At 60.3% G+C, this 57,671-nt stretch carries 49 protein-coding genes and 1 pseudogene (1 of these 50 running past the window's edge); 26 read left to right on the forward strand and 24 right to left on the reverse strand.

Annotated features, from left to right (window positions below):
• The coding region (locus Q0601_RS12275; RefSeq protein ID WP_305290122.1) for a transposase domain-containing protein at nt 1-227 on the forward strand (227 nt) is incomplete at its 5' end.
• A 21-nt stretch (nt 228-248) separates the two neighbouring features.
• A pseudogene (locus Q0601_RS12280) lies at nt 249-1,100 on the forward strand (IS5 family transposase); the annotation flags it as partial.
• Nucleotides 1,101-1,573: 473 nt separating this feature from the next.
• Here Q0601_RS12280 and Q0601_RS12285 read toward each other — a convergent pair.
• Complete coding sequence (locus Q0601_RS12285; protein ID WP_305290123.1) at nt 1,574-2,500, reverse strand: alpha/beta hydrolase; 927 nt, start codon at nt 2,498-2,500, stop codon at nt 1,574-1,576.
• A gap of 68 nt (nt 2,501-2,568) precedes the next feature.
• The gene (locus tag Q0601_RS12290) at nt 2,569-3,204 is read right to left on the reverse strand and encodes an SDR family oxidoreductase (protein ID WP_305290124.1); all 636 of its coding nucleotides are present in this window, start codon (nt 3,202-3,204) and stop codon (nt 2,569-2,571) included.
• Nucleotides 3,205-3,343: 139 nt separating this feature from the next.
• Here Q0601_RS12290 and Q0601_RS12295 point away from each other — a divergent pair, with 139 nt between their 5' ends.
• Entirely contained in the window at nt 3,344-4,273 is a 930-nt protein-coding gene (locus Q0601_RS12295) for a LysR substrate-binding domain-containing protein (protein ID WP_305290125.1), read from the forward strand.
• 251 nt (nt 4,274-4,524) lie between these two features.
• Here Q0601_RS12295 and Q0601_RS12300 read toward each other — a convergent pair whose 3' ends face one another.
• Nucleotides 4,525-4,923 (reverse strand): winged helix-turn-helix transcriptional regulator, encoded by a 399-nt coding sequence (locus Q0601_RS12300; protein ID WP_305290126.1) that lies wholly within the window; start codon nt 4,921-4,923, stop codon nt 4,525-4,527.
• A 106-nt stretch (nt 4,924-5,029) separates the two neighbouring features.
• Here Q0601_RS12300 and Q0601_RS12305 point away from each other — a divergent pair, with 106 nt between their 5' ends.
• Nucleotides 5,030-5,776: an SDR family oxidoreductase gene (locus Q0601_RS12305; RefSeq protein ID WP_305290127.1), complete on the forward strand. Its 747-nt coding sequence runs from the start codon at nt 5,030-5,032 to the stop codon at nt 5,774-5,776.
• Here Q0601_RS12305 and Q0601_RS24695 read toward each other — a convergent pair.
• The 4 genes from Q0601_RS24695 to Q0601_RS12320 all read right to left on the reverse strand — a co-directional run bounded on the left by Q0601_RS24695 (nt 5,766) and on the right by Q0601_RS12320 (nt 8,212).
• The gene (locus tag Q0601_RS24695; RefSeq protein WP_370656132.1) at nt 5,766-5,996 is read right to left on the reverse strand and encodes a helix-turn-helix domain-containing protein; all 231 of its coding nucleotides are present in this window, start codon (nt 5,994-5,996) and stop codon (nt 5,766-5,768) included. The genes Q0601_RS12305 and Q0601_RS24695 overlap by 11 nt on opposite strands.
• A 12-nt stretch (nt 5,997-6,008) precedes the next feature.
• Nucleotides 6,009-6,503 (reverse strand): RES family NAD+ phosphorylase, encoded by a 495-nt coding sequence (locus Q0601_RS12310; RefSeq protein ID WP_305290128.1) that lies wholly within the window; start codon nt 6,501-6,503, stop codon nt 6,009-6,011.
• A 6-nt stretch (nt 6,504-6,509) separates the two neighbouring features.
• Entirely contained in the window at nt 6,510-6,866 is a 357-nt protein-coding gene (locus tag Q0601_RS12315) for an antitoxin Xre/MbcA/ParS toxin-binding domain-containing protein (RefSeq protein ID WP_305290129.1), read from the reverse strand.
• 161 nt (nt 6,867-7,027) lie between these two features.
• Complete coding sequence (locus Q0601_RS12320; protein WP_305290130.1) at nt 7,028-8,212, reverse strand: tyrosine-type recombinase/integrase; 1,185 nt, start codon at nt 8,210-8,212, stop codon at nt 7,028-7,030.
• 626 nt (nt 8,213-8,838) lie between these two features.
• Between Q0601_RS12320 and Q0601_RS12325 the strand changes: the two genes are divergently transcribed.
• The 7 genes from Q0601_RS12325 to Q0601_RS12355 all read left to right on the forward strand — a co-directional run bounded on the left by Q0601_RS12325 (nt 8,839) and on the right by Q0601_RS12355 (nt 18,539).
• Nucleotides 8,839-9,306, forward strand: coding sequence for an Lrp/AsnC family transcriptional regulator (locus Q0601_RS12325; RefSeq protein ID WP_305290131.1), 468 nt, complete (start codon nt 8,839-8,841; stop codon nt 9,304-9,306).
• A 293-nt stretch (nt 9,307-9,599) separates the two neighbouring features.
• On the forward strand, nt 9,600-12,287 hold the full coding sequence (mdeB, locus tag Q0601_RS12330; protein WP_370656130.1) for an alpha-ketoglutarate dehydrogenase: 2,688 nt from the start codon (nt 9,600-9,602) through the stop codon (nt 12,285-12,287).
• A gap of 15 nt (nt 12,288-12,302) precedes the next feature.
• A complete protein-coding gene (locus Q0601_RS12335; protein ID WP_305290132.1) occupies nt 12,303-13,574 on the forward strand; it encodes a 2-oxo acid dehydrogenase subunit E2 in 1,272 nt (423 codons plus the stop codon).
• Nucleotides 13,575-13,584: 10 nt separating this feature from the next.
• A complete protein-coding gene (lpdA, locus tag Q0601_RS12340; RefSeq protein WP_305290133.1) occupies nt 13,585-15,264 on the forward strand; it encodes a dihydrolipoyl dehydrogenase in 1,680 nt (559 codons plus the stop codon).
• Between the two features lie 499 nt (nt 15,265-15,763).
• Nucleotides 15,764-16,759 carry a TRAP transporter substrate-binding protein DctP gene (gene dctP, locus Q0601_RS12345; protein ID WP_305290134.1) on the forward strand — a complete coding sequence of 332 codons (996 nt, stop codon included), beginning with the start codon at nt 15,764-15,766 and terminating at the stop codon, nt 16,757-16,759.
• Nucleotides 16,743-17,255 carry a TRAP transporter small permease gene (locus Q0601_RS12350; RefSeq protein ID WP_305290135.1) on the forward strand — a complete coding sequence of 171 codons (513 nt, stop codon included), beginning with the start codon at nt 16,743-16,745 and terminating at the stop codon, nt 17,253-17,255. The genes dctP and Q0601_RS12350 overlap by 17 nt, the downstream gene beginning before the upstream one ends.
• Nucleotides 17,256-18,539, forward strand: coding sequence for a TRAP transporter large permease (locus Q0601_RS12355; RefSeq protein WP_305290136.1), 1,284 nt, complete (start codon nt 17,256-17,258; stop codon nt 18,537-18,539). It abuts the gene before it with no gap.
• A gap of 17 nt (nt 18,540-18,556) precedes the next feature.
• Here the strand turns inward: Q0601_RS12355 and Q0601_RS12360 are convergent, their stop codons facing one another.
• The 9 genes from Q0601_RS12360 to Q0601_RS12400 all read right to left on the reverse strand — a co-directional run bounded on the left by Q0601_RS12360 (nt 18,557) and on the right by Q0601_RS12400 (nt 30,221).
• Nucleotides 18,557-19,060, reverse strand: a complete 504-nt coding sequence (locus tag Q0601_RS12360) for a hypothetical protein (RefSeq protein WP_305290137.1) — start codon at nt 19,058-19,060, stop codon at nt 18,557-18,559.
• Nucleotides 19,053-21,905, reverse strand: coding sequence for a 2Fe-2S iron-sulfur cluster-binding protein (locus Q0601_RS12365; protein WP_305290138.1), 2,853 nt, complete (start codon nt 21,903-21,905; stop codon nt 19,053-19,055). Before Q0601_RS12365 ends, Q0601_RS12360 begins: the two co-directional genes overlap by 8 nt.
• Nucleotides 21,902-22,168 carry a sarcosine oxidase subunit delta gene (locus Q0601_RS12370; protein WP_305290139.1) on the reverse strand — a complete coding sequence of 89 codons (267 nt, stop codon included), beginning with the start codon at nt 22,166-22,168 and terminating at the stop codon, nt 21,902-21,904. The genes Q0601_RS12365 and Q0601_RS12370 overlap by 4 nt, the downstream gene beginning before the upstream one ends.
• Before the next feature lie 13 nt (nt 22,169-22,181).
• The gene (locus Q0601_RS12375; protein WP_305290140.1) at nt 22,182-23,432 is read right to left on the reverse strand and encodes a sarcosine oxidase subunit beta family protein; all 1,251 of its coding nucleotides are present in this window, start codon (nt 23,430-23,432) and stop codon (nt 22,182-22,184) included.
• A complete protein-coding gene (locus Q0601_RS12380) occupies nt 23,429-24,103 on the reverse strand; it encodes a TetR/AcrR family transcriptional regulator (protein WP_305290141.1) in 675 nt (224 codons plus the stop codon). The genes Q0601_RS12375 and Q0601_RS12380 overlap by 4 nt, the downstream gene beginning before the upstream one ends.
• A 110-nt stretch (nt 24,104-24,213) precedes the next feature.
• Nucleotides 24,214-26,625, reverse strand: coding sequence for a GcvT family protein (locus Q0601_RS12385; RefSeq protein ID WP_305290142.1), 2,412 nt, complete (start codon nt 26,623-26,625; stop codon nt 24,214-24,216).
• 151 nt (nt 26,626-26,776) lie between these two features.
• Nucleotides 26,777-27,487: a sulfite exporter TauE/SafE family protein gene (locus Q0601_RS12390; protein WP_305290143.1), complete on the reverse strand. Its 711-nt coding sequence runs from the start codon at nt 27,485-27,487 to the stop codon at nt 26,777-26,779.
• The gene (locus Q0601_RS12395; protein ID WP_305290145.1) at nt 27,484-28,881 is read right to left on the reverse strand and encodes an amidohydrolase family protein; all 1,398 of its coding nucleotides are present in this window, start codon (nt 28,879-28,881) and stop codon (nt 27,484-27,486) included. Before Q0601_RS12395 ends, Q0601_RS12390 begins: the two co-directional genes overlap by 4 nt.
• A complete protein-coding gene (locus tag Q0601_RS12400; RefSeq protein ID WP_305290146.1) occupies nt 28,881-30,221 on the reverse strand; it encodes a uracil-xanthine permease family protein in 1,341 nt (446 codons plus the stop codon). The genes Q0601_RS12395 and Q0601_RS12400 overlap by 1 nt, the downstream gene beginning before the upstream one ends.
• Before the next feature lie 140 nt (nt 30,222-30,361).
• Between Q0601_RS12400 and Q0601_RS12405 the strand changes: the two genes are divergently transcribed.
• Together Q0601_RS12405 and Q0601_RS12410 are read left to right on the forward strand one after the other, a co-directional pair.
• Entirely contained in the window at nt 30,362-31,378 is a 1,017-nt protein-coding gene (locus Q0601_RS12405; RefSeq protein WP_305290147.1) for a substrate-binding domain-containing protein, read from the forward strand.
• Entirely contained in the window at nt 31,379-32,416 is a 1,038-nt protein-coding gene (locus Q0601_RS12410) for an alpha/beta hydrolase family protein (RefSeq protein ID WP_305290148.1), read from the forward strand. It abuts the gene before it with no gap.
• 317 nt (nt 32,417-32,733) lie between these two features.
• Here the strand turns inward: Q0601_RS12410 and Q0601_RS12415 are convergent, their stop codons facing one another.
• The gene (locus Q0601_RS12415) at nt 32,734-33,474 is read right to left on the reverse strand and encodes an IclR family transcriptional regulator (protein WP_305290149.1); all 741 of its coding nucleotides are present in this window, start codon (nt 33,472-33,474) and stop codon (nt 32,734-32,736) included.
• Between the two features lie 252 nt (nt 33,475-33,726).
• Here Q0601_RS12415 and Q0601_RS12420 point away from each other — a divergent pair, with 252 nt between their 5' ends.
• The 8 genes from Q0601_RS12420 to Q0601_RS12455 all read left to right on the forward strand — a co-directional run bounded on the left by Q0601_RS12420 (nt 33,727) and on the right by Q0601_RS12455 (nt 45,450).
• Nucleotides 33,727-37,572: a hydantoinase B/oxoprolinase family protein gene (locus tag Q0601_RS12420; RefSeq protein WP_305290150.1), complete on the forward strand. Its 3,846-nt coding sequence runs from the start codon at nt 33,727-33,729 to the stop codon at nt 37,570-37,572.
• A gap of 67 nt (nt 37,573-37,639) precedes the next feature.
• Nucleotides 37,640-39,196, forward strand: coding sequence for an ABC transporter substrate-binding protein (locus tag Q0601_RS12425; RefSeq protein WP_305290151.1), 1,557 nt, complete (start codon nt 37,640-37,642; stop codon nt 39,194-39,196).
• Between the two features lie 63 nt (nt 39,197-39,259).
• Nucleotides 39,260-40,267, forward strand: coding sequence for an ABC transporter permease (locus tag Q0601_RS12430; RefSeq protein WP_305290153.1), 1,008 nt, complete (start codon nt 39,260-39,262; stop codon nt 40,265-40,267).
• Nucleotides 40,264-41,160, forward strand: coding sequence for an ABC transporter permease (locus Q0601_RS12435; protein ID WP_305290154.1), 897 nt, complete (start codon nt 40,264-40,266; stop codon nt 41,158-41,160). Before Q0601_RS12430 ends, Q0601_RS12435 begins: the two co-directional genes overlap by 4 nt.
• Nucleotides 41,161-41,165: 5 nt before the next feature.
• The gene (locus tag Q0601_RS12440; RefSeq protein WP_305290156.1) at nt 41,166-42,050 is read left to right on the forward strand and encodes an ABC transporter ATP-binding protein; all 885 of its coding nucleotides are present in this window, start codon (nt 41,166-41,168) and stop codon (nt 42,048-42,050) included.
• The gene (locus tag Q0601_RS12445; protein WP_305290158.1) at nt 42,050-42,868 is read left to right on the forward strand and encodes an ATP-binding cassette domain-containing protein; all 819 of its coding nucleotides are present in this window, start codon (nt 42,050-42,052) and stop codon (nt 42,866-42,868) included. Before Q0601_RS12440 ends, Q0601_RS12445 begins: the two co-directional genes overlap by 1 nt.
• Before the next feature lie 22 nt (nt 42,869-42,890).
• On the forward strand, nt 42,891-44,069 hold the full coding sequence (locus Q0601_RS12450) for a M20 aminoacylase family protein (protein WP_305290159.1): 1,179 nt from the start codon (nt 42,891-42,893) through the stop codon (nt 44,067-44,069).
• A 91-nt stretch (nt 44,070-44,160) separates the two neighbouring features.
• Entirely contained in the window at nt 44,161-45,450 is a 1,290-nt protein-coding gene (locus tag Q0601_RS12455; protein ID WP_305290160.1) for a PQQ-dependent sugar dehydrogenase, read from the forward strand.
• A gap of 48 nt (nt 45,451-45,498) precedes the next feature.
• Here the strand turns inward: Q0601_RS12455 and Q0601_RS12460 are convergent, their stop codons facing one another.
• From Q0601_RS12460 to Q0601_RS12475, 4 genes are all read right to left on the reverse strand, one after another.
• Entirely contained in the window at nt 45,499-46,086 is a 588-nt protein-coding gene (locus Q0601_RS12460; protein WP_305290161.1) for a nitroreductase family protein, read from the reverse strand.
• An 83-nt stretch (nt 46,087-46,169) separates the two neighbouring features.
• Nucleotides 46,170-47,807, reverse strand: coding sequence for a serine O-acetyltransferase (locus Q0601_RS12465; protein ID WP_305290162.1), 1,638 nt, complete (start codon nt 47,805-47,807; stop codon nt 46,170-46,172).
• Between the two features lie 113 nt (nt 47,808-47,920).
• Nucleotides 47,921-48,349, reverse strand: a complete 429-nt coding sequence (locus Q0601_RS12470) for a carboxymuconolactone decarboxylase family protein (RefSeq protein WP_305290163.1) — start codon at nt 48,347-48,349, stop codon at nt 47,921-47,923.
• Complete coding sequence (locus tag Q0601_RS12475) at nt 48,339-48,923, reverse strand: carboxymuconolactone decarboxylase family protein (protein WP_305290164.1); 585 nt, start codon at nt 48,921-48,923, stop codon at nt 48,339-48,341. Before Q0601_RS12475 ends, Q0601_RS12470 begins: the two co-directional genes overlap by 11 nt.
• Before the next feature lie 487 nt (nt 48,924-49,410).
• On the opposite strand from Q0601_RS12475, the gene Q0601_RS12480 reads away from it, so the two are divergent.
• The 5 genes from Q0601_RS12480 (at nt 49,411) to Q0601_RS12500 (ending at nt 55,491) form a co-directional block, all read left to right on the forward strand.
• Nucleotides 49,411-50,367: a glycosyltransferase gene (locus Q0601_RS12480; protein WP_305290166.1), complete on the forward strand. Its 957-nt coding sequence runs from the start codon at nt 49,411-49,413 to the stop codon at nt 50,365-50,367.
• 111 nt (nt 50,368-50,478) lie between these two features.
• Entirely contained in the window at nt 50,479-52,104 is a 1,626-nt protein-coding gene (locus tag Q0601_RS12485; RefSeq protein ID WP_305290167.1) for a glycosyltransferase, read from the forward strand.
• Between the two features lie 7 nt (nt 52,105-52,111).
• Entirely contained in the window at nt 52,112-53,011 is a 900-nt protein-coding gene (locus tag Q0601_RS12490) for a glycosyltransferase family 2 protein (RefSeq protein ID WP_305290168.1), read from the forward strand.
• Between the two features lie 49 nt (nt 53,012-53,060).
• Nucleotides 53,061-54,176: a hypothetical protein gene (locus Q0601_RS12495; RefSeq protein WP_305290169.1), complete on the forward strand. Its 1,116-nt coding sequence runs from the start codon at nt 53,061-53,063 to the stop codon at nt 54,174-54,176.
• A gap of 106 nt (nt 54,177-54,282) precedes the next feature.
• Nucleotides 54,283-55,491: a polysaccharide pyruvyl transferase family protein gene (locus Q0601_RS12500; protein ID WP_305290170.1), complete on the forward strand. Its 1,209-nt coding sequence runs from the start codon at nt 54,283-54,285 to the stop codon at nt 55,489-55,491.
• Nucleotides 55,492-55,692: 201 nt separating this feature from the next.
• Here Q0601_RS12500 and glf read toward each other — a convergent pair whose 3' ends face one another.
• The 3 genes in view from glf to Q0601_RS12515 are tightly spaced (at most 34 nt apart) and all read right to left on the reverse strand, a layout consistent with a single transcriptional unit that may run on beyond the window.
• Nucleotides 55,693-56,838: a UDP-galactopyranose mutase gene (gene glf / locus Q0601_RS12505; RefSeq protein WP_305290171.1), complete on the reverse strand. Its 1,146-nt coding sequence runs from the start codon at nt 56,836-56,838 to the stop codon at nt 55,693-55,695.
• Between the two features lie 34 nt (nt 56,839-56,872).
• Nucleotides 56,873-57,541 (reverse strand): ABC transporter ATP-binding protein, encoded by a 669-nt coding sequence (locus tag Q0601_RS12510; protein ID WP_305290173.1) that lies wholly within the window; start codon nt 57,539-57,541, stop codon nt 56,873-56,875.
• Nucleotides 57,538-57,671 carry the end of a hypothetical protein gene (locus Q0601_RS12515; RefSeq protein WP_305290174.1) on the reverse strand. It continues 1,111 nt past the right edge of the window, so 134 of the gene's 1,245 nt are visible here — the last part of the coding sequence; its start codon lies beyond the right edge, outside the window; the stop codon is at nt 57,538-57,540. Before Q0601_RS12515 ends, Q0601_RS12510 begins: the two co-directional genes overlap by 4 nt.

Below are 57,671 nucleotides of genomic sequence, written 5' to 3' on the forward strand. Positions count from 1 at the left end.
GGCCGATTGCCCTGACAAGAAAGAATGCACTCTTCGCCGGGAATGAAGTCGGCGCCGAAAACTGGGCTATGCTCGCCTCGCTGGTCGCTACCTGCAAGATGTCCGACGTGATCCCGGTCGACTATCTCGCCACCACCCTGCGCGCCATCCTCGACGGTCACCCGCAAAGCCGTATCGAAGACCTCATGCCATGGCGCTTCAACCAGCCGTCAAGCCTCGCAGCATAGGGCCGCAACGTCGCGCTTACGCTGATCTGGCTCGACAAGGACATGGTTTGGCTGGCGCCCAAGGCGGGGCGAACTGGCCGCCCGCCGGTGTTCTCCGATGCCTCGATCCAGTTTTGCCTGATGGTGAAGGTCCTGTTTGGTCTGCCGCTCCGGCAAACGGCCGGGATGGTGTCCAGCATCCTGGAGATGGCCGGGCTGGATTGGCCGGTCCCCGACTTCTCCACCCTGAGCCGCAGGCAAAAGAACATCGCCGTTGAGATCTCGCGCCGCCGGGCGCCAGGGCCGCTGAACCTGCTGGTGGACAGCACCGGCATCAAGTTCCTGGGTGACGGAGAATGGTTGGCGCGCAAGCACGGCACGCATCGCAGACGCCAATACCGCAAGGTCCATCTGGCGATGGACACGGGTTCGGGCGACATCGTGGCCGTGGAATTCACCTCAAGCCGCGAGGGCGACAGCCCTGTCCTGCCAGACCTCCTGGACCAGATCCCGCCGGATCGGGAGATCGGCACCGTGACCGGCGATGGGGCCTTCGACACCCGCCGCTGCCATGCCGCGATCCTCGCGCGGGGCGGCACCGCGATCATTCCCATCCGCAAGAACGGGCGCTTCTGGAAAGAGGACTGCCCTGCTGCGAGGGCCCGAAATGACATTCTGCGCGCTACCCGGCACCTTGGGCGCGCGATCTGGAAGAACTGGTCCGGCTATCATGTCCGAAGTCGCATCGAGGCGAAGATGCGCGGTCTCAAGTCCTTCGGAGAGAGGATCGCCTCACGAGACCCCGACCGCCAGACCGCCGAAATCCACATCCGCATCGCCCTCATGAACCGATTCAACGCTCTCGGCCAGGCCGAGATCGAGCGCCTGACTTGAACCCTACCGGGAAAGGGGAAACCGCGCTCTAATCTCGAATTCTGCAACAATGCCCTCGCGTTCATCGAACATATCGAGGCCGATCGAGCAGATGTCAGCAGCGGCCCTGACGAAGAGATCCCATTCTAGAGCGTACGAATGTCTGTACTCTTAGGGGAGAACGCTTTCTACCCACTTTTCTGATTGCCTTTGGAGGCACACTGGAGATCGAGCATGTGCAACGAAAGCCTGGTCTGGCTAGCCGCACTGCAGCACAATGGTCGCGCGATGAACGACGGCTCAGGGCCGCGCGCGCCTGATTGCACGTCGGACTGGGAGTTGGGCACTCTGCGGCGCTGCAAGTCGGCTCCGAGCCCATGTTACCGATTGCAGTGCCGCCTACGAGAGATTGCAACTTGGATTGAGCCCGGTGTTCGGCAAAGATTCCGAAACGAAAATGGCCGCCAACTTGAGTGGCGGCCATTTTGCTATGCTCAGAGATTTTCCTTGTAGAACGGAACCAGCTTGCCCAGCGCCAGCTTGACCGGCTCGGGCTTGTCGTAGAGGTCGTAGTGTGACCAGCCTTCGACGACGACCAGTTCCTTCTTCTTTGAAGCAGCACGCTCGATGATCTCGCAGCCGTCACGATAGGCGCCGAAGGCTCCAACTTTGTCGCCGACCACGACGCAGAGTGGCTGCGTTAGCAGTACCTCGGCAAGATGGAAGGCGTCCCAACCGACCGCCGCCGCCTGATGCGAAGGCACGGAGCGGTTTAGCCCGTTCGGCTTCTGGCCGCGCGGCGTGCGGTAGTATTCGGTTGCCTCGAAGGGGTCGCGGTCGGTGACGCCGAGGCGCTTGGCCTCTTCTGGCGACGGCGGCAGCAGGTCATCGACCTTGACGGGCTCGCCGCGGGCTTCCGCCGTGCGCTGCTTCGCCATTGCTTCGAGCGCCGCGATCGGGTTGAGCGCGGTGAAGTTGCCGCGCATCAGGCGACCGTAGTTCGCGCCGGTGACGGTGCCGACCGCCTTGATGCGGCGTTCCGTCATCGCTGCGTTGATCGCGTAACCGCCGCCGCCACAGATGCCGAGCACGCCGATGCGGTCTTCATCAACGTAAGGGAGCGTCACCAGATAGTCGGCGACACGGCGAAAATCCTCGACCGCCTGTGTCGGATCTTCGACGGAGCGCGGCTCGCCGCCGCTGGCGCCCTGGAAGCTACGGTCGAAGGCGATGACGACGAAGCCTTCCTTGGCCAGCGCCTCGCCATAGACGTTGCCCGAGGTCTGGTCCTTGCAGCTTCCGATCGGATGGGCGCTGATGATGGCCGGATATTTCTTCGACTTGTCGAAATTCGGCGGGAAATGGATATCGGCGGCGATATCCCAATACATGTCGCGATTGCGGATCTTCACGGTTTCCATAATGCGGTCTCCTTGGTTTCGGGATTTTGAGGGGCATTCTCACCGGCCCGCGAACGGGCCAGCTTCACTCACATGAAAGCAGGTTTGTCGCCGTCGCTACCGGGCTTGTTGATGCCGATGTTGCGTTTGCCGAGCGCGCCCGGCGCTTCGATCAGTTCGACAACCACGGCTGCCACGCTCTTGCGCGCGATTTCCGTGCCCTTGAAGGGCTCGTCACGCTCGGTGGTCTCGTAGTCGACTTCATCCGCGTCGGTCAGCCAGGCCGGACGCAGCACGGCATAGTCCAGGGCCGATGCCTCGATGAGGTCAGCCGCCTTGCGATACGGCGGAAAATATTCGCCGATCTCGCGGTTGTTCCATTCGCCGAACTTGCCGGGCACTTCGTCATAGATGCCGAGCGTGGTGCAGAAGATCAGCTTGCGGACGCCGGTTGCCTGCATCGCGGTGATGATAGCTTCTGCCTGTGCATCGACATCGCCGGCGAGATTAGCATAGACGATGTCCTGACCGGCCAAGGCGTCCTTCAGCTTGGCGGCATCGTGAACATCGCCTTCGATGACGCGGGCATTGGCGGGAACATCGCGGCCCAGCTTCTTCGCATCGCGCAGGAACAGGGTCATGTCGGCATCGCCGCGACCCGCCAGCATGTCGACCACATGCCGGGCGATCTGGCCGCTCGCGCCGAGGATCAGGGTTTTGGTCATCGATCTATCCTTCACTTACTGCCGCGCGGGGCGGACAGATTGTCGCTTATCATCTGGGCTAATAAATAGACCGTTGGACTGGAATGAGAATACGGGCATATCTACATGCAATATGTAGCCTGACTTAATGATGTAGCTCATGGACCGAAACCTTCTACCCGCCATCGCAGCCTTCGCGGAAGTTGCCCACGAGGGCAATTTCACGCGTGCAGCGGCGAAACTCGGCATTACCGCCTCGGGCCTTTCCCAGACGATCAAGGCTTTGGAGGACAAGCTCGGCATCCGCCTGCTGAACAGATCGACGCGCTCCGTCTCGGCCACCGAGGAAGGCCGGGTGCTGCTAGCGCAGATCGATCCGAGTCTTGCCGCCATCGAGCATGCCATCAGCGCGCTCCAGGACACGCGGAACCGGCCCACGGGCGAGGTGCGCATCAACAGCTCGCGCATCGCGGCGGGCTATCTCCTGCTACCGCATCTAGCCGAGTTCCATCGCCGCTATCCCGAGATCCGGCTGGAGATCGTGATCGAGGACGAGTTCGGCGATATCATCCGCGAAGGTTGCGACGCTGGTGTGAGATTACGCGAAGATGTCGGAGATAGCATGATCGCTGTGCCGCTCTGCCTGCCGATCTCGCTCGCCGTAATCGGCTCGCCGGCCTATTTTGCGACCAATCCAGCACCCGAGAAACCGTCCGATCTTGATGGCCATAACTGCCTGGGGCTTCGCCTCGGCATGGGCCACACCATCGCGGGGTGGGAGCTGACCAACCCGGAAGACGGCCAAAGCGCTATCTTCCACCCGCAGGGATCATTCGTCGTCAACAATGACGGCATGGTGCTGGACGCCGCGCTGCAGGGTGTCGGTCTGGCCATGCACATGGATTTCGCCGTGCACCGGCATGTCGAGTCGGGCGCGCTGATCCGGGTTCTGGAAGACTGGTGCCCGCCTTTCGACGGGTTCAATCTCTACCTTCCGACGCACGATCAGATGGCGCCGAAGCTGCGGGCTGTCGTTGATTTCCTGACAGAGAAGCGACGTTCAGCAGCTTCGGCGGCTTCTGATCTTTAATTTGCGCCGGATAGCGAGGTGTTCCATCGAAAGGCAAATTTGTCCGCATTTTACCAGTTTGATTGGTTGATTTCGCTGCGATCGGCATGAATGACCGGTTCAGTGAAGTCGCACCGCGACATCGCACAGGACACTGAACGGCATGAACGGGCCGGTCACATCAACTAATTGCCTGTGAGTGCGCTGAGCAGGGCTACCTCTTTGGTGGCGTTTCATGGCTTCACGCCTTTACCATCAATCCTTGTCGCCATTCATGCTTCACGCGCCGCATAATCCGCCCGCGCATCCATGATCCTCTCCCGGTTCGCCTCGGCCCATTTCCAGACGCCGCAGAACGCCTCGCTCAATCCCAGCCCGAGATCCGTGAGCGCGTAGACGACCTTGGGTGGTATGACCGGATAGACGGTGCGCGTGACCAGACCGTCACGCTCCATCGCGCGCAGGGTCTGGGTCAGCATCTTCTGGCTGATGCCCTCGCAGGCCCGGCCAAGCTCACCGAAGCGGCAATCGCCGCGTTCAGTCAGGATCTCGATCAGCAGCATAGTCCATTTGTCGGCCACCCGGCCGATGATCCCGGTCACGAGACGATCGAGTTCCGGATCGGTTTCCGGGATGCCCATCAGCCTGTCTTGCAGGGATTTATCTGTCATTTCAGGATGCTCTCTTTTGGGTAAGTATAAATTTTCTGGGTGCCTACTTTCAATGTGATGGCGTCGGGATCATGTTTCGGCCATCCTGGAAGAAATGGAAAGACCCATGCAATTCACCAATCGCAAGATCCTTATCACCGGCGGCAATTCGGGTATCGGGCAGGCTCTGGCCGAGGCTTTGCAAGCCAGGGGTAACCGGATCGTAATCACTGGACGCAAGCAGGCATCTCTGCGGCAAATGCTGGACCGCAACCCGGACATGGCCGGATATATGCTGGACGTCACCGATGAGGCCGCACTGGCCGCCTTTCCCGCAGGTCTGCTGGCCGATCATCCCGATCTCGATGCGGCGATCCTGAATGCCGGCATCATGGAGGCCGAGGACTACACCGCCGATCCCGTGTCTCTCGACGTGGCCGAACGGACCATCGCCACCAACCTGACGGCCCCGATCCGTCTGGCCGCCGCATTGCTGCCGCATCTGCAGAGCCGTCCAGCCGCTGCTCTGGTCACTGTGTCCTCGGGTCTGGCCTTTGTCCCCAAGGCGGGGAACCCGGTCTATTCGGCCAGCAAGGCCGCGATCCATTCCTGGACGCAGTCGCTGCGTCACCAGCTGCGCGAGACCTCTGTTGCCATTCATGAAATCGTCCCGCCGCTCGTGGCGACCGAGCTGACCCCCGGTCAGTCCCGGCAGGCAATGGCGCTGCCGCTCGATGCGTTCATCGGCGAGGTGATGGGTATCCTGTCGCAGGATATCGTCCCCGATGAGATCCTTGTCGAGCGCGTCGCCTTTCTGCGCAACGCCGAGGCGGAGGGGCGGTTCGACGCGGTCTTCACGGCCCTCAACGGCTGAGGCGGCGTGAACATCGGTCATCTGCCGGATTCCGGGCAATCTTCTCATGCGCCTTGAGGCTGCCACTGCCCGGTGACACGAACGGTTCGTCCGGGTGCAGGACCCGGTAGGCGTTGGGGGTCATTCCGGTGCAGGCACGAAAGGCGCGGGTGAAATGGGCCGGGTCGGCATTGCCGAGATGGTCGACAATTATGGCGATGGAGAGCCTGCTCTCGGCCAGGGGAACATCCGTTCAGCCGAGACGCCCCTCGTCGTCAATCAGGGCCAATTGAGCCGGTGGAGCATTGTCCCATTTCCAGAGAACGATATTCAGGTCGGCCTCGGTTGCTCCCTTGGCGAAGCTCTGGACCCGCATGCCGACAAATCCGTCCGTGATCAGCCGGTCGGATAATGTCTGCGTCGGTGCCTTGCCGTCTTCGCGCATCCTGATCCGCCAATCATCCGCCGACAGTTCTGCGCGGGTGATTTCGTATTCCTGCAACGCCTTCGTGTCCGTCGCGTCGAACAGGGGCTCCAGATCGGCCTGGTAGGCGACAAGCGTCGTGGGTTGCAAGCTGCCGATCTGGTTCGCCTCGCGGATCGCGGTCATGATCGACTGACTGGTGTAGAGCGCAGGCGTACCTTTCGGGTTGAAACGCCCGCCATATCGCCGGGCGCCTTCGCCCGATAGCGACTCGCGCGCCCAGACCGGATTGAGCGCGCGATAGAGAAGACCCTGATAGCGCATGGCGGCTCAGGCATGCATGCCGGCATCGACCGCGTCGATATAATCCATGACCTCACTCGCCCGCCCCTCGCGCACCAGCTGCATGGCCGTTTGCCCGTCGAACCCGGCAAGGGGCTCGGACCGGTACCAGGCATAGGCGATCAATGTCGAGCCGAACCGGGGCTCGACCCGGTTCAGGATCTCGACCATCTCGCGCAGGCGTTTCTGTGTCTTGGGGCTGGCCACGCGGTCGGGGCGCATCACCGCATCGCGGCCGAGGCCCACGGTGCGGGCCACCTCGTCACGGGTGGTGCGCAAAACCGCGGCGATGCGCCCGGGGGCGAACTGTCCACCTTCAGCAAATGCCTCAATATGCATGGTCATCTCCATTCTTTCTGTCATTATATGCTGTCAGAATGAGTGGCAATCAAGGGGTTTCCTTCAAGTCACAGCGGTTTTCCTGATCCGGCGAAACAGGTATCCACCCGGACAAATCCGCTCCGGTACTCGCGCCTTGCAAAACGCGAGCGCGGTTTTGCGAGAACTCAGGTCGCGGTGTTTGCCTCATCGGCACGTTCCCTGACAGAGCCCGAAAGTGCCAACGCCACAGCCTCGGAAACCTCGTCTGCCGCCGATCGAATTGGATCAGTTTTCAGATGGGCGTAGCGGGCGGTGGTCTGGACCTGGGTATGCCCCAGCAGGCGTCCGATCATGGTCAGGTCCTGCCCGAGCTGCAGCGCATCTGATGCGAAGCTATGGCGCAGGTCATGGATGCGCAGATCATCCAACCCGGCGCGTTTCCGCAGACGGCGCCAGGGTTTTTGCATGTCGGTGAGATGCTGGCCCTCGATGCGGCCGGTGATGACATAGGGGTTCCCTTCAACCTTGAGTATGTTCTTGAGCACCTCGATCGCGGCCTTGCCGATCGGAACCAGCTTGGCACCGGTCTTGGAGTCCGGAAGTCGGAGAACGCCCACGGTATAGTCGACATAATCCCATTTCAGGGTCTGGATTTCGCTGAGCCGGCAGCCGGTCAGCAGCAACAGGCGGATGCAGTTGACGGCCTCGGGTTCGTCCCTGGCCTCGTCCAGTACCTTGCCGAGGCGGGCAAGCTCGTCAGGGATAAGGTAGCGTTCGCGTTTCTCTTCCCTGTAGCGCTTCACCTTCCAACATGGGTTCATTCCATCGGTGCGGATGCCCCAGGAATGCGCGACGGTGAACATCACAGACAGGATTGCGACGGTTCGGTTCGCTTGATAGGGCGTCTGCTTCATTGACTGGTGCAGCCTAACGACATCGGTGCGAGAGATGTCGGTGATCCGGTGACTGCCAAACTTCGGATTGATGTACAGGTCAAAGGCGCGTTGATATTCGCGATGAGTCTTTGCCTTACAATGGAGCGCGACGTGATCGGAGAGAAAGCGCGTGCCGAATTCCTTTACCGTCGGAGATGCCTTCCGGCGGTCGCGCTCACCCGCGGGATCGGCACCGAGACGGACGCCGGAGAGATGCTTCATGGCTTCCGTTCGCGCCAGGTCGGGGGTGACGGCGCCGTGCAGGCCGATATTGATCCGGCGAAGCCGGCCGCCGGTCCGGAACTGTGCCAGATACATCTTGCGCCCCGATGGATAAACGCGAAGGCCGAAGCCCTTCAGTTCCTCGTCCCAGATGAAGAATTCCTTGTTGGTCGGTGTTGCGGCATCGACGATACGCTTGGTGATCCTGGCCATGGCTTTCCCTCGATAATCGGAATTTCCGGAATCAAATCGGAATCAATTGAACGGAAACCCCTGTGTTCTCGTGGCGAAGGTTAGGGTAGGGGTGGCATATAAATAAATCAACATTAACAAATTATTATGCGGTAATCGGCGGTAATCTAGGGGTTTCGGACAATGTGGCGGAAATGGCCGGAGACAAATTTGTAATCAGAAGGTCGCGGGTTCGATTCCTGCAACCGGCACCAAAATATCGCATAAATCATTAATTTTATTGAAGAAAGAATTTGGCATTGGGCCGCGCCCATGAATGCTGAAACCGTTCGGCGCGCCCTTCAATTCTGTGAAAGAAAAAACCGTGCCGGATTCGGCGCTTTGCCCCGAAAGGGGTAGGGCTGGGCCGTGGCGGGGTTTTCCGGGCTATGCGAACCTGGCATTCGCCGGCTGATCTCGGATGCGCCTTGGCTGATGAAGTGATGCGAAGCTGGCTATGTCGAGCAGTTTCGGACATCGCTCTGATCTTGCTGTGCTAAGGATGCTTTGATTTTATGCGGGATCAGCAAAAATATCTTGCAGATAATGACGGAAAAATCCGATATATCGGCAGAACATACGAGATATTTGAAAGATAGGAGCTTGTTATGCTGCGTCGTGCGCTTGACGCCACGGATCGTCGTATCCTCAATCAATTGCAGAAAGACAGCAAGCTGACCAATGTCGAGTTGGCCGCGCGGGTCGGGTTGTCGCCCTCGCCTTGCCTCAGCCGGGTGAAGCAGCTGGAAAAGGATGGGTTCATTCGGGGTTATGTCGCTTTGCTTGACCCCGGGGCCTTGGACCTGTCGATCAGCGTGTTCATTCAGGTTACCTTGGAAAAGCAGGTGGAACGCGCGTTGCAAACCTTCGAGCAGAAGATGAATTCCTTCCCCGAAGTGATGGAATGTTATCTGATGACCGGCGACAGCGACTATCTGGTGCGCCTGATCGTGACCGATATTCAGGCGCTGGAGCGGTTTATCGTCAAGGAACTGACAACCATTCCGGGGGTCTCCAACATCCGCTCCAGCTTTGCCCTGAAGCAAGTGAAGTACAAGACGGCACTGCCGGTCTAGGCCATTCGTCCGATTGGTGCCGTGAAACCCGCGGCGAAGGCGGTGATAAATGCGCATATGCTTTCGTCAGCGACGCATGCCGCGAATATCGGCGGGATCGGGTGAATTCCGCCAGATGACGAAATTGCAAACAATATGACTGTAATATTTGATTTATAAAAGCATCTTCTGCTGCAAAAATTTCATTTTCCAGTATTTATTGCCTAACTTTCTGGCATTCCCCAGCGGCTTTGGCAGCATATTCGGTGAGCATCATCCTAGAGTCTGCGCCAAACTATGTTGGGACAATCATCATGACGCAATTGCAGCCTCGCGGGATGGAGATCGCCGATCCCGATCCGGTCGAAACGCAGGAATGGATCGATGCTCTGGCCTCGGTGGCGGCCAATTCCGGCAGCATGCGGGCGCAATTCCTGTTGCGGCAGCTCGAGGATGTGGCTCGCCGTAATGGGGTATTTCTGAACGGTCAGCCTTATTCCGCCTATCGCAATACGATTCCGGTTGCGCAGCAGGGCAGCTATCCCGGCGATCTGGAGATGGAGGAGCGCATTACCTCGATTATCCGCTGGAATGCGCTGGCCATGGTCGTGCGCGCGAATCGTGCCTATGGTGAACTGGGTGGCCATATTGCCAGCTTTGCCAGTGCGGCCGAGATTTTCGAGACCGGGTTCAATCACTTCTTCCGCGCCCGAACCGATGAATTCGGCGGAGATCTGGTCTATTTCCAACCTCATTCGGCCCCCGGCGTTTATGCCCGTGCCTTTCTGGAAGGTCGCCTCAGCGAGGCGCAACTGGCCAATTACCGGCAGGAGGTCGGGGGGAACGGGCTGTGTTCCTATCCGCATCCCTGGCTGATGCCGGATTTCTGGCAATTCCCGACCGGCTCGATGGGAATCGGGCCCATCAGTGCGGTCTATCAGGCGCGCTACATGCGTTATCTGGAAGGGCGCGGGCTGGCCAGCACGGCGGGGCGTCACGTCTGGGGTGTATTCGGCGATGGCGAAATGGACGAGCCGGAATCCATTGCCGGGCTGACATTGGCGGCGCGTGAAAATCTTGACAACCTGACCTTCATCATCAACTGCAACCTGCAGCGGCTGGATGGTCCCGTGCGTGGGAATGGCCAGATCATCCAGGAACTGGAAAGCCTGTTCATCGGCGCCGGCTGGAACGTCATCAAGGTGCTGTGGGGTTCGGAATGGGATGGTCTGTTCGCCCGCGACAAGGAACTGGTGCTGTTGCGCCGCTTTGCCGAAACCGTGGACGGGCAGTATCAGGATCTGGGCAGCAAGGACGGCGATTATAACCGCGCGAAATTCTTCGACACCGATCCCGCCACCCGCGATCTGGTCGCCCATATGACCGATGCCGAGATTCATGCCCTGAAACGCGGCGGTCACGATTTCCGCAAGCTGCATGCCGCCTTTGCCGCTGCCAAAGCCCACAAGGGCCGGCCGACCGTGATTCTGGCCAAGACCAAGAAGGGCTATGGCATGGGCAATGCCGGCGAAAGCCGCATGACCGCGCATCAGTCCAAGAAGCTGGATATGGAGGCGCTGGTCGCCTTCCGGGACCGATTCCGCCTGCCTTTATCCGAGGCAGATCTGGAAGGGCTGAAATTCTACAGGCCCGCCGAGGACAGTCCCGAGATGGTCTATCTGCGCGCGCGCCGCGCGGCTTTTGGAGGGGCGCTGCCCACGCGCCTGACCGGCAGGGCAGAGCGCGACCGCATTTCCGTTCCGGCACTGGACAGCTACGGCAAATTTGCGCTGGCCGCCGAGGGCAAGGAGATGTCGACCACCATGGCCGCCGTGCGGATGATGGGCGGGTTGCTGAAGGACAAGAGCTTCGGTCCGCGCGTCGTTCCCATTGTCGCCGATGAGGCGCGCACATTCGGAATGGATAACCTGTTCCGGCAGGTCGGTATCTATGCGCCCAAGGGCCAGCTTTACGAACCCGAAGATGCCGGTTCGATGATGTTCTACAAGGAAGCCAAGGACGGCCAGTTGCTGGAAGAGGGGATCACCGAGGCGGGGGCGATCTCCAGCTGGGCCGCCGCCGCCACCTCTTACAGCGTGCATGATACGCCGGTGCTGCCGATTTACATCTATTACTCGATGTTTGGCTTCCAGCGGATCGGCGATCTGATCTGGGCCGCCGCCGATCAGCGGGCACGTGGCTTCCTGCTGGGCGCAACCGCGGGGCGCACGACTCTGTCGGGCGAAGGCTTGCAGCATCAGGACGGCACCAGCCATCTGATCGCTTCGACCATCCCGAACTGCCGCGCCTATGATCCTGCCTTCGCGGGCGAGTTGGCGGTGATCATCGATCACGGCATGCGGCGGATGATGCAGGATCAGGCGGACGAGTTCTATTACATCACCGTGATGAACGAGAATTACGCCCAGCCCTCGCTGCAACCGGGAACGCAGGCGGATATCGTCAAGGGGCTCTACAAGCTGGACAGCCGGGGGGACTCGGGATCAGGGACCCGGGTCCGGCTGCTGGGGTCGGGGACAATCCTGCAACAGGTGATCTTTGCCGCTGATCTGTTGGCGGATCGCTTCGGCATCGCCAGCGATATCTACAGCGCCACCAGCTTCACCGAACTGGCCCGCGACGCGCGCGAAATCGAGCGTCGCAACCGGTTATCTGCCGCCGAAATGCCGGAAACCGGCCATGCCGCAAGGTTGCTGGCCGGGACGATGCCGGTCATTGCCGCCACCGATTATGTCCGCGCCTTGCCGCAAATGATTGCGCCTTATCTGGACGCGCGGCTCATAGCCCTTGGCACCGACGGGTTCGGACGCAGCGATACCCGCACAGCCCTGCGCGCCTTCTTCGAGGTGGACGCGCAAAGTATCGCGCTGGCGGCGATCGAGGCGCTGGTCCGCGAGGGGCATGCCGAACGGAAACTGCTGCTGGGTGCGATTGCGGAACTGGGTGTCGACCCCGACGCGCCCGCCCCCTGGACTATCTGAAGGAGCCGGATCGAGATGAGCAAATTTGTGAAGATCGCGGTCCCGGACCTGGGCGATTTCAGCGATGTCCCGATTGTCGAAATTCCGATATCGGTCGGCGATGTGATCGGCGCGGGCGATACGATCGTGGTGGTCGAATCCGACAAGGCGACGCTGGATGTTCCGACCGAGGTGGCGGGCCGTATCACGGCGCTGCATGTCGGCATGGGAGACAAGGTCAGCAAAGGTTCTCTGCTGGCTGAAATCGAGCCCGAGGAGATAGCAGAGGATGTCCCTGACGCCAGGCACGACCGCGCCGCGCCCGTGGGGGCAGCCGAACCCGCGCCACCTGCCGCAAGGGCGACACCGCCGGCTGCCTCACCGCCTGCGGTCCGGGCCCCGGCGGACGGGCTGCCGCCCCATGCCTCGCCCTCGATCCGCAAATTCGCCCGCGAGTTGGGGGTCGATCTGGCGCAAGTCACCGGCAGCGGACCCAAGGGCCGGATCACCCGCGAGGACGTGCAGGGTTTCGTCAAGGTCGCGTTGCAGACGCCCGCGGCCGCGTCTGGCCCGGGCATCGGGCTGGGCCTGCCCGACTGGCCGCGCGTCGATTTCGCCAAATTCGGCGAGGTGGAACGTAAGCCGCTGTCCCGGATCGTGCGCATCTCGGGTCCTGCACTGGCGCGCAATGCCATCATTATTCCGCATGTCACGAATTTTGACGAAGCTGATGTGACCGAGCTTGAAGCGTTCCGCAAGCAAGCCAATGCCGACAAGGATGCGGCCAGGCTGTCGATCCTGTCTTTTGTGGTCAAGGCTGTTGTTGCTGCACTGAAGGCCTACCCGGCATTCAATTCTTCGCTTGATGGTGACGAAATGGTGCTGAAGAAATACTGGAATATCGGGGTTGCGGCTGACACGCCGGAGGGGCTGGTCGTGCCGGTGGTCAAGAATGCCGACCGCAAGGGTCTGCGAGAAATCGCCGCCGAGATGACCGAACTGGCTGCCGATGCCCGCGCCGGGCGGCTGAAGCCTGCCGACATGCAGGGAGCCACCTTTACCATTTCATCGCTTGGCGGGGTCGGGGGCACGAATTTCACGCCCATCATCAACGCGCCCGAGGTTGCGATCCTTGGCATGACCCGATCCGCGATCAAGGCGGTATGGGACGGGCAGGGCTTTCAGCCGCGCCTGATCCAGCCCCTGTCCCTTTCCTGGGACCATCGTGCCGTGGACGGCGTTGCGGCGGCGTATTTCCTTGGTTTCGTCAGGGACGTGCTGACCGATTTCCGCCGTATCAGCCTGTAAGCCGCGCCCGATGATCAAGGAAATCCACATTCCCGATATCGGCGATTTCAAGGATGTCGCTATCGTTGAAATCAACGTGCGGCCCGGCGACCGTATCGCCACTGACGACACCATCATGATGCTGGAAAGCGACAAGGCGACGATGGACATTCCCGCTCCGTATACGGGGACAGTGATCGAATTGCTGGTGGCCGCAGGTGATCGCGTCGGTGCCGGGACGTTGATCATGCGGGTGGAGGCTGAAACCGATGTGGAAGCGGGTGCGACGGTCCAGACCACAGACTCAAACTTGCCATCTTCCCCGCAGGACCACACCGAACTGCTGATCATCGGTGCGGGGCCGGGCGGCTATACGGCGGCTTTCCGCGCCGCCGATCTGGGGCGAAAAGTGACGCTGATCGACGCGCGCCCGACCCTTGGCGGGGTTTGCCTGAATGTTGGCTGCATCCCGTCAAAGGCGCTTCTGCATATAGCCAGGCTGATTGACGATGCCGCCCAAGGTGCCGCGCATGGCGTCCGTTTCGGTGCGCCACAGATCGATCTTGATGCGATACGGGGCTGGAAAGAGCAGATCGTCGGCAAGCTGACCGGTGGTCTTGCGGGGCTGGCGCGGCGACGCAGGATCACCACCGTGCAGGGCATGGCCCGCTTCACCGGCTCTCATGAGGTCGAGGTGAAGACGCCGGACGGTTCGCGCCAGATCCGCTTTGATCAGGCGATCATCGCGGCAGGTTCCAGCCCGGTCCGGCTGCCCTTCCTGCCCGACGATCCGCGGATTATCGATAGCACCGGCGCGCTTGAGCTTTCACAGGTTCCGCAGCGGCTGCTGATCCTGGGCGGCGGCATCATCGGGCTGGAAATGGCGCAGGTCTATCATGCATTGGGATCGCGTATCACCATCGCCGAACGGCTGGATCAGATCATTCCCGGTGCCGACAAGGATATCGTCAAGCCGCTGATGTCGCGCATCGAGGATCGCTATGACGCCGTGCATCTGGAAACCAGTGTGAGCGCCGTGGAAGCCGGCGAGACGCTGACCGTCAGTTTCGAGGGCAAGTCAGGCAACTGGCAGGCCGGATACGACGCCATTCTGGTTGCGGTGGGACGTCGGCCGAACGGCGCCTCGCTGGAGGCGGAGGCTGCGGGGCTGACCGTCTCCGATCAGGGCTTCATCCCTGTTGATGAGCAGATGCGCAGCAGCCAGCCGCATATCTTCGCCATCGGGGATGTGGTGGGCCAGCCGATGCTGGCGCATAAGGCCACGCATGAGGCCAAGGTCGCCGCCGAAACCGCCTGTGGACATAAGGCGGGTTTCGCTCCTATGGCGATCCCTTCCGTTGCCTATACCGATCCCGAAATCGCATGGGCCGGTCTGACCGAGGTACAGGCCAGGGCTCAGGGCCGCAAGCTGAGGGTCGAGCGTTTCCCATGGGCCGCATCGGGCCGCGCCCTGTCGATGGGGCGGGCCGACGGGCTGACCAAGTTGCTGTTCGATCCGGACAGCGGCAGAATCCTTGGCGCGGCCATCACCGGCCCGAATGCGGGCGAATTGCTTGCCGAGGCGGTGCTGGCCATCGAAACGGCTGCCGATGCCACAGATCTGGCCCTGACTATCCATCCGCATCCGACTCTGTCGGAAACGCTTGGTTTCACCGCCGAAGCATTTGAGGGGACCCTGACCGAACTTTAACATGCCGAAGGCTCAGGCGGCCTCACGGATAAGAAGTCGCTATATATTCCACAGAAAACTCCGCGAGTTCACCGGTCATGAAGAATATACGCTGAAGCCGGATCGGGCACTAAGCTGCAATGCCATCCGCGGGCCCCGGAATCCATTTCTTCAAAGATCCGAAGCCTCTGCATTTTTACCTCTTTCAGCCGTGACAAAGTTCCGGGAATTCCTGTGGCAAGGCCGGTCCTTGCGAACGGGAATCCGGGTATAGGTCCAAGCCAATTCGCGGATGTTGCCTTGGCTTTCGGGCGTGATCTGATCAAGAGAAGTTTCGGGGGCCGGATCAAACACAAACGGGATTCAGCCGCTGCTGGATGAAAGATCCGGGGCAGCTATTCAGGCCCGATCCTGTTTTGACAGGCCCGATACGGATTGACATCAATGGACATCTATGTCCAATCTTTCCGTAAAACGGCTGCCGGGATTGATCGGCAAGCCAGAAACGGGAGGCGACGATATGCTTATGAAGAAGGTCGTAACGCTGGGGGCTGCGGCGGTGATGCTGGCGCTGAGCCCGGCTTGGGCGGAAACCCAGCTCAAGCTTGCCACCGATTCCGGGGCCAAAGGTTCTCCGTCGGGGGATGCGCTCGACCGCTGGGCCGCTTTGGTCGAGGAAGGCACCGGGGGCGAGGTTCAGGTCGATGTCTTCTACCAGAATGAACTGGGAAGTCAGGCAGAAGTCTTCGATCTTTTCGTCGCCGGCGACGTGGATATGATGATCAACTGGCCGATCACGGCCTATGACGAACGCCTCGGCGTGCTTTTCACTCCTTATATGGTGACCGGTTGGGAAGAAGCATTCGAGGCATACAAACCCGGCGGCTGGGTCAATGAAATACTGGTCGGCATCTATGATGATCTCGGCCTCAGGTTCTTCGGCCCGTGGCCGGAAGGTTTCAACGGGATTGCCTCGCGCGGCAAATATGCGATGACCGCCGAAGAGGCCTCGGGCTTGAAAATCCGGGTTCCCGCCATGTTCCCGATGGCTGAATCGGTTCAGGCGCTTGGCTACCAGACGGCGACGATCGACTGGAGCGAGGTGTTCACCGCGATTCAGACCGGCGTTGTCGATGGCGATGGCGCCAATATCATCTACTGGGATTACGAGTATTTCCGTGACGTGCTCGACTATTACAACCAGACCAGGATGCAATTCGTGACCGGGGTGATCGCCATGAATTCGGGTTCCTGGGAAAACCTTCCGCCCGAGCATCAGGAGGTTGTGCAGGAAGCTGCCATGACCGTCATGGAGGAAGCTTTCGAACAGGCGCAGGAACGGGACCAATACTATATCGAACAGGCCAAGGAAGCCGGCATGACCTATATCGAACCATCCGAGGAGGAACTGGCCGAGATGGCCAAGAAGGTTCGTGCCGATGTCTGGCCGCTCATGGAAGAGCGGATCGGTTCAGAGATCATGGATACGATCCGGGCCAATGCCGGAGAACATTGACGCAAAGGACCGCAACGGCGCCCGGGGCGGGATCATCGCGTTTGCGCTTGATTTCCTTGCTGTGGTCTCGGCCACCGTACTGACAGGAATGATGGCCTTTCTGGTTGTGGCCAGGTATCTTCTTGGCATGTCGGTGGTCGGCTTGCATGAACTGATCATGCTGTCAGCGGTCGCCCTTTACATGACCGGCGCCGTCATCGCCTCGCGCAAGGGCGAGCATCTGACCGTGGACTGGATCGCGGGCAATATCACCTCGCCGCGCAAGAAGGCTTTGCACGACCTGTTGATTGCGGTGCTGACCACAATCATCACGATCTTTTTCATCGTCTGGGCCTATCACATGTTCTCCTGGGGGATTCAGCGGCCGCAGATGACGCCGGCATTGCGGATTCCTCTCTGGATTCCGCAGCTGGCGATCGGTCTCGCGGCTCTGGGATGCTTTTGCTACGGGCTGCGCGATATCCTGGATGCTATCCGCCGATATCGGAGGAACTGAATGTATGGGTTGATCGCTCTGCCGCTGCTGATCGTCCTGATGGGATTGGGGCTTCCCGTCGCATGGTCATTCGCCGGGGTCCTCGCCTATCTGACATGGGTCTATGACGTCAATCTGGACACCCTGATGCTGCAGGGCTTCCGGTCTCTCAATTCGATCGTGCTGGTCGCGTTGCCGCTGTTCATCCTGACCGGTTATCTCATGCAGTCAGGCGGCATCGCTCGGCGGATCATCGCCTTTGTCAGCCGTCTGGCGACGGGCCGGGGCGGTATGGGAACGGCGATGGTCCTTTCGTCAAGCGTATTCGGCGCGATCTCCGGCACGGCGACGGCGGCCATCGCCTCGATCGGTTCGATCATGACCGAACCCCTGGTCGAGCGCGGCTACCCGCGCGGACGGATCGCGGCATTGCTGGGGGTTTCCTCACTGCTCGGGATACTTATCCCGCCCTCGATCACCATGATCCTGTTTGCCGTGGTGACGCGGCAATCCGTGGCAGCCTGTTTCGCCGCGACGATAGGGCCCGCGATTATCCTGATCATCGGACTGATCCTCTATAACAGGTTCCTTGTGGGGCGGGCATTCGAGGAAGTGGATATCCCCGACGAAAAACCCGAAAGGTTCGCGCGCGTGACGTTCAGGGCACTTCCGGCGCTCTCGCTTCCCCTGATCATTCTTGGCGGTATCTATGGCGGCATTTTCACCCCGACCGAGGCCGCCGCCGTCGCGGCTGTCGCAACCCTGGTGATCGGCGGGCTGATCTATCGCGAGTTTACCTGGAGCAGCCTGCGTAAAAGCGTCGTCAACGCTGCGGAAACGACTGGAACGATCATCCTGATCCTGCTGTTTTCCTTCATGATCTCGCGGATCATGTCTTTTGAGCGGGTGCCTCAGGATCTGACCGAGGCGATACAGTCGATCGTCGGAAGCCCGATCGGGGCGCTGCTGCTGGTCAATCTGGTGCTGATCATTGCCGGGGCACTGATGGACGACGTGTCGGTGACCGTGGTGGTCGCGCCTCTCTTTTTGCCGTTGATGGTTGCGAACGGGGTCGAGCCGGTGCATTTCGCGGCGATCGTCGCCTGTTCGGTGGTGATCGGAGCGAACAGCCCTCCAGTGGCGCCGACCCTGTTCCTGTCCTGCAAGATTTGCCGGGTGCCGATTTTGCAGGCCGTCGGCCCGGCACTGGGGTTGATGGGCTTCGTGGCGCTCCCGGTGATGTTGGTGACGACCTTCTGGCCGGGCCTGTCGCTGGCGATTCCACGGTGGCTCGACCTTCTGTAGAACGGTCAGCCAGGCATTCAGACCCGTGACAAGACCTGAAGCCGTGTCCAGAGTTCCGCCGTTTCGGACCGGGGGAGCCAGACGCGGATCGCGGTACGCGCACGGGTGACGAGACATTGCTTGTCTCCGAAAAGAGTCATCGCCGACAGGGAACCCGCCTGCGCCGACATGCAGCCGTTGCGAAGAGCCTCGGCTTTCTCCCCCGCAATTTCGAACGGAACGTAAAGATCGTCAGCAGGGCTGATGGCGAAGACCTCATGCCAGCCGGGTCTGAAATCAAGCGGTTCCTGCGTGCAAAGCAGCGCCCTGTCCCGGGCAATCCGCAGGGCAAAGGGACCATCGGGGATTTGCTCCAGCAGGCCGATCATCGGCGCGCCGGGGGCAAGAACCGTCACGGCCGCATCGAGATCGCCGGAAATCAGCGTGGCGCCACCGGGCGCAAGGCACCGCACCGTTACGCCTTGCGCCTCGATCAGGTCACCGGCTTCGGGGGCGGCGTTGGTCCAGTCGCGCTCACGCATGCAATCTCTCCCATGTCGGATCGAATGCACAGCTGTCGCAAATCCTGACCCGTCCGATCTTGCCCAAGTGGAACACACCCAGTTCGGTTCCGATCCGGTTGCGGCCGCCCTCGACAAGCGCAAGTGCAATCGGGCGGCCGAGGATCGGGCTGAAATAGCTTGATGTGACGAATCCAAGAGAGCGCCGCTGGCCTTCGAGCGGTACGAGATGCGCCCCCGTGGGCAGGGGCGTAACCCCGTCGATCTCCAGTCCGACAAGCTGTCGGCGATCCGTGCGCCTTGCCTCTGCCGTGAAAAGCGAACGGCGGCCAAGATATTCGTCCTTCCGCTTTTCGCGCGAGGCCTGCCAGCCCAGATCATGCGGCATGGTAAGCCCATCGGTATCCTTGCCGACAAGGATAAAGCCTTTTTCCGCGCGCAGGATCATCACCGCTTCCATGCCGATCCAGCGCCCGGATACCTCTTGTCGGGCGGCCTCCAATGCGCTGTAAAGAGCCGGGGCGTGACGCGCCGGCACCGTCACTTCGTAAGAGCGGTCGCCGGTAAAGCTGACCCGCGCGACGCGAAGGCTGTGGCCGTTCCAGAAAGTCTCCGTCACCGACATATGCGGCAGCTTCGCGTCGTCATACAGGGCTTCTGGCAGATTCGCCGCGATCAGAAGGTCGCGGGATTTCGGGCCGGTTACGGTCAGCGTGGCGAAACCAGCCGTGACATCATGGATAAAGCTTTTCGCGGGATCAAAGACATCTTGCCGCGCCTCTTCCAAAATCATCCGGACACTTGCGGCATGGGATGATGATGCCGAAACGACGAAGCGGTTCTCGGAAAGGCGGAAGACGACGCCGTCATCATGCACGATCCCGGTTTCACCAAGCACAAAGCCATATCGCGCGCGCCCGGGTTTCAGCGTCGAGAGACGCAGATAGCCGCAATAATCCAGCAGTTCGGCTGCGCCGGGGCCGATCACCTCTATCTTGCCCAGCGGGGAAGCATCGTAAAGCCCCACGCTTTTCCGTGCGGCAAGGGCCTCTTGCTGGGCCAGCACGGCTTCGTCATCCGTTCCGTAGACCGAGGGGCGCAGCCAGCCGCCATATTCCCGGAACATGGCGCCCCGCGCCTTATGCGCGATTTCCAGCGGAAGGCGTTTTGGCGCATTGAACACGGCCCCGCGCCGTAATCCGCCAATCACGCCGAGGGGAACCGGAGAGAAGGGCGGGCGATAGGTGGTGGTACCGGTTTCGGGGATGGTCCGGCCGGTAAGCGCCGCCATAGTGGCCAGCCCGGCAAAATTCGCGCTGCGGCCCTGATCCGTTGCCATGCCGAGCGTCGTGTAACGCTTCAGATGTTCGACCGAGCGATAACCCTCTTGCGCGGCCAGCTTGATGTCCTTGAGCGTCACATCGTTTTGCGGGTCAATCCATTGCCGCCCGCGCAGGTCAGGATCGGGGCGCATCGGGAAAAACTGCCAATCGCCTGCCGCGGCCCGCGGTGCCGGGCCGGTTCCGCGGCCTGCCGCATGACCTTCGGCCAATGCGCGGGCAAGACTGAAGCTGCCATTGACCGCTCCTGCGACCCGCAAGGCCGAACTGCCCGGGCGGGGAATGAGGGAATCCGAGCCTGTGTCCCAATCCAGCTTGCCGCCGGCCTGACAATGCAGATGGACCGAGGGCGTGTAGCCACCCGAGACCAGAATCGTATCGGTCTCGATTATGCGGCCGTCAACCACTGCTCCGGCGACCGAGTTCCGGCCATGTGCATGTGTCAGACGTGCCGCCCTCAGATGCCCGACACCGTCCGGGGTGGCTGGCGTATCGGCGCGGACATCCGCAAGGGTGACATCACAGCCCGCCTGTGCCAGAGCGGCGGCGACGGGATAGCTGGCATCGTTCCCGGTGGCGAGCAGGATACGCCGCCCGGCAACCGCGCCGTAAAGCGAGAGATAGTGCAGTGCGGCCTCGGCGGACAGAATTCCGGGCAGATCGTTATTGGCGAACCACAGAGGCCGTTCGACGGCTCCGGTCGCCAGCACGGTTTCAGCGGCTCGGATCCGCCATAGCCGATCGGGGCTGCCATCGCGCCGCTCCCATGCCGCAAAGAGCCCGTGATCAAAGGCGCCCCAGATGGTGGTCCCGCTCAGAATGCGGCCACCGGCGGCGGTGATCGCGCCGATGGCGTCACGGGTGAATTCGAGCCAATCGCCGCCGTCGATATCTCCGCCGCGCCAGCGCAGGCTGCCGCCCGGTTCGGGGGCATCGTCGACAAGCCAGACCTCGCGGCCGTTCCGTGCGGCAGCCCGTGCCGCGGCAAGCCCCGCCGCGCCGGCTCCGATGACCAGCAGGTCGCATCGCGCATTGAACTGCGGAATATCGGCGGGCGGGCAGTGCCCGGGGTCGAGCCGCCCCAGCCCGGCCATCCGGCGGATCATCGGCTCCCACCGCATCCAGCCAAAGGCCATGAAGGTCTTGTAATAGAACCCTCCGGGCAGGAAGCGATTGAAAAGGTCAAGCATTCCGGTTCGATCCCGCGCGGCATCCGGTGCCGTATTCACCGAACGAAGCGCCATATTCCGACGAAGCATGACCGTCGTTGCGCGGACATTCGGTGTGGTCCGGCCATCCTCGGTCACGTCGAATATGGCGTTGGGCTCTTCGTTTCCCATGCCCCAGAGGCCGCGCGGCCGGTGATACTTGAAACTGCGGCCCAGCACGCGGATGCCTGAGGCCAGCAGCGCAGATGCCGGCGTGTCGCCTGCAAAACCGGAGCCCGGCCTGCCATCGAAAGTGAAGGGCAGGGGGGTGGCGCGATCGATCTGGCTGCCAACACTGCCGTGACGCCATCCGCTCATGCGTTCCTCCCGGGCAAGGGGGTGACCGCGGTCACGTCGCGGGTGACAGTGTCGCGGGTCATCAGGAAGAACTCACCGCAGGTGACATGCAGCCAGACCTCTTGCGCCTTACCGCGTGATGCGCTGTTCATGTACAGATACTCGGCCCATTCGTCGTCCGTCGCGGTTTCTGCCGGCATGGGCCGTTTCTTGCCGGCTTCGGCGGCGAAATGGAATTCCGTCTCGTCGCGGGGACCGCAGAAAGGGCAGGTGAAAATCTGCATCTCGGTTCTTCCGTCAATGGGCAATGCCCGAACCTGCCGCCTCGTCGATCAGGCGGCCACGGGCAAAGCGGTCGAGGTCGAAGGGGCGGCTGATCTCGTGATGCCCGCCGGTCGCAAGCAGATGAGCCAGCAGCCAGCCGCCGGCGGGGATCGCCTTGAAGCCGCCGGTTCCCCAGCCGCAATTGAGAAAAAGCCCCTCGGGCCCGGCGGGGCCGATCACCGGCGAGCTGTCGGGCGTTACATCGACGACCCCGGCCCATTGCCTCAGCAGCTTTAACTGAGCGAAGGCCGGAAACATCTCCAGAAGACCCGAAACCACCGCTTCCTGTGCAGGCAGATTGCCTCTTTGGCCGTGGGTCGGCACGCGGTCGAGGCCCCCGCCGAAGACCAGTTCCCCCTTGTCGGATTGCGAGACATAGGTTCCCGTTCCCAGATAAAGCAGCACGGTGTCCAGCATCGGTTTCACGGGTTCGGATACGAAAGCCTGCAATGCGTAAGTGTGGATCGGCAACCGGATCCCGGCCATGGACGCCAGACCCGGTGTCGCGCCCGCGGCGGCAAGGCCCACCCGCCCGGCGCGGATGCTGCCCTTGTCGGTTTCAACGCCGGTGATCTTTCCCGACTCGATCAGCAGATCCGTGACGGTGCAGTTCTCGATGATGTCCACCCCCAAGGCGCTGGCGGCGCGGGCATAGCCCCAGGCGACGGCGTCATGCCGGGCGATGCCGGCACGCTCCTGCCACACGCCGCCCATGCAATTGTAACGGGCATCCGCGGCCCGGTTGAGCAGCGGCACCCTTCGCAAAGCCTCTTCGGCTCCGACCAACTCGCCGTCGACCCCGTTCAGTTGCATGGCATTGGCGATCCTTGCGCAGATCTCCATCTGCGTGGGGGTATGTGCGGCGATCAGCATGCCCCGCTGGCTAAGCATGATGTTGTAATTCAGTGCCTGCGAGAGCCCCTCGTAGAGACGCAGTGCCAGATCATAGAGCGCGACGCTTTCAGGGTAGAAATAGTTCGAACGGATGGCCGTGGTATTGCGGCCGGTATTGCCGCCACCGATCCAGCCTTTCTCAAGCACGGCCACGCGCGAGACACCGTGGTTTTTCGCCAGGTAATATGCGGTCGCAAGCCCATGGCCGCCGCCGCCCACGATGACCGCGTCATAGCCCGGCTGCGGCGTGGCCTTGCGCCATGCAGGAGTCCAGCCGCGATGCCCGCGCAGCCCTTCGGTGAAGAGGGAGAGGGCGGAATATCGTTTCATGTTCGTCCCGGATTTCGGGCAAATTCGAAAAATGCCTCGACCTCATTGCGGGAGGGCCGGACGCCCGTGAAGCAATACAGATAGCCTTCGACGCGTGCGAGCCGCTCTTCCAGTGTTTCGGACAGTTCGAGCGCGTAATAGCCGATCTGCTGGTAATAAAGGACGCGGGCGCGGATATCGGCCTCTGCGGACGGATAGCCGAAGCGTTCATACATCCGCATGAGCGCTTCGTGGCGCGCGGCGTCGCTGCGGTCGATCACCTGCCGGACCGCCTTGTCACGGCGGGCCCATTCCCTCACGGCGAAATCCAGCTGGTGGTCGAAGCCTCCCGGTGCGACGATAGAGCGGAAGAAATTGGTGACCGCCTCGGTGATCGTCGCGGCTTTCAGCTCGCTGTAACGGATCAACACGCCGGTATTCGTCTGCTCCCATTTCGCGAGGAGTTGGTTGAGCAGGTCTTCGCGGCTCTTGAAATACCAGTAGAAGCTGGAGCGGGAAACGCCAAGGCGGTTGCCGATCACCTGTACCTTGACTTCGGAGACGCCATGACTGACCAGAAGGTCCATTGCCAGGTTTAGCCAATCCTCCTTGGTCACCTTTACATTCCCGGGCAGGGTGGCCTTGCCGCTGTCGTCAGCATCCCTGTTCCGCTTCAATTCCGTGCCGACCATGTAAACATCCATTTCCGATTGCGTTGCGCTTCCGCCTTACCAGACCGGCCGATGTGACTGAAACCGTGAAGTGACGGGGCCGGATTGCCCGGAAGCCCGACGCCGCCCCGTCATGCGCCGCGCATCGCTTTCCCTTCGGGATCGTAGGGCGAAGGGGCGATCACCCTGGCGGGGCGCTCGGCCCCTACGATATGGGTGGCAAGCCGGGTGCCCTCGGCCGTGCAGTCACGATCGAGAAGGGCCATGGCCAGCGATTTGCCAAGGGTGTGTCCGTATCCGCCCGAGGTGATGAAGCCAACGCGCCTGCCATCCTTCCAGACGGGCTCGTAGCCACTGGCATCGGCATTGTCCGCCTCGATTTCCAGAGTGACGATCTGCTGTGCGGGTCCCCCGCTGTCACGTTCTTTCAATGCGGCGTCGCGGCCGATGAAATCGCGCTTCTTCCAGTCGATCCATCGGTCCAGCCCGGTCTGCGCCGGGGTATAGCCCTGCGTGAACTCGGCCGACCAGATCCCGAAGGATTTCTCTAGACGCAATGACAACATCGCATTGTAGCCTACCTCCCGCAGGCCCAGCTTTGCCCCTGCATCCAGCAAGCTCCGGCGCAAGACGGCATGTTCTGCGGCGGCGCAGTGGATTTCGTATCCCAGTTCGCCCGAAACCGACAGCCGTCCGACCCGCGCCCGGATCAGCCCGATATCGAAACCGCCACAGCCCATGAAGGGCAGATCGGCGATCGGACCATCCGTCAGCTGTTCCAGAACCTTTCGGCTGTTCGGTCCCGCAAGCGCAAAGCCGGTCGTCGCGTCCGAGATATCCCTGACCGTGACGCCATCGGATATCTGATCCTCGAACCATCGCATATGCCATTCGCGCAAATAGTAGGATCCCATGATCCACCAGGTTCCCGTCCCCCAGTTGAACACGGTCAGATCGCCCTTTAGCTTGCCCGTCTTGCTGAGCATTGGCGCAAGCCTTGCGCGCCCGGCTTCGGGCAATTCCGATGCCATCACCCGGTTCAGCCAGTTTTCGGCCTTGGGACCCGTCACCTCGAAGCGGGAAAAAACCGAGATGTCGAGCAGGCCCACCGCCTCGCGCACCGCCTTGCATTCCTGCGCCACGATGGGGAAGGCGTTGGAGCGCCTGAGCGTCGGCTTTTCCTTGAACTCCGGCGCGGGGGCGAAATAGAGCGGCAGCTCCAGCCCATAGCTTGCGCCCCAGCGGGCGCCTGCCGCGGTCATGTCGGAATAGGCTCCCGGCATTTTCAGCGGCCGCCCGGCCGGCAGTTGCTCGTTCGGGTAGGTCATGATGAAGCGGCGGGAGTAAAACTGGCCGGTCGTTTCCTTGATATAGCGCTTGTTCGCGGCAAAATCGCCATAGCGCGCCACGTCCATGCCGAAGACATCCGCCTCGGGCTCTCCGTGGATCATCCATTCCGCGAGGCTCTTGCCCACGCCGCCGCCTTGCAGGAAACCGGCCATGACGGCACAGGCGCACCAGTAGCCGCGCTTGCCGCGCACCGGCCCGACCAGCGGGTTGCCGTCGGGCGAGAAAGTGAACGCGCCATTGACCCAGTTGCGCACACCGGCCTTCTGCAGGACCGGATAGCGTTCGAAGCCAAGCCGGAGTTCGTTCTCGATCCGGTCGGGATCTTCCTGCAGAAGCTCGATGCCGTAATTCCAGGGCGCGCCATCCATCATCCAGTGCTGATGATCGATCTCGTAGATCCCCAGCAGCATCCCTTTCTGATCCTGCCGCATATAGGTGAAGCCCTCGAGATCCACGACCAGCGGCATCTCTTTTTCCAGTGCGGCGATCTCGGGGATGGTTTCGGTCAGCAGATAGTGATGCGCCAGCGGGCTGACCGGCAGTTCGATCCCGGCCATGCGCCCGACCTGCTTGGCCCAGAGGCCGGCGGCATTGACCACATGTTCGCAGCGGATCGTGCCTTTCTCGGTGACCACGTCCCAGCCCTCGGCGGTCTGGACAAGCTCCAGCACCCGGTTGTGCTCGATGATTTCGGCGCCCCGCTTCTTCGCGGCCCCGGCATAGGCATGCACTGTGCCGGTAGTGTCGACATAGCCCTCTCGCTCGGCGAACATGCCGCCAAGGATGCCATGGGTCGAGATAACCGGACATCGTTTGCCGACCTCTTCCGGCGTGATCAGATGCACATCATCGATGCCGATCGACTGGAACACCCGGTAAGCCGATTGCAGCCATTCCCATCGGTCCGGCGTTCCTGCAAGTGTCATTCCGCCGGTCATGTGCATGCCGACCGACTGGCCGCTTTCCTTCTCGATCTCGGAGAGCAGGTTGATGGTATAGGATTGCAGGCCCGCGATGTTCGGATCGGCGTTCAGGGCGTGAAAGCCGCCGGCGGCATGCCAGCTGGATCCCGCGGTCAGGACGGATCGTTCTACCAGACAGATATCGGTCCAGCCGAACTTGGCCAGATGATACAGGACAGAGGCTCCGACGACGCCGCCTCCGATCACCACGACACGATATTCCGACTTCATGCTGCGCTCCCGATCTGGCCCCTGTCGTCGACGGTAATTATTGTGGACACATATGTCCAGAGATTTTTATGCGAGGTATGGAGGACAGAATGCGCGGTTTCGGTCGTGGAACGGCGTCAACCTTTTGAACGGGTGAAAACTGCTGTCGCCTTCAGCCTTTCAGGATCAGTGCGGCGCCGCTCACGATCGAGAAGATCAGCACCGCCAGCCGCAATGCCGGGCCGTTGATATGCGCATGAACGCTTCGGGAAAGCGCGCTGCCGATCAGGACCGCCGGGATCAGGTACAGCGCTGCCAGAACCTGATCCTGTCCGATCCGTCCCACGATCATCAGGATGACCAGCGAGATCACCTCGCCGATCAGAAAGCAGGCCGCCACGGTCGACCGCAGGACCGGGCCCGGCGCGTGCTGGTAAAGTAATGCAAGGGGCGGGCCGCCGATGCCGGTCGCCGTTTCGGTGACGCCGGTGAACAGCCCCACACCCAGAGAGGCCGGAGGGCTTGGCGTGAAGGGCGGCGCAAAAAGCGCCGCGACCGCGGCAAGAATGGTCAGCAGGCCCACCGCAATCTCAAGTTGCCGCACCGACAGGGCAATCAGAACCGCCATCCCAAGGAAGGTTCCGAAGAACCGGCCAAAGGTGATCCAGCCTGTGCCGCGCCTATCGATCGCGCCCCGTTCTCTCCAGGCGACAAGGAAGTTCAGCGGCAGCATCAGGATCAGCAGCGTGACCGGCAGATAGCTGGCGTCGACGAAACCGAAGACGGGTGCCATGATCAGTGCGAAACCGATGCCGACCGCGCCCTGGACAAAGGCAGAGACGCCGACCAGCAGCGACAATCCGACAAATGCGAAAAAGCTCATGCCGGCCTCGCCGCGATCAGGCTGTCGGCAGTGGGGTGGATGCGCTGGATCGGTGCGGCGGCAATGGCCGAGGTGGCAAGTTCGCGGATCTCTTCCATCAGGGCACGGGCGTCCCAGTCTACCGGCCAGCCCCGCACCATCCGTAACCGGCCATTGGTGAAAACCGCATCGATCTGGTCGCGGTTTCCGTAGCGCACCAGTTCCCAGCTCAGATCATGCGAGGGCGTGAATTCGGGCCGGTCCAGATCGACCAGCAGAAAATCGGCGGCCAGCCCTTCGGCGATGCGGCCCGTCACGGCGGCAAGCCCGCTTGCATCCGCCGCCATCCGTGTTGCTGCATCAAGCCACAACCAGCCGCCGCCACAGGAGCTGTCACCCGAGGCAAGACCATAGGCCGCGCGCTGCAACGCCTCGGCTGCGTCCATCAGCCTGAAGCCATCGGCCCTGGTGCCATCGGTTCCCAGCCCGAAACGAATGCCAAGCGCCTGCATCTGCAGCGCGGGGGCGACCGCATTGCCCTTCCAGACCGAGGCAACCGGGTTATAGGCCACGGCGGTGCCGGTGTCGCGCAGCAGGTTCAGTTCGGACGGCGTGATCAGCGTCGAATGCGCGATCAGCGTCTGCGGACCAAGCGCGCCGATATGCGCCAGATGCTCCAGCGGGCGGCGGCCATTGGCGACCAGAGACCGCTCGACCGCCACGAGATGTTCGTTCACATGGGTCTGAAAGGTGACGCCCGCCGCTGCCGCCATGGCCGAGATGTCGTGCAGCATCCCGTCGCTGGCTGCCTCGGGGATCGAGATGGCCAGCGATGGATGAACCAGCGGATCGTCGTGATAAGCCGCCAGATGCGCCTCGGCCATGCGCAGGATCTGGGCCGGATCAGGCACGACGGCCGCGCCTCCCAGATCGTTGCAGATCCGGGCCACGACCAGTCGCAACCCGGCCTCGCGCGCGGCATCGACGAGTTTGCCGAGATGACCCGCTGACCGGGTTCCGGCATCGACGGCGCTGGTGAAACCGCCGCGCAGGCATTCCAGCGCCGCCAGTTTCGATGAAAGATAGACCATATGCTCGTCAAGACTGCCTTCCAGCGGCACCCAGATACGGCGGAAGATCTCGGACGGCTCGCCGAAGACCAGCGACTTGCCCAGCGATTGCGTCAGATGGGTATGCGTATCGATGAAACCCGGCATCATCAGATGATCGGGCAACGCCACTGCTTTCAGTTCGGGATGGCGGGCCTTCAGTTCCGCTGCCTCGGCGATCTCGGCAAAGCGTCCTTTGCGCAGCAGCACCGCCATTCCGGGTCGGGGGCCGTCCTCGATCAGCAGGCGGCCCGGAGCAACGATCAGGTTGTCGGTCGAGGCGAAGCTTTGGCGCAGGTCGGTCATCAGGCATGTTCCTTGGTATCGGCAGGTTTTGGTGTGTTGAACTGAAACAGGGCATTGACCACCGCTGCCGTGATCGTGCCCATTGCAAGCCCGTTGCCAAGGATCATTTGCGACCATTGCGGAAACTGGCTGTAGACGTCCGGGACCAGGATCGGCATCAGCCCCATGGCAAGCCCCGATGCCAGCGTGAACATCGCGCCGTGCTCGCGCAGATCGACGCGGCTGAGGACGTGGATGCCGATTACGCCGATGATAGAGAATACGATGATGGCGGTGCCTCCGACGACCGGGCCGGGAAGAACGCTGGCCATCCGTGACACCGGCGCGATCAATGCGATGACGACAAGGATCACCCCCGCCATCGCGGTCACATAGCGCGACCGGATTCCGGTTGCGCGGACGATGCCCACATTCTCGCCCGAGGTGATGATCAATGATGTGCCGAACATGCCGCCCACGACCGAGGCCACCGCATCGCCGCGAATGGTGCGCGGCACGATGGCATGCGCGTCACCCTTGCGGTCCACGATCTCTGCCGTGGCGATGGTCTGGCCGGTCGCCTCGGCCATCGAGATGATCGAGAAGACGATCAGCGGCAGTGAGGCGATGATGTCGAATTTCGGCACCCCGAACGGAAACAGATGCGGCACCGCGATGAACGATCCCTGCATCACGCCGGACATGTCCAGCCTGCCAAGCGCCGCCGCCAGCAATGTTCCGGCGATCAGTCCCAGCATTACTGAAATGCGCTGTAATGTGCCGGTGAACACGCGGGAGAAGATGACCGTCAGCGCGATGGTCGCCAGCGCCAGCCCGACATTCACCGGATCGGCGAATCCGTCGCTGCCCGGTCTGCCGGTGATCGTGCCGCCATATATCTTGACCAGATTCACCGCGACCAGCAGCAGCATGGTGCCGACCACGATCGGCGGGAAGAAGCGCAGCAGGCGGCGAAAGACCGGCAGCGCGGCGAAATAGAACACTCCGGTCATCAGCACGGCTCCAACGGCGGTTTGCACATCGGTCTGGCTGGCGATGGCCAGAAAGATCGCGATCGGGGCGCCGCCCGGAACCATGATGAAGGGAAGGCGCGCACCGAAGCCCGCAGGCCCGAAGCTTTGCAAAATCGAGCCGAGCCCGCAGACAAGGAATGTCGCGCTGATGATCGATACGGTCAGCGCCGGATCGAAGCCCAGCGTCTGGGCCACCAGAAAGACCGCGGTAATCGGCGACGCGGCCATGACCAGCACATGCTGAAAGCCGTAAAGGATCAGATCCCTGACCGGCAGAATCTCATCGACGGGATCGGGCGGGGCAAGGTTTTTTGATTTGGAGATCATAAGCTTTCCCTGTTGCTGATTGCGTGTTTGCTTCTATGCAAATCGTTTTGCCTAATGGGAGCGATAGCATGATTTACGATTCGTGCAAATCGTTTTGTTGCGTTTGTGGGCGATGCTGCTAGCGTAGCAGGGGGAAACAAATGAATGAGGGTATATTGGGCAAACCGACCATTTCGGATCTTGCGAAGGCGGCCGGGGTATCGGTGACCACCGTGTCGCATGCGTTCAGCGGCCGCCGTCATGTTGATCCGGAAACCCGCAAGCGGATTCAGACGCTTGCGGATCAGATCGGTTATCATCCCAGTAGTATGGCACGGGCACTGCGTAGCGGGCGGACGGGGACGATCGCATTGGCATCGTCAATGCCCTTCGCGGTGGCCGCGGGCCCGTCGCGGCTTGGATTCCTGATGGAGATCGCCGCCTCTGCGGCAATGTCGGCTTTGACGCGCGACCTTGCGCTGTGCCTGATCCCGCCGCACCCATCGGCACAAAGCTATGGTTCCGCGGGTTTCGACGGGGTGATTCTGGTCGAACCGATGCGCGACGATCCACTGGTGGCCCATTTCGAGCAGCGCAAGACGCCGATCGTCTCTATCGGGACGGTACCGGGGCGTCCCGACATACCGGCCGTCGACATTCGCTCGCGCGAAACGGCGCAGTTGCTGTTGACGCATCTCGCAGAGCAGGGCTGCCGCCAGATCGCAGCGCTGATCGGTTCGACGTCCCGGACCAGCCAGATCGAAAGCGAGGCGGCTTATGACGAGTTCGTTGCAAGCCACCAGTGGCTGTCTCCGATGATCCGTCTGAACGAAGACGAGGGCGAAGAGATCGCCTATCGCGAAACGCTGCGTCTGCTGCATGCGAATCCGGCAATTGACGGCATATTCGCCGCCATCGACGCTTTCGCCAGCGGCGCGGTGCGCGCGGCGCGGGAACTGGGCAGGACGGTGCCCGGCCAGTTGCGCATCGTGACCCGCTATGACGGGTTGCGAGCCAAGCTGTCCCAGCCTCCGCTGACCGCCGTCGATCTGTATCTGCCGACCATCGCAGAGGAAGCGGTTCATCTGTTGCTTGACCGCATCGACGGCAACAGCCGCATGGTCACGGCCGAGCTGCCCAAACTGATCGTCAGGCAATCGTCGGAAGCAACAGGATAAATGCGGTCACTCGCCGCGGTGTCGTCCTTACTGATGTGGCCGCTATCGGTCACGATCTCGCCGGTTTCGATCGTCGCGCGGTCACCCGGAGGCAATACGGGAGATCACCGGCCGATTGATCTTCCGCGTCACACCAATGCCGTACTTGATCCCCAGGCCGGTAAACAGGCAACGTTGCCGCATTGCATGAAAAGGTTCTGGATCATGTGCCGTTTCGTTCTGCTCGTCATCGCCCTTTGCTTCGCATCATCTTCTTTGGCCGGGGAAGCGGATCTGACGCTGGATCGGGGTATTGCCGCCACGCTTAGCATGCCTGAAGGGGAAGGGCCTTTTCCGGCAGTGCTTTTGTTGCATGGCCTTGGCGCGGACCGCCACGAAATCGGCAATATCTATGTCGATAGCGCAGAGATTCTGGCCGAGAAGGGCATAGCCTCGCTCAGGTTCGATTTTCGCGGCTTTGGCAAATCAAGCGGCGATACCGGCGCATTCACGCTTGACCGGCAGAACGAGGACGCACTGATCGGTCTCGAGGCGCTTATGTCGGCCAAGGGCGTGGATCCCGAACGGATCGGCGCTGTGGGTTTTTCCTTCGGCGGCGGCGCGGCGATCGAACTGGCGGCGGCAAGACCCGAGACGATCAAATCGGTGGTGGTATGGTCGCCGGTGGGTGACTATGTCGCCGACATGCTGGACAGTCTGGGACAGAAAGCCTTTGACCGCGCGGCCGAAGAGGGGGTCGTGGGCCTTGATCTGGGGTGGCGCACCATGGCCCTGAAGAGGGATTTCTTCGACAGTCTTTTCGCCCATGATCTGCTTGAAGCTCTGGCCGCCTATCCGGGACCGTTCATGATGATCAATGGCGAGGATGATTTTTACCGGCAATATGCCACGCCGATGATGGAGGCGGCGGCAGGCACCGACAAGAAGGCGCTGGTGATCGAAGGCGCGGATCATATATACCATGTCTATACGCCTAGCCGCTCGAAGGCCGGTCAGGTGATCGAGGCGACGGTGGAGCGTTTCCGAGAAACACTGTAAACCACCTGATCGGAATGGTGCGGAACATGGCCCGGTTCCGGGCCGGCTGCCATCGGCAACAAGCGGGCGGTTCGATCATTATCCCGTTGCCAGTTGCACAAAATGCCCCGGGCTGACCTCGTGGTGCCGGTGTTTGGGCGGCCGGTAATCAGCCGCGCGACAGGGCTTTTGATTTCGCTATCCGCGATGCAGCGCGTCTGGCGTCGTGCCGCATCGGCCATCGCCGCCGACAATCCGGCCTGTTTCAGCAAGGTACCAGTGCGTCCTGCCGCTTCGGAAGAACCGGCAAGACAATGCGAGATCGGGAAATGATCATCTCAGCTTTGTTCGGCGGACCCCACCTCATTGCGCAATTGATCCAGCATCAGGGCAATCTTTTCCTGCAGATCGGTCGTCGCCAGACTGGCCGGATAGGAAATCGCGATGCCGTAAATCTCTGACGTGTCGGGGTCGCGCATTGCGATCCCCTGCGAAGCGACGCCTTCAAAAGCCTCGTTCATCGCTGATGAGCGCCCCGTTGCGCGGATACGTCCGATCCGTTCCTGCAATTCGGCATGGTCTCGGGGCGCGTTCGCGGAAACGAATGGCAAGGGTTCGGGCACGCGCTTCTGCCATTCCGCGTCTTCCAGAAGCGCCAGCATCGCGCGGCCGTTCGAGGTCGTATGAGCCGCCGTTTTGTAACCCGGAGCCGTGGCGATCGCCAGGGGACTCGAGCCGCGCAGCATGCGCAGCACCATCAGATCGGGGCCGTCGAATACGGTGATATACCCGGTATGCCCGCCGGAATCGCAAATATGCTTTACCCGCTTGTGCAGCAGATCAAGGAACGGGTTCTGGCTTTTGAAGATCTGCCCCAGTTCGAACAGCCGCATTCCGGGCGAATAGAGCCGCGCCTGCGAATCATATTCCAGAAGTCCCGATTCCCGCAAAGCACGCAAAGCACGATGTACGGTGGCTTTCGGGCGGCCAAGACGCCGCGCAAGTTCGGCCTGTCCGATCGCGGGCTCTTCGGGGGAAAAAATCTTAAATATTTCAATTGCATCATCAAGCGCGCCCATGGGTTTCCTTTCTTCGCGACGAGAAGTGATTGCTTAAAATTTATGCATATATTGTTCCATTATTGAAACTAAGTGTCAATTGTGAAACAAAATCTGGACATGAGCTTTTCGGTATTATTACAGTCGGCCCCGTAAATACGCCCATCGCCGGGCGCGGGACGGCCCATCTTTTCTTGTGCAAGGAATGCGAAGGCGTCCCGCAAACAGGTCTCGACATTGCGTCGTGACAGGACATCGGGAGCGAACGGATATATGACTCACACCCGCAGATTACGCGCAGGTATCGATATCGGCGGCACTTTCACGGATTTCATCCTGTTCGATGAGGCGCAGGCCGCGATCCGTTTGCACAAGCATCTGACCACGGCGCATGATCCGTCGCAGGGGGCGTTGAAAGGACTGTCGGAACTGATTGAGTCGGCTTCGATCTCGGTTGCGGATCTGGCTGAGATCGTGCATGGCACGACATTGGTCACGAATGCCGTCATCGAGCGCAAGGGCGCGAGCGTCGGGATGATCACGACCAAAGGGTTCCGGGACATTCTGGAGATCGGAACCGAACAGCGCTACGATATTTATGATCTCGCATTGTCTTTCCCGCCGGCACTGGTGGAGCGCGCCAGACGGCTGGAAGTGTCCGAACGGATCGATGCGGCTGGCCGGGAAATTCTGCCATTGGATGAAGCCGCCGTGATTGCTGCGGCAAGCGCGTTGGTGCGACAGGGTGTCGAAGCGGTCGCGATCTGTTTCATGCATTCCTATGCGAACCCTGATCATGAACGGCGGGCACGGGATCTGATCGCCCGCGAATTTCCGGATCTGTCGATCTCGATTTCGTCCGAAGTCGTCGCCGAGATCTCGGAATATCAACGCTTCGCCACCACCTGCGCCAATGCTTATGTCCAGCCGCTGATGGATCGCTATCTGTGTCGCTTCGAGACTGAGTTGCGGAAGCTTGGCTTCGACGGCGATTTCCGCCTGATGCATTCGGCTGGCGGATTGGTTTCGCTGGATGCGGCGCGGGCTTTTCCGATCCGGCTGCTGGAATCCGGCCCCGCCGGGGGGGCGCTGGCGACCGCGTGGTTCGGGCATAATGCGGGCCATGACAATGTGATCTCGTTCGATATGGGAGGAACGACCGCGAAAGCCTGCCTGATCGAGAACGGCAGGGCCGATATTGCCTCTTATCTTGAAGCGGGCAGGGAACATCGTTTCAAGAACGGATCAGGACTGCCGATAAAGGCTCCGGTCGTCGACATGATCGAGATCGGCGCGGGTGGCGGTTCGATCGCGTCGATCGATGCGGTCGGGCTGATGCAGGTTGGCCCGCATTCCGCCGGGTCGGAACCGGGACCGGCCTGTTATGGGCGCGGCGGCGAAAAACCGACCGTCACCGATGCCAGTGTCGCTCTGGGCTATTACGATCCCGATTTCTTCCTTGGCGGACGGATGAAGCTGGATCTGCAAGCCGCCGAGCGGGCATTGGACGGAATCGCGAAGCCTTTGGGCATTTCGGCGGCAGAGGCGGCCTGGGGGGTGCATCAGGTCGTCGCGGAAAGCATGGCCAATGCCGCGCGCATCCATCTGATCGAAAAGGGCAAGGATCCCCGCTCCTATTCCATGATCGGCTTCGGTGGCGCAGGCCCGGCCTTTGCTGCCCGTGTCGCGCGGATCCTGGGCGTGTCCGAGGTCATCATCCCACCGGCAAGCGGGGCGGCTTCGGCCTTCGGCTTTCTGACCGCGCCGCTGTCGTTCGATTTTGTCCGGTCGCATCGTGTGGCGCTGTCGCCGCAGATGGATATGGGCGAAATCACCGCGATTTGCGATGATCTGGCGCAGGACGGTCGCGCACAACTGCGGCAGGCAGGGGTTGCGGACGATCAGATCATTGTCGAGCGTATGGCCGACATGCGGCTTGTGGGGCAGTTGCACGAAATCACCGTGCCGCTTCCGGCGGGGGAGCTTGCATCCGGCTCCTATGTCGCGATCCGCGAGGCGTTCGAGCGCGTCTACGCTGCCCGCTATACGAGCGTGCCGAACGAGGCGCGTCTGGAAATCCTGTCTTTCCGCTGCCGCACCAGCGGACCCGCGCCGCAACTGACCGTCCGGCAGGCCGGGGTCGCGGGCGGGAATGGCGGCGATGGCCGCAAGGGAAGCCGCCGCAGCTATTTCTCGGGCGAGTGGCTGGAAGCCGGGATCTATGACCGCTACGCGCTGGTGCCCGGCCAGAAAATCCAGGGCCCCGCGATCATCGAAGAGCATGAGGCGACGACCATCGTGCCGCCCGGAGACAATGTCAGCGTCGATGAGGTCGGCAATCTGCATATCGCTATTGCCGCAGCCGCCAAAGGCGCGACCGTGGTCGATGAAACGATGAGCCTTGACCAGGCGGTGTCGCGCATCCAGTCCGATCCCATCGCGCTTGAGGTGATGTGGAGCCGACTGGTCAATGTCGCCGAAGAGATGTGGTCGACGGTCTGCCGTACAGCCTTTTCGCTGATCATTTCTGAATCGCAGGATTTCGGCTGCGCCATCCTTGATCCGAACGGCGAAACGCTGGCCCATTCCGCGCGGGTGATGCCGGTTTTCAATCTGACCTTGCCGATGGCGGTGAAAGCGATCCTCAAACGCTATCCGGTCGAGGCGATGACGCCGGGCGATGTCTATATCACCAACGATCCATGGCTTTGCGCGGGTCATCTGTTCGATCTTGCGATCGTGACCCCGGTCTTCCATCGGGGGCGGGTTGTCGCGTTGATGGGAACTGTGGGGCATGTCGGCGATATCGGCGGCTCACGCGATGGGTTGAGCGTTTCGGAGCTTTACGAGGAAGGCCTGCAAATTCCGGCGATGAAGCTGGTCAATGGCGGCACCGAGAACGAGGATCTGTTCCGCCTGATGGGTGAGAATATTCGCGACAGCGAGCAGGTTCTGGGCGATGTCCGCTCGTTCATCGCGGCCAACGCGACGGGCGCGGCGCGGATGCAGGCTTTCATGGACGAATACGGAATGCATGATCTGCAAGCCTTCGCGCTTGTCGTGCAATCGCTGTCCGAAAAGGCGATCCGGCAGGCGATCGGCAGGTTGAAAGATGGCGTGTACCATTCGGAAATCTCGAATAACCCGATGGGCTCGCGGATGACCTTCCCGTTGAAGGTCACGGTCGCGGGCGAGGAAATCGAACTGGATTTCGAGGGCGCACCGCCCCAGACAGCGCGGGGCGGGATCAATTGCACCCTCAGTTACACCACGGCGCATGCGACCTATCCGCTCAAATGCATGCTGACGCCGAATGTGCGCGGCAATGCGGGTTGCTACCGCCCGTTCACCGTCAAGGCGCCCAAGGGATCGATCCTTAATTGCGACAAGCCGGCTCCGGTATCGCTGCGCACCCGTACCGGCTGGTATCTGGCCCCGAATATCTTCCGCGCCATGGCCGATGCTGCCCCCGAAATGGTGCAAAGCTTCTCGGGCCTGCCCAGTCTTCTCAGCTTCTACGGAAAATCGGACGAGGGCGCGCTGTTCTATGAGCTGTTGCTTCTGGGCGGCGGTCAGGGGGCGTCTGCCGGGCGCGATGGGAAATCCTCGCTGCTCTGGCCGACATCGGCGGCGACATCCTCGATCGAGATGCTGGAAAGCCGCTCGCCGATCGTGGTCTGGGAAAAGACCCTGATGACCGACAGCGGCGGGGCAGGAGAATTCCGTGGCGGGCTTTCGGTCCGGGTCCGGGTTTCGCGGCGCAATGCCGACGGGCAGCCGATCCGCGCCATCGTTTCACCTGAGGGGGTGGACATGCCTGTCGAGGGACTCTTCGGCGGGGCCTCGGGTCTTACGGCCCATGGGCGGATGCTGCGGCTGACGGATGGCGTGCAGACCGGCGATTGCGGCACCGGGCAGATCGTCGATCTGGAGGATGCCGATACGGTAATCGAACTGCAACTTGCCGGTGGTTCCGGCTATGGCGATCCCCGGGACCGCGATCCATTGCGCGTGGCCGAGGATCTGCGTCAGGGTTATATCAGTACGGATGCGGCGGGCCGGATCTACGGCCTGTCCCGAAGCGGGGATGCACCGGTGAAAACGGAAACTGCGGGATGATCACTGCCGTGTCCCAGCCGATACCGGGGCGCATTTCTTCAAACGGATACCGACAGGGAAATATGACATGAATCTCAGCAGACGGGCTTTCATCGGGACGACCATCAGTGCCGCGGCATTGGCCTCGTCCTCATTCGAGGCGCTGGCGCGTGGCCGCAAGGTGCTGATCATGGCCAGCAGTGTCGATATTCCTAATTTCGACCCGCATGTCGCCACCGGCTATGCGCCGCAGATGCTGTTCCGGAATACCTATGATGCGCTGGTCCGCGTCGTCGGAAACCCGCCAGAGGTCGTGCCGGGGCTGGCCAGCGAATGGAGCGTATCAGACGATCAGCTGCATTATGAATTCACTCTGAACCCAGAGGCCCGCTTTCAGGACGGAACCCCGGTCACTGCCGATGCCGTGGTTTATTCCTTCGAGCGGATCATGCGCCTGCAACGCGGGGTTTCCTGGATGATCGAAGGCGTTCTGGAAAGCGGCAGCGTCACGGCAAAGGATGAAGGCACGGTCTCTTTCGACCTGAAGGCGGCTTTTGCGCCGTTCATGCAGGTGCTGCCGTGGATGTTCATCGTCAATCCGGCCGAGGTCGAAGCCAATCTGGGCGACGATGACGGGCAAGCCTATCTGTTGCAGAACACCGCCGGATCCGGCCCGTTCCGCATGGGACGTGTGGCGCCCGGAAATCTCTATGAATTCCTGCGGGTCGAAGATGACTGGCACAAGGACGGAGGCAATCTGGAAGGTGCGATCTGGAAGATCGTCCGCGAAGCCTCGACCGAGCGGATGATGCTGCAGCGTGGCGAGGCCCATATCGCGCTGGAGCTTTACGCCGAGGACATGGAAGCGCTGGCCGATATGCCCGGTGTCGTCCGGGTGGTGGAGCCGGAATACCGGACATTCTCGATCAAGATGAACACCGCAAAGGGTCCATTGGCGGATGCCAATCTGCGCAAGGCGATTTCCTATGCCTATAATTATCAGGGAATGCTGGATTCCGCAGGCCCGGCCGAGTTGATGATCGGTCCGCTGCCCACCGGCATCTTCGGCCATGATCCCGATTTGCAGGTCTACCGTCAGGATATGGAGAAGGCCAAGGAATATCTGGCCAAATCCGAATATGCGGATGGGGGATTCACCCTTAACGTGATGCATGCGACGGGTTACGAAAACCAGCGCCGCTGGTGCCTGCTGCTGCTGGAGGCGTTGAAAAGTCTGAATATCGGGCTGGAAATCCAGCCCGCCACCTGGCCCGATATCACCGCCTCGGCGCAGTCGGCGGATACGATGCCCGATTTCTATTGCATCTTCCAGTCGGCCAATTACGCCGATCCGGACAATATCGCCTTCGCGGCCTATCATTCGTCGCGCAATGGCCAGTGGCAGAATCCTGTCTACAGCAATCCCGAAGCCGACAAGCTGATCGAAGCTGCGAGGGTCGAGATCGATCAGACCCGCCGCGCCGAGATCTATGCAGAGCTTCAGGCACTGCTGGTCGAGGATGCGCCGGATATTTTCGGCGTGCTGGAAAAGCGTAAACTGGCGCTACGCGACGATGTCGAAGGCTATGTCTTCGCCCCGGTCGCGGCCAATTCCATCGAGCTGTTGCCGCTGTCGCTGACCTGAATGCCGACTGACTGAACCATGGCGGGGGTCGCGGTCCCCCGCCCGCAAACCGCAGGACCGCCCATGATCCGATACGTCATCCGCCGCTTGCTGCTTCTTGTCCCGATGCTTCTGGGCCTTTCGGTGATCGTTTTTGCCATCGCCCGGCTGTTGCCCGGCGATCCCGCGGCGCTTGCCGCAGGCCCGAACGCCACTCCGGAGGTTCTGGCAAGCGTTCAAAGAGAATTCGGCCTCGATAAGCCGATCCCGCTTCAATACTGGGATTATCTGACCGGGCTGGTTCAGGGCGACTGGGGCGTGTCGATCTTCACCCGTCGCCCGGTTTTCGAGGATATCGTCACCTTTCTGCCGGCAACGCTGGAACTGGTCGCCGCCGCCATGCTGATTGCGATCGTGCTGGGCATTCCCCTGGGGCTGGCGGCGGCGGTCTGGCGCAATGGCGTTCTGGATTACGTCACCCGCACCGTGTCGCTGGGCGGTATCGCGATGCCGCGTTTCTTCCTGGGGCTGTTGTTGCAGCTTTGCTTCGTCACATGGCTGGACATTTTGCCGCTTTCGGGGCGCTTCCCCCTGATCGACCTTCCCCCGGAAGAGATTACCGGCTTCTACACCATCGATTCACTGCTGACCGGTGATTGGTATGCGCTGCGCGTCTCGCTGGCCCATCTGGCTCTTCCCGCGCTTGCGATGTCGCTGTCGCCATTGGCCACGATCATCCGGATGATGCGTGCCTCGACCATCGAGGTCCTGCAGCAGGATTATGTCATGACCGAGCGGGCGCTTGGCTTGTCCAGCCGGCTGATCCTGTTCAAATATGTGCTGAAAAACGCGATGACCTCGACGCTGACGGTCATCGGCCTTTATGTTTCCTGGCTTCTGGGCGGAACGGTGCTGGTCGAGACGGTATTCGACTGGCCGGGGCTTGGCCTTTACGCCACGCAGGCGATCCTTAGTCAGGACTTCATGCCGGTGATCGGCGTGACGCTGGTCATCGCCATCATTTACCTGCTGTCGATGCTGATCGTCGATCTGCTTTACGGCGTGTTCAACCCGAAAGTCCGCAGCTCATGACCATGATACAGACCTCCCTGCCCAAGCGTGACACCTCGGCCCGGCTGGAAAACTGGTCGCGCGCCTTCTATCGCTTCCGACAAAGCTGGTTGTCGGTCATCGGGCTGGCTATCGTTGCGGTCCTGATCGTGATCGCGCTGGTTGCGCCATTGATCGTGCCTTATCCCGAACATGTGGCCGGCGCGACCGATACCGCCGCCCGCTTCATGCCCCCAAGCGCGGAACATTGGTTTGGTACCAATGCATTGGGTCAGGACATGTTCTCTCTGGTTCTGGTCGGATCGCAGGTTTCGTTATTCTCGGGCCTTGCGGTCGTTATCATCGCGATAGCCGTCGGCGGGCTGGTCGGCGCCGTCGCAGGCTATTTCGGCGGCTGGATCGACGAAACATTGATGCGGCTGACCGATCTGCTGCTGACAATTCCAAGCCTGATCCTGGCAATGGCGGTCGCGGCGGCGCTTGGCACCGGCATTCTGAACATGATCATCGCCATCTCGATCACCTGGTGGCCCGCCTATGCGCGGCTGATCCGGGGCGAGGTTCTGGTGAAGAAGGAAGAACAGTTCATCACCGCGGCCCGCGCGCTTGGTGCAGGCCCGGGCCGGATCCTTGGCCGCCACATCCTGCCCAATATCATCTCGCCGGTGGTGGTGAAGGCCTCGCTGGATATGGGTTTCGCGATCCTGACCGTTGCCTCGCTTGGTTTCGTGGGAATCGGCGTGCGGGCGCCGGTGCCGGAATGGGGAACGCTGCTTTCGACGGCGCGCGGCTATATGCCCGACTATTGGTGGACGGCGTTGTTTCCGGGCTTCGCGATCTTTCTGGCGGTGCTTGCCTTCAATCTTCTGGGCGACGGGTTGCGCGATGTCCTTGATCCCAAGGCGCGGAGGTAAGCCGGATGAGTCTGCTCGAGATCACCAATCTGAATCTGGCCATGCGCAGCTATGAAGGCGAAACGCAGATCCTGCATGGTATCGACCTGAAGATCGAGCGGGGCGAGATCTGGGGGATGGTGGGTGAAACCGGCAGTGGAAAATCCCTGACCGGCTTATCCATCTCGCGTCTGATTCCGGCGGCGACGGGCCGCTACCTTGCGGGGGCGATCCGGTTCGAGGGCACCGATGTCCTGAACGCCACCGAACGCGAGATGCGCAAGCTGCGCGGTCGCAAGATCGGCATGATCTTTCAGGATCCCACGACCAATCTTAATCCGGCTTTCCGCATCGGCACGCAGCTTGTCGATGTGGCGCTTCATGCGGCGGAACATGATCCATCCGTGCTCGGTCTGAGTGGCAACGCCTCCCGGCGCGAGCGCCGCCGCGCTGCCCGCCAGGTGGCGATCGAGATGCTGGGCAAGGTTGGCATTTCCGATCCGGCCGAGCGTATCGATGCCTATCCGCACCAGTTCTCGGGTGGGATGCGACAGCGGATGCTGATCGCCATGGCGATGATCGGCAAGCCGGATCTGCTGATCGCCGATGAGCCGACGACTGCACTGGATGTTTCGGTTCAGGCGCAGATCCTGAGGCTGATCCATCAGCTTGTGCTTGAAAGAGATATCGGTGTGCTGATGATCACGCATAATCTGGGCGTGGTTGCGCAGCTTTGCAGCCATGTCGCGGTGATGTATCGTGGCCGTATCCTTGAAACCGGCCCGGTGCGGACGGTTCTGAAGCAACCGTCCCATGCATATACCCGGGCCTTGCTTGCGGCGATTCCCACGGTTCATACGAAACGGGGTGAGTTGCGCGGCATCGGCGATATCATGGCGGAGGCGGGTTGATGAGCCTTGATATCCTGAATGTGACCAAGATCTTCGGCCCGGCCCGTGGAGGAATTCTGTCTCGGGACGAGGGATTCCGCGCATTGGACGATGTCAGCCTGCATGTGCCAAAGGGCAGCAGCTTTGGTCTGGTAGGCGAATCCGGATCCGGTAAGACCACACTGACGCGCTGCATCCTGCGGCTGGAAAATCTGACCCGGGGCAGAGTGCTTTACGAGGGAACCGATATCCATGGGCTGGCCCAGCGCGATTTGCGGCGGTTGCGGGCGCGGCTTCAGATCGTGTTCCAGGATCCCTATGCTTCGTTGAATCCGCGTATGACGATCCATGATATCGTCGCCGAACCGCTGCTGATTCATCGCGATCTGTTCCGGCTTTCGGCCCGCCAGCGCAGCGAGCGGGTGCTTGAACTGCTGGAGCAGGTCGGTCTGCGGTCCGAGCATCTGTTCCGTTACCCGCATGAATTCTCGGGCGGGCAGCGGCAGCGTATCGGCATTGCCCGCGCCCTTGCATCGCGCCCGGATTTCCTGATTCTGGACGAGCCTACTTCGGCGCTGGATGTCTCGGTTCAGGCCGATGTTCTGAATCTGCTGCATCGCCTGCAACAAGAACTGGGCCTGACCTATTTCTTCATCAGCCATGATTTGGGCGTCATTCGCTACATTTGCGACGACGTGGCGGTCATCTATCGCGGAAAGCTGGTCGAACAGGGTCCGGTGGCCGAAATCTTCGACCGGCCTCGAAGCGATTATACCCGGATGTTGCTGGCAGCGATGCCGGATCCCGATCCCGACAAATCGCCTTTCCGGCAATCCTAGACCGCCTGAAAATGAGACGCTGATGCCTGACCTGAACCACCCGGAACTCGACTCCATCGCCAAAAAGGCCCGCGAATGGCGGCGTGCCATCCATCGGCAGCCTGAATTGCTGTTCGATCTGCCGCAGACGGCGTCTTTCGTCGCGGACAAGCTGGGCGAATTCGGCTGTGACGAGGTGCATCGCGGTATCGCCGGATCGGGCATTGTGGCGATCATCAACGGTATGGGCGGCGCCGGGCGCAGCATCGCCCTGCGCGCGGATATGGATGCGCTGCCGATCCAGGAGCGCACCAATCTGCCTTATGCCTCGGCGGTGGAGGGCCGGATGCATGCCTGCGGCCATGACGGCCATACGGCGATGCTGCTGGCAGCGGCCTGTCATCTAAGCCGTCATCGCGATTTTCCCGGCCGCGTTGTTCTGATCTTTCAGCCTGCCGAAGAGGGCGGAGGCGGTGCCCGCGTGATGATAGACGAGGGGCTTCTGGACCGTTTCGCAATCGATGAGGTCTATGCGCTGCACAATCGTCCGGGGCTGCCGGTCGGGTATTTCGCGTCCCGGCCGGGACCGATCCTTGCTGCGGGTGATCGTTTCGTGATCCGTCTTCAGGGGCGCGGAGGTCATGCCGCATCGCCCCATCTGGCCCGGGATGCGATCCTTGCGCAGGCCCATCTGGTCTCGGCCTTGCAGATGATTGCGTCCCGCAACACCGATCCTCTGGATTCGGTCGTACTGTCCGTCACCTATCTTGAGGCGGGAAACCCCGACGCACTGAATGTCATACCGGGCGAAATCCGCATTGGCGGCACCATGCGCAGCCTGCGCCCCGAAACGCGCAGACAGGCCGAGGCCCGGTTGCGCGAGATCCTGTCCGGTACGGCGGCGGCATTCGGCGTTGATGCCGAACTTGACTGGCGTCCCGGCTATCCTGTGACGATCAATGATCCCGATATCGCACATGCGGCGCTGGACGCCGTGCGGGCCATTGCGCCGGATGAGCGTGTCGACGACAGTTGCCCGCCGGAAATGGGCTCCGAGGATTTCTCTTACATGCTGGAGCGTTGTCCCGGCGCGTTTGTCTGGATCGGTAACGGCGATAGCGCCGATCTGCACAATGCCGCCTATGATTTCAACGACGAGGCGATCATTCATGGCCTCCGTTTCTGGCTGGGCATCGTTCAGGCGCGGGCGGCATTCCGGTAGCCGCATAGCTGCGGAAATAGCCCTTTTGCCGATGGTTTGACGGCAGCATCTGCCCGGGTAGACTGCCGGCAGAAACAGATCGGGGCATATCATGGATCTTATGGCGCGAGTGACCGCCGTAGTTGGTGGCGTAATGGTAATGCTGCGGCGGGTTGGTGCGCCCCGGACGCAGGCAGTGGGCACCAAGCCGGTAATCCCGTCGGCAAGGAAACAAGGGATCATGACCCTGAAGATGCCTACCGCGAAAGGCTGGGCGTCCGGGCAGCTTCCCATGGCGGCCCCGGGGCTGAAGGTCAACGCTTTCGCTTCCGGTTTGGATCATCCGCGCTGGATCGAGGTGCTGCCGAACGGCGATGTGCTGGTGGCCGAAGCGAAAGAGCAGCCCAACCCTCCCAAGACGCTGATGGACCGGGCCACGCAGGCCACGATGCGGCGCGCCCGCGCGATCGGCGTCAGTGCCAATCGGATCAGCCTGTGGCGTGACGCGGATGGCGACGGTGTGGCGGAACGGCGCGAGGCTTTTCTGGAAGGCCAGAATCAGCCCTTCGGCATGGCCTTGGTGGACGGTACTTTCTATGTCGGGAATACGGACGGCATCGTTGCCTTTCCATATGAAGAGGGAGAGACGCGGTTGAAAGGCCCCGGCCGCAAGCTGGTGGAGTTCAAGCCGGGCGGTCACTGGACCCGCAGCCTGATCGTCTCGCCTGACCAGAGCAAGCTTTATGCCGGCGTCGGATCGCTTAGCAATATCGGCGATCAGGGCATGCAGGCCGAAGAGGGGCGCGCGGGGATCTGGGAACTCGATCTTGCCAGCGGAGCGGCGCGTATCTTCGCCTCGGGCCTGCGCAATCCCGTCGGCATGGCGTGGGAGCCTGTCACCGGGGCCCTGTGGACAGTGGTGAACGAGCGCGACGGGCTGGGCGATGAAACGCCACCGGATTATCTGACATCGGTCAAGGAGGATGGCTTTTACGGCTGGCCCTATTGCTATTGGGGCCGGACCGTGGACGATCGCGTTGCACAGGATCCGCAGATGGTGTCGCGGGCGGTCACGCCGGATTATGCCCTTGGCGGCCATACAGCGTCATTGGGGTTGTGCTGGATGCCTGCGGGCACGCTGCCCGGCTTCTCCGAGGGTATGGTGATCGGGCAGCATGGATCGTGGAACCGCTCGGTCCTGAGTGGATACCGGCTGATCTTCGTGCCCTTCGAGAACGGACGGCCAGCGGGGCCGCCGCAAGATATCCTGTGGGGCTTTCTGTCAGAAGACGAGAAATTCTCCTACGGTCGCCCTGTCGGCGTTGCCATTGGTCCGGACAAGGCGTCTTTGCTGATGGCTGACGATGTCGGTAACGTCATCTGGCGGATAACCGGGGCTTAAAAATATCCCGGTCCGGTTCCCGTTCACGATGGCAGATTGCGGCGGTTCCTATCCGAAGGTCCGGAAACGGTACGAGTCGTCGATGAAGGTTTTTTCCGCAACCTGCGCCTCGTTCGAGCCGAAGGGCAGTTGCGCCCTCAGTTTCCACGATTCGGGCAGATCCCATGTCGCGGCGACCTTGTCATCGACCAGCGGGTTGTAATGCTGAAGGCTGGCGCCGATTCCGACATCAGCAAGCGTGGTCCAGACGGCAAGCTGGGCCATGCCTGTCGAATGTTCTGACCAGATCGGGAAGTTCTCGGCATAAAGCGGGAATTTTTCCTGTAATTCTCCGACCACGGATTGATCCTCGAAGAACAGGACGGTGCCTGCGCCCGCCGCGAAGCCGCCGATGCGTTTTTGTGTCTTGGGGAAATCCGCCTCGGGGACGATAATGCGCAAAGCTTCTTCCACCAGATGCCAGAATTTCCGGCTTTCCTCGCCGAACAGGATCACCGCCCGCGAGCTTTGCGAGTTGAAGGATGACGGCGCCTGGCGGATGGCCTCGCGGATCAGGCGGTCGGTTTCCTTCTTCGGGATCGGCAGGCTTTCCCCCAGCGCATATTGCGAGCGGCGTTTCAGCAGATTGTCCAGCATGGCGGATTCCCGGTCAGTGATTGAAGTGACGGAAGGGTGGCGTGTCGGGGTCGGTCCTTCCGCGGTCGCTCGGCTGTTTTGCCTCAAGGCGCGGTGCCGTTCAAGCTGGGCTTGGCCTGAGTGACAATGGCGCCCGGCGGGACTGAATCGGTCAGCCAGACGCCACCGCCGATGAGCGCGCCCTTGCCGATCTCGATCCGGCCAAGGATCGTTGCGCCGGCATAGATGACGACATCGTCGCCGACCAGCGGATGGCGGGGCAGACCCTTCACCAGCCCGCCATCGCCATCGCTTTCGAAACGTTTCGCCCCAAGTGTGACTTGCTGATAGATCCGCACATTGCGGCCGATCACGGCGGTTTCCCCGATCACCACGCCAGTGCCGTGGTCGATGAAGCAAGCCGGGCCGATCTTCGCGCCGGGATGAATGTCGATGCCGGATTGCGAATGGGAATGTTCGGCCATGATCCGCGCCAGCATCGGCGCACCCAGCCCATAGAGGCTGTGGGCGATCCGATGGCGCAGGATCGCGGCGATGCCGGGAAAGCACAGCACGATTTCGTCGAGGCTTCTGGCCGAGGGATCGCCCTGAAAGGCAGCATTGATGTCGGTATCGTGCAGGTCGCGGATCTGCGGGAGCCTGGCCATGAACGCATCGGCGGTGGTATGGGCGCGCCGGCGGCAGGCCAATTGTCCGGCATCGGGTTGCAGCAGCCATTCAAGCTCCAACTGCTCGGCCAGACGTTGGCGGATGGATCGCAGGGTTTGTGCGACAAATGTGTCCGCGACTTGCGTATCCAGCCCGGCCGGGCCGTAATGGCGCGGATAAAGCGCGCCGACGACATTCGACATGAGACGGATCACCGCAGGACGCGAGGGCAGGCGCGGTGTCGGCCGGCCGGGATAACGGCGTTGCTGCGAAGTGATGCGGAGCAGTCGCAGTTTTTCGGCGATGGCGTCCAGTTCTCTGTCATGTGGATTCGGAGTGCCGGGCTGCGACAGGGCATTGGTGCTTTTAACGGGGGGCAGGATCGGATTCTTTCGTCTTGGTTTGATGGAGAGGTTCTGTACTCGTCCCGCCGGACCCAGTGCGGGGGCCCAATCCGGGCGCTTATCCCGGGGCAGGGCGACGAGTGCGTCGGTGGGAAGCTGGTCCAGAAAGTAACCGGCAGCATCCTGATCAAGCACAAGATCGGCGCCGGGCAATTGCGATATCTGGGCGGCATGAGTCACGATCCGGTCCAGCCCCAGGCAAAGATGCGTGTGGTGATAACGGTCCAGCAGCGTCATGCGCCAGATCAGCGGTGCGATTACGGCGTCTTGTGCATCCAGCACCGGCATCGGGCCGCGATCGCTGAAACATCGCTCGATCCGCAGCATCGTGTCGCGCAACAGATGGATGGCGATGTCCAGATCGCGGTGGTTCGCGGCGCCTGTCACCTCGGCCAGATGAGCGTCGGCGATGACCGCATGACCGATCAGTTTCTGCTGCCGCGCACGCTGCTCCGGATCGCTGGAAAACAGCGCGCCGGGGCAAAGCTCATCCAGCAGGGCGAGAATGGCCAGTGGTTCGCGGATGACAAGTTCCTGCCGGAAGGGGCTGGTCAAACGCAATTCGGTATGCGTGCCTGTGCCGGGTCGGACAGGGCGGCCGCAAAGCACCATTGCCAAGCCGGTGCGCTGCGCCGTCAGGCAGCCCGGTGCAGCGATCAGACGTGGCATGTGCCGACCCGAAAGCGCTGTCACCTGGCCACAGCCTGGGCTGCGCATGCCCCCTGTCCCCGGTTTTATTGCTTCGGGCCTTACCGCTTCGCGCCCCATCGTTCTGGGCACCGTCATGCATCATGCCTTGATACGGCGGCATGGAGACTGCCGCTGACCTCGGCCACTGTCGCGACCAGATCGACCAACTCGTCCGCATCCACTCCGTTCGAGACGAGACGCTTCAGTTCGAAACGGCCAAGCGAGGGTTGTTTGCGAGCCAGCGCACCCGCCGCTGTCGCCAACGCGCCCAGACGCCCCGTCAACGGCGAGGGCAGGCCCTCTTCCAACAGAAGGGCGATGGCGAACGGGTCGCGCAGTGCAGTCGTAGCCATCCGGGCATGATGGTGCGCAAGCTCCATATGGCCCGCCTCGCGACTGACGACCAATGCCACCAAAGCCCGCTCGCCCTCGTCCAGGCCCTGCGCCCGGCGGAACAACCCCTGACGAGGATGAACAGAGGCATGGAAGATGCCCTGCTGAATGCTGGTGTCAGACATCATGACTGTATCCTTCCCGGGCAAGGGGAACAACATTCTGGCGGGCAATGGCGCATTGTCGCAGGCCGGCGATCATGCGGACCTGAAAGATGATCAGGGTCATGATCCGCGATACGACGCCAAGTGCATCGGCGCTCCATCCCAGGGTGCGGGCCTGACCCCGGCGATCGTCCGTCAGCAGGGCCTGGATATGGGCAAAGACCACCGCCAGCCGCTCGCCGATCAGGGCGCGGCTCGTGGGGGCGGGCAGATGCGGGGCGGGATGATGCGCGGCGGCGCGGCGGGCTTCGGCCTCGATCACATGGGCCAGCACGGGACCGGCCCCATCGCTTTTGGCCAGCAAGGTGAGATAACGGTCGACCAATTCGCGTTCGTGATGAAGCGCAGCCACATAGACTGCGATGGCGCGCCGCTCGATGATAGAGACCGGTCCGGCCCGTTCGGGTGACAGCAGATCGCGTTCGCTCATATCGATGGCGCAGATCGCATCACGCTGATTATCGACGGCTTTGCGCAACCCCTTGTCCAGAGGAAGCCTGGTCAATGCGTCATTCAGACCGGTGGATATTCGAGGCATGGAGACATCCCCTTCAGCGTGTTCAACAGACCCGGAACGGGCCCATTTCCAAATCCATCATGCCAGTCGGAGGAAGAAAAGACGATAAGATAGGTCATGTTTTTTTACATACCGATGGAGAACAATTTTTTACCTGCGGTGCCGATTATTGTGCCCGTTCTTCCTGAAACTTCGCCTTTAAATATTCGATAAGCGGGCGGTCGGTGCGCGACATTGCGATTTTGATGGAAACTGTCGCAGGCGGAAAAAGAGTGGATTGGACCATTCCATCTGCATGGGGTCTCACGAGGCGGTAACAGACCCAGAGCAGGCGCTGCGCGAAAATTGGCAACAGAGTCCCGATTGTACTCGCATTCAGGCGAATTTCGGCATATTCCGCCCCGGATCGGCGGATCATGGCCCGGAACCTCTTGGCAAAATATTGCCGGTGTTATCTGCTGGGCGTGATCCGGTAGCGCAGCCCCTGGGATATCAGTGATGGACGAAGATGAAGATCGCAGCCGTAATAGTGACCCATAACCGGATCGAGAAGCTGCGCATCACTGTTACCCGTGCGCTTGCGGAACCGCTGGATGATGTTCTTGTCTTTGACAATGCCTCGTCCGACGGCACCCCGGAATGGCTGGGGCAACAATCTGATCCGCGCCTGACGGTCCTGCGCAGTGAACAGAATATTGGCGGTGCGGGCGGTTTCTCGGAAGCGCTGCAACAGGCAGTGGAACTGGCGGATCCGGATTGGGTCGTGGTCATGGATGATGACGGCCGTCCGATGCAGGGCGCCGTTGCGGTATTCCGCAAGATGCAGCATGGTGAATGGGATGCGGTTGGCGCCGCGGTCCTGACCCCGGATGGCGATGTCTGCGAGATGAACAGACCCTATCGCAATCCGTTCTGGCATTTCCGCGAATTCGCCAGAACCCTGACGGGGCAGGGGCGTCGCGGCTTTCATCTTGCGGATGCTGCCTATGCCGAAGATGCCGAAGCAATCGGGATCGACATGGCCTCCTTTGTGGGATTGTTCCTGTCGCGCAAAGCGATCGCATGTTGCGGTTTTCCCGATGCAAGGCTGTTCATTTACGGAGACGATCAGCTTTACACGCTTCAGATGCGCCGCAAGGGATTGAGGATCGGTTTCGTGCCGCAAATCCGCTTCGAGCATGACACCGCGTCGCGGCAAGGTAATGGCGGGGTCGTATTGCGGCCGGTCTGGAAAGCCTATTACATGTATCGCAACGCTTTGATCGCCTATCGCGTGGCCGCCGGTATCTGGTTCTGGCCACTTGTTCCCCTGCTTGTCGCCAAATGGCGCCGGCAGGCCCGGGATTACGGATCGGATGGCGAGCGTTTCCGGCAGATGCTGAATATCGCGGTTCGCGACGGGCTGGCGAACCGTCTGGAGCGTAGCCATCAGGAAATCCTGCATCGCGCGGGGGCTGTTCTTTAAACCCATAAGCGATTGTCGCCGCTCTCACTTCCACTTTTGAGATTGTTCCAGTACATAGCCCCTGATGACTATGATGCGCTTGGAGGACCAGCTTGCCGCAAGGAATGCAGTATGTACAACGTTCATGATGTGCCTGTCGCTGTCTCTCCGGAAGCGTCAAAGCGCCTGCAGGCCGAAATCGAACATATCATCGGTATCTACAGGGTTCTGTATCCGACCGAAAACCTGGATATCTTCCTGTATGAGGGAAATAATCCGATCTGGGGGCGGCCTTCCATTCATGAAGGAAAGGCGGTTCTTCAGCCTGCACATCTGAGTCCTGAATTTCTTGGCCGAATGGAATGCCCGGGAACGGATCGGGCCGGACCGGTCATCACCATATTCGTTTCGATCCCGCGCGAAGCGTCGCCGGGCGAAGTCAAACGTCAGGATCCGGATTGGCGACCCGTCCGGCCGCTTGGCGCGCTTTATGCCGCCGCGCCGATCCTTTACGAGGATATCCGCTACCGGGCCGAGATGCGGCGGAAGCGACTGGCCGAGAAGCGTCATCAGTATGTCAGTCTGCCTTTCAGCCGGGGCAGCTCACTGCTGCCGGCTGTACCGGAACCGGATAGCGACAAGGCGCCGGCAATCCTGATCGGCATGCATTGGCTTGAGGTCGGCGGTGCCGAGAAACTGGGGCTGGACTCGATCCATTGGGCGCTCGAGGCAGGTTTGCGGGTCTTCGTCGTTGCCGGAGTTCCGTCCCTGCAGCGTCTGGCGTCGAAACTGCCCGACAGGCCGGATGTCACTTTCATCCGCCTTGATCGCTACTTGCCCGACGATCAATGGCCGCGCTATCTTGAAAATCTGATCCGGGCCGAGAATATCAGAGTGGTTCACAACCACCATTGCCGCCAACTTTATGACGCCCTGCCGCAAATCCGGGTGATGACGCCCTGGGTCAAGACCATCGACAGCACCCATGTCGTCGAATATGCGGATGGCGGATTCCCCCGAATTTCAGGCGTATGGTCGAATTACATCGATATTCATCATGTCATCAGCAGGCAGCTGGCGAATTATTATCGTGATCATTTCCAGGTACTGCATAACGTGGTTCTTGGCCGGATGCTGGACCCCAGGGATGACCGGAAGGTGCTGCCTCCGATATCCATGCAGACCGCCCAGAACTCCTTGCATATCAGTTTTATCGGGCGGATGTATTACCAGAAGCGCCCCATCGTGCTTGCCGAGATCCTGAAATCCCTGACCGGTTGGGCGAAAAAGGCCGATATCGATCTGCGTGCCACGATCGTTGGCGAGGGACCCTATCTCGCACCCCTGACACAACTGCTGCGACGCCTTGGCCTGCTTGACAGGGTAACGCTGGAACCCGCCGATTGCGATGTGCCCGCGCTTCTTGATCGCTCGGACATCCTGTTGTTGCCGTCGAATAATGAAGGACTGGCGCTGGTCTGTTACGAGGCGGTCGAGCATGGATGTATCCCGATCTCGACCGATGTCGGCGCGCAGAATGAAATTATCCCGGAAGATCTGCTTTTGCCGCTTTCTCCGCGGGAAACCGTCAGCACATGTACAGGCATTGTCGAGCGGCTATGGCGGGACAGGGATTTTCTGGATCGGCAGAAAGCCGCGTTGCATGCGGCCTGGGCCCGGCTTTCTGCGGACCCGACCGCGAAAGAGGCATTGATGCCACATTACCGGGATGCCGCCGGAACTGTCGGGAAGGGATAAGTGGATCATGGCCCTGCTGAACAAGATTGCTGCCGTCATCGTGACCTTCAACCGCTCGGCCAAGCTGATGAAGGTGCTGGACGCGCTGCAAAGGCAGACTTTGGCGCCGGAAATCATCCTGGTAGTGGATAATGCCTCGACCGATGACACCATGGCGCTGGTCGAGGCGCGCGCAAAAGAAATGCCTTCCATCCGTTATCTGCGCCTGCCGAAGAATATCGGCGGGGCAGGAGGGTTTCACGAAGGGATCAAGGCGGCCTATGAACAGGGGGCCAATTACTTCTGGATCTCGGATGACGACGCCTATCCCGAACCGGACGCGATCCGGAAGCTGTTGGACGCGCTTCATGAATTCGAAAGCAATCACCAGTGGCGGCCCAGTTTCGCATGCTCGCGCGTTGAGTGGATCGACGGCGGCCTGTGCGAGATGAATACGCCGCGGGCGGTCTGGGACTGGGCGCGTTTTCTGCGACCGGAAAAACCCTGGGCGCTGGTGGATTCATGTTCTTTCGTATCGGTCCTTATTCCGCGCTGGGCGGTGCAGGAACATGGTCTGCCGATCGCGGATTATTTCATCTGGTTCGACGATGCGGAATATACGCGACGGTTGTCGAAATCCTATCCGGGCATCTTCTGTCCCGAAAGCCGGGTCATCCACGACACCCCCGATAATCGCGGTGTCAATTTCGGGCTTATCGATGAAAAGAGTCTCTGGAAGTTCAAATACGGGGCCCGTAACGAAACCTCTTTCCGCAGGCGTGAACAGGGGCTGCCGGGTGTTATGGCCTATGCTTACGGCGTACATCAGCAGATGAAGCGGGGCGATGTGTCCTGGAAGCTGCGCGGTCAGATCTTCCGCGCCATTCTGCGGGGTGTGGCGTTTCGGCCAAGGATCGTGAAGGTGTAGGGAATGATGGATTGGCGGATTCCGCTTGGCGAAAATAAAGGAAAGTGATTTGAAGCTCGTTATATTCATTGGTCACTTCAAAACCGGATCTACATCTATACAAAGCTTTTTGTCGAGCAATTACTTGCGTATGTTGCAGGCCGGAATATTATACCCTTCGGTTGATTCCAAAGGAATTGCGCGTAATTTGCGAGTGGCCATTTCAGGAAAAGATATGCCTACTCTTGGGGAGAGCTTGAATATAATAGAACCACATAACGCGCTGGCGCTCAAATTAAAGAACGAAGAAGATCAGCACGGTGTGCCATCTTATTATCCGCACTTGCCGAGTGGCTTTCAGATGTTTGAAATGATAGAAAATCAAATATCTGATTTGAATCCGCATTCTGTTATTATTTGTTCAGAAGTTTTTGCGCTCTTAGGGTTAACCGAGCAGCGTAAAAGTATAGAACGGCTCGCCAAACGCTTCGCAAAATATGACGTTACTATATATTGCAACTTACGCCGCCCTGATGAATATATATCTTCATGGCATCGGCAACGGTTGAAATTTGGTGCTAAAATTGGCAAGTTGTCCGATAATGCGCTTGAGGAATATTTAGATACGGCCCACTTTCAGCAGGATAAACTTATCGAGGGGTGGATCAGGGACTATTTCTTTGACTCAAAATTAGTCGTCCGGAATTTTGATGAGGTTAAAGCGGCGGGTGGGGCTGTAAAGGATTTTATAAAGCAATCGGAAATTCCTTTTCCGGAAGATATTGATTTTCCGGAAAATCAGAACCCATCAGTTCCGTGTGCGTTTGCGGAGATAGGCAGGAGAGGTCTACATGATCTTCCGCGCAAAGAAGCCAGACAACTGGTTGGCTGGCTCGCCTCCGGCAAGGCGAGACATGCTATTCCCCATCCCACCGATAATGAAATCGAGATGTTTGGTCCTGAAAATCGCGAAATCTTGTTGAACAAATTTCGGCCAATAGCCGAACGATTGAATGAAATTACTAAAGTTAGACCATTCTATCATGATTTGGAGGATTTTGGACGCTGTCGCTCCATACCCGAAGCTGAGGCGGTTGAAGCGATTTTCTCTGAGCTTGTTCAGGAAGCCAACTTACAGAAATTACCAAAGCCCATTACCGATTGGCTTGAAAATTGGAAGCATTGAGATTTGTTAAATTGTACAGGTATTCGTTTTCCACCTTATAAGAGCCATAAGGTCGCAACTCAGGCCGGGGAATGGCCTGCATAGACACGAAGAAAGTAGGAAAATAATGAGAATTCTTTTTCATGGTCCGGGAACATCATCCTACCTCCCGGAGATCAGGCTTCCAAGTACATCCGGGTTAGGGCATCCCGCCACAGAGAATTTGATAGGTCTGAGAGCGACTCATAACCTTACAAGCAATCGTGGTAATCTCATTCATGGCGAAGCTCCAAGCCGAATTCTTGAATGTGATCGACGTAGATCAGCATTTGCCAATCTTGGTGCATTACATCGTCAGTTTGGCGATCGAATAGGTGAGGTTCTTTCACAGCGCTTCGATCTTTTGGTGCTTTCCGCGGCTAATTTTATTTCGGTGACCAAAGAACTTATTCGACTGAGAGATGCGCTGAATGCTATCGGTGATTCTGTTCCGTTTATTGTGCTTGGGGCAGGACTGCAAGGGCAACCTGAATTGTCTCAGATGCACCCTTCTGTCCAAGAAGTTTTGGATATCTATAATCGTCGCGCATTGATCTTTGCCGTTCGCGGCTATGAAACGGAAGCTTGGCTTCATAAAAATGGCTTTGCCAATGCCCGTGCATTAGGTTGTCCAAGCATGTTCGTATTTCCTTCGTCCATTATGTCCTTAAGTCACAAGACCCTTGTAATGAAAGGCGAGCAAGCGGATGTGATGACTGCCGGTTACCTGACAGTAAAGGGTGGAAGGAATTATAACAGAGGCGTAAAACTAGCTAAAGCACTGAAAGATATGCGTAGCTCGTATGTCTTTCAGGATGAGTTTTTCGCTTATGAAGGGCTCCTGAAGAAGAAGGGTTCCTTCAACGACGCAACATGCAGGGCGGATCGCGATCTTCTAAACGAGTTTCTTAGTAGGGAAACCGGCGTTTCGGTAAATATGCAGAACTATTATTATTTTTCTGAGACCTCCGCTTGGCGGCAGGCCGCGCTAGCGCATGATGTTTATATTGGAGATCGATTCCATGGTGGTATTGCTGCTTTGCAAGCCGGACGTCCCGGAATTTTTCTTTGTCATGATAACCGCGTCGCCGAGATGACAGATTTTTATAGTCTTCCACGGCTGACGACAGATGAATTGCTTTCCGAAGGTGTAGTTAATGTCATTGCGTCGCGTTTGAATGCTGACACCATTAAGCGTCTCAAGGAAACTTATCTGAAACGATTAGTGGATTTTAAAAATGTGATGAGTAAACATAATCTGCGAGTGCTTGTGCCAACTCCGGATTTGAAAATATAAAACCCATTCTTCCTCTGGGGCGAGTTTGATTATTTCGAATGCTTTTTCCAAGCGAAGGGCGTATTATATGATGGTTTTAGGCGTTGCTGGGATGTAAAGGGTGTTGAATTTTCACGCGACGTAAGCCCTCTTGTGAGGGTGCAGTAGTTTTTGCATATGTGACCCGTATTTTACATTTGGAATCAACAATATATCAACTGGCTAAAGTGGGGGTTTGACGAACGCCGGTGTCGTTCGGCCCGAGGCGGTAAGGTTCAAAAACACCCCCGCCGTATCAAGCGCTTCCCGGATTGTCACATCCATGTCGAGATAGCGGTATGTGCCTAGCCGCCCCACGAAGGTAACACCTTCGGTCGCCTCGGCGCGGGCGACATAATCGCCAAGCAGGGCTTTCTCCTTGACCATCCGGATCGGATAATAGGGGATGTCGTCAGGTCCAGCCTCACGGCTGTATTCACGGTAGCACACGCTGGCGTCGTGCGATTCCCAGGGCGAGAAATGCTTGTGCTCTGTGATCCGGGTATAGGGTATGTCGCGGTCGCCGTAATTCATGACCGCGCAGCCCTGATAATCGCCCTGATGGGTAAATCGCTCGAAATCCAGCGTGCGATAACCCAGCCGGCCAAGCTCGTAACCGAAAAAACCGTCCAAAGGGCCGGACCAGAAGATATGGTCCACATCCGAAGCCATGTCGGGCGTATAGGGCGTGGACAATTCGACGGTGATATTCGGATGATCGAGGATTGCTTCGATCATCGGGGTATAACCATCGCGTGGCATTCCCTGGAACCGGTGAAAGAAATAATTGTCGTCGTAATTGAAGCGCACCGGCAAGCGTTTGAGGATCGAGGCGGGAAGCTCCGTAGGCGAGCAGCCCCATTGCTTTTCGGTATAGCCCTTGAAGAATGCCTCGTAGAGGTCGCGGCCCACGAAACGCAGCGCCTGTTCCTCGAAGGTTTGCGGATCCGTGATTGTCTGGTCGGCCTGTGCGGCGATGAATTCCCGCGCCTCGTCGGGGCGCAGGGTCTTGCCGAAGAACTGATTGATCGTCAGCAGGTTGATCGGCAGGGAATAGACTCCGCCCTGCGCAGTCGTCTTGACCCGGTTCTGGAAGGGCAGAAATTCCGTGAAGTCATTGACGTAATTCCAGACTTCCTCGTCATCGGTATGAAAGATATGCGGCCCGTAGACATGCATCATCACGCCGGTCTCGGCATCGCGGCTGGTATAGCAATTCCCGCCGATATGATCGCGACTGTCGATGACCCGGCAGCTATGTCCTGCCGCAGCCAGCTTGTGGCCGATCACTGCGCCGGACAGCCCGGCCCCTACCAGAAGTATCTGCATGTCCGGGAGTTTCTCCTTTCTGCAGCAATGTCGTTTATTGCCGTATGGGTTTTTTCATATTGGCCAGATGTATCTGGACGGCTTGGTCCAGATCCTCATAATAGGTCAGGCGGCCGTTTTCCAGAACCGCGCCGGCATCGCATATCTGCCGCAGCATCCGCATTGAGTGCGAGACCACGATCGCGCTGGCCTTGCTCATCCGGTCCTTGAAGACCGCGTTGGATTTTTCCTTGAATGCCGCATCGCCCACGGCCGATACCTCATCCACCAGATAGGTATCGAACGGCACGGCCATCGAGACGCCAAAGGCCAGCCGTGCTTTCATTCCCGAAGAATAGGTGCGGATTGGCAGATAGAAATGCTCGCCCAGTTCGGCAAAGTCTCGGACGAAATGGATCATTTCGTCTGTATCCACACCATAGGTGCGGGCAATGAAGCGGCAATTCTGTTCGCCCGTCAGCTCACCGTTGAACGAGCCGGCAAACCCCACCGGCCAGCTGATCGTGCCATCGGAAAGGATGTCGCCCGAGGTCGGCAGCATCTCACCCGAAATCATCCGCAGAAGTGACGATTTTCCGGCGCCATTGCGGCCCAGCAATGCGACCGAGACGCCGGTCGGAAAAACAATACTGATCCGGTCTGCGACGGTCTTGCGGCGGCCGTTCAGGACATAGGTTTTGGTCAAAGCCTGCAGCCGGATCATCGCCTGTCACGTAAGCTGTAGAAGACCAGCACCGCGATGATCCACAATACCAGCAGGAAGCCGGACAGGATCAGAAGCAGCTTGGCACGTTCGGGGTATTCGGCATCCTGGGCAAGCGTCGGCTTCACAT

It is taken from the genome of Paracoccus wurundjeri (assembly GCF_030678915.1).
Lineage (GTDB): Bacteria > Pseudomonadota > Alphaproteobacteria > Rhodobacterales > Rhodobacteraceae > Paracoccus > Paracoccus onubensis_A.

What these genes read in the sequence shown, in the direction of transcription:
- Q0601_RS12375 (WP_305290140.1), bottom strand. Translation starts at nt 23,432, where the DNA reads ATGAAACGATATTCCGCCCTCTCCCTCTTCACCGAAGGGCTGCGCGGG.
- Q0601_RS12410 (WP_305290148.1), top strand. Translation starts at nt 31,379, where the DNA reads ATGCGGTCACTCGCCGCGGTGTCGTCCTTACTGATGTGGCCGCTATCG.
- Q0601_RS12485 (WP_305290167.1), top strand. Translation starts at nt 50,479, where the DNA reads ATGTACAACGTTCATGATGTGCCTGTCGCTGTCTCTCCGGAAGCGTCA.
- lpdA (WP_305290133.1), top strand. Translation starts at nt 13,585, where the DNA reads ATGATCAAGGAAATCCACATTCCCGATATCGGCGATTTCAAGGATGTC.
- Q0601_RS12310 (WP_305290128.1), bottom strand. Translation starts at nt 6,503, where the DNA reads ATGCGCTATCAGGGTCTTCTCTATCGCGCGCTCAATCCGGTCTGGGCG.
- Q0601_RS12385 (WP_305290142.1), bottom strand. Translation starts at nt 26,625, where the DNA reads ATGAAGTCGGAATATCGTGTCGTGGTGATCGGAGGCGGCGTCGTCGGA.
- Q0601_RS12450 (WP_305290159.1), top strand. Translation starts at nt 42,891, where the DNA reads ATGCCTGACCTGAACCACCCGGAACTCGACTCCATCGCCAAAAAGGCC.
- Q0601_RS12500 (WP_305290170.1), top strand. Translation starts at nt 54,283, where the DNA reads ATGAGAATTCTTTTTCATGGTCCGGGAACATCATCCTACCTCCCGGAG.
- Q0601_RS12405 (WP_305290147.1), top strand. Translation starts at nt 30,362, where the DNA reads ATGAATGAGGGTATATTGGGCAAACCGACCATTTCGGATCTTGCGAAG.
- Q0601_RS12290 (WP_305290124.1), bottom strand. Translation starts at nt 3,204, where the DNA reads ATGACCAAAACCCTGATCCTCGGCGCGAGCGGCCAGATCGCCCGGCAT.
- dctP (WP_305290134.1), top strand. Translation starts at nt 15,764, where the DNA reads ATGCTTATGAAGAAGGTCGTAACGCTGGGGGCTGCGGCGGTGATGCTG.
- glf (WP_305290171.1), bottom strand. Translation starts at nt 56,838, where the DNA reads ATGCAGATACTTCTGGTAGGGGCCGGGCTGTCCGGCGCAGTGATCGGC.
- Q0601_RS12295 (WP_305290125.1), top strand. Translation starts at nt 3,344, where the DNA reads ATGGACCGAAACCTTCTACCCGCCATCGCAGCCTTCGCGGAAGTTGCC.
- Q0601_RS12380 (WP_305290141.1), bottom strand. Translation starts at nt 24,103, where the DNA reads ATGGTCGGCACGGAATTGAAGCGGAACAGGGATGCTGACGACAGCGGC.
- Q0601_RS12420 (WP_305290150.1), top strand. Translation starts at nt 33,727, where the DNA reads ATGACTCACACCCGCAGATTACGCGCAGGTATCGATATCGGCGGCACT.
- Q0601_RS12365 (WP_305290138.1), bottom strand. Translation starts at nt 21,905, where the DNA reads ATGAGCGGATGGCGTCACGGCAGTGTTGGCAGCCAGATCGATCGCGCC.
- Q0601_RS12465 (WP_305290162.1), bottom strand. Translation starts at nt 47,807, where the DNA reads ATGCCACGTCTGATCGCTGCACCGGGCTGCCTGACGGCGCAGCGCACC.
- Q0601_RS12305 (WP_305290127.1), top strand. Translation starts at nt 5,030, where the DNA reads ATGCAATTCACCAATCGCAAGATCCTTATCACCGGCGGCAATTCGGGT.
- Q0601_RS12370 (WP_305290139.1), bottom strand. Translation starts at nt 22,168, where the DNA reads ATGCAGATTTTCACCTGCCCTTTCTGCGGTCCCCGCGACGAGACGGAA.
- Q0601_RS12300 (WP_305290126.1), bottom strand. Translation starts at nt 4,923, where the DNA reads ATGACAGATAAATCCCTGCAAGACAGGCTGATGGGCATCCCGGAAACC.
- Q0601_RS12355 (WP_305290136.1), top strand. Translation starts at nt 17,256, where the DNA reads ATGTATGGGTTGATCGCTCTGCCGCTGCTGATCGTCCTGATGGGATTG.
- Q0601_RS12470 (WP_305290163.1), bottom strand. Translation starts at nt 48,349, where the DNA reads ATGATGTCTGACACCAGCATTCAGCAGGGCATCTTCCATGCCTCTGTT.
- Q0601_RS12445 (WP_305290158.1), top strand. Translation starts at nt 42,050, where the DNA reads ATGAGCCTTGATATCCTGAATGTGACCAAGATCTTCGGCCCGGCCCGT.
- Q0601_RS12475 (WP_305290164.1), bottom strand. Translation starts at nt 48,923, where the DNA reads ATGCCTCGAATATCCACCGGTCTGAATGACGCATTGACCAGGCTTCCT.
- Q0601_RS12325 (WP_305290131.1), top strand. Translation starts at nt 8,839, where the DNA reads ATGCTGCGTCGTGCGCTTGACGCCACGGATCGTCGTATCCTCAATCAA.
- Q0601_RS12430 (WP_305290153.1), top strand. Translation starts at nt 39,260, where the DNA reads ATGATCCGATACGTCATCCGCCGCTTGCTGCTTCTTGTCCCGATGCTT.
- Q0601_RS12455 (WP_305290160.1), top strand. Translation starts at nt 44,161, where the DNA reads ATGGATCTTATGGCGCGAGTGACCGCCGTAGTTGGTGGCGTAATGGTA.
- Q0601_RS12315 (WP_305290129.1), bottom strand. Translation starts at nt 6,866, where the DNA reads ATGACCATGCATATTGAGGCATTTGCTGAAGGTGGACAGTTCGCCCCC.
- Q0601_RS12415 (WP_305290149.1), bottom strand. Translation starts at nt 33,474, where the DNA reads ATGGGCGCGCTTGATGATGCAATTGAAATATTTAAGATTTTTTCCCCC.
- Q0601_RS12435 (WP_305290154.1), top strand. Translation starts at nt 40,264, where the DNA reads ATGACCATGATACAGACCTCCCTGCCCAAGCGTGACACCTCGGCCCGG.
- Q0601_RS12335 (WP_305290132.1), top strand. Translation starts at nt 12,303, where the DNA reads ATGAGCAAATTTGTGAAGATCGCGGTCCCGGACCTGGGCGATTTCAGC.
- Q0601_RS12285 (WP_305290123.1), bottom strand. Translation starts at nt 2,500, where the DNA reads ATGGAAACCGTGAAGATCCGCAATCGCGACATGTATTGGGATATCGCC.
- Q0601_RS12390 (WP_305290143.1), bottom strand. Translation starts at nt 27,487, where the DNA reads ATGAGCTTTTTCGCATTTGTCGGATTGTCGCTGCTGGTCGGCGTCTCT.
- Q0601_RS12490 (WP_305290168.1), top strand. Translation starts at nt 52,112, where the DNA reads ATGGCCCTGCTGAACAAGATTGCTGCCGTCATCGTGACCTTCAACCGC.
- Q0601_RS12440 (WP_305290156.1), top strand. Translation starts at nt 41,166, where the DNA reads ATGAGTCTGCTCGAGATCACCAATCTGAATCTGGCCATGCGCAGCTAT.
- mdeB (WP_370656130.1), top strand. Translation starts at nt 9,600, where the DNA reads ATGACGCAATTGCAGCCTCGCGGGATGGAGATCGCCGATCCCGATCCG.
- Q0601_RS12360 (WP_305290137.1), bottom strand. Translation starts at nt 19,060, where the DNA reads ATGCGTGAGCGCGACTGGACCAACGCCGCCCCCGAAGCCGGTGACCTG.
- Q0601_RS12400 (WP_305290146.1), bottom strand. Translation starts at nt 30,221, where the DNA reads ATGATCTCCAAATCAAAAAACCTTGCCCCGCCCGATCCCGTCGATGAG.
- Q0601_RS12510 (WP_305290173.1), bottom strand. Translation starts at nt 57,541, where the DNA reads ATGATCCGGCTGCAGGCTTTGACCAAAACCTATGTCCTGAACGGCCGC.
- Q0601_RS12395 (WP_305290145.1), bottom strand. Translation starts at nt 28,881, where the DNA reads ATGACCGACCTGCGCCAAAGCTTCGCCTCGACCGACAACCTGATCGTT.
- Q0601_RS12425 (WP_305290151.1), top strand. Translation starts at nt 37,640, where the DNA reads ATGAATCTCAGCAGACGGGCTTTCATCGGGACGACCATCAGTGCCGCG.
- Q0601_RS12320 (WP_305290130.1), bottom strand. Translation starts at nt 8,212, where the DNA reads ATGGCCAGGATCACCAAGCGTATCGTCGATGCCGCAACACCGACCAAC.
- Q0601_RS12460 (WP_305290161.1), bottom strand. Translation starts at nt 46,086, where the DNA reads ATGCTGGACAATCTGCTGAAACGCCGCTCGCAATATGCGCTGGGGGAA.
- Q0601_RS12350 (WP_305290135.1), top strand. Translation starts at nt 16,743, where the DNA reads ATGCCGGAGAACATTGACGCAAAGGACCGCAACGGCGCCCGGGGCGGG.
- Q0601_RS12480 (WP_305290166.1), top strand. Translation starts at nt 49,411, where the DNA reads ATGAAGATCGCAGCCGTAATAGTGACCCATAACCGGATCGAGAAGCTG.